Annotated in this window: 54 protein-coding genes (2 of these 54 running past the window's edge); 35 read left to right on the top strand and 19 right to left on the bottom strand. The window is 71.7% G+C overall.

The genetic code is table 11. The annotated features are described in order from the left end of the window. The 8 genes from ACZ37P_RS23875 to ACZ37P_RS23840 all read left to right on the top strand — a co-directional run. Positions 1-895, top strand: partial view of a putative bifunctional diguanylate cyclase/phosphodiesterase gene (locus ACZ37P_RS23875; protein WP_355348083.1) — the end only. It extends 1244 nt beyond the left edge of the window; only the last 895 of its 2139 coding nucleotides appear in the window; its start codon lies off the left edge, out of view; its stop codon occupies positions 893-895. Positions 896-1107: 212 nt separating this feature from the next. Continuing rightward, positions 1108-1404, top strand: coding sequence for an Asp-tRNA(Asn)/Glu-tRNA(Gln) amidotransferase subunit GatC (gene gatC, locus ACZ37P_RS23870; RefSeq protein WP_355348086.1), 297 nt, complete (start codon positions 1108-1110; stop codon positions 1402-1404). Positions 1405-1408: 4 nt separating this feature from the next. Then, complete coding sequence (gene gatA, locus ACZ37P_RS23865; RefSeq protein WP_355348089.1) at positions 1409-2902, top strand: Asp-tRNA(Asn)/Glu-tRNA(Gln) amidotransferase subunit GatA; 1494 nt, start codon at positions 1409-1411, stop codon at positions 2900-2902. Beyond that, complete coding sequence (locus tag ACZ37P_RS23860) at positions 2899-3123, top strand: hypothetical protein (RefSeq protein ID WP_355348092.1); 225 nt, start codon at positions 2899-2901, stop codon at positions 3121-3123. Before gatA ends, ACZ37P_RS23860 begins: the two co-directional genes overlap by 4 nt. 29 nt (positions 3124-3152) lie before the next feature. Next, on the top strand, positions 3153-4661 hold the full coding sequence (gene gatB / locus ACZ37P_RS23855) for an Asp-tRNA(Asn)/Glu-tRNA(Gln) amidotransferase subunit GatB (protein ID WP_355348095.1): 1509 nt from the start codon (positions 3153-3155) through the stop codon (positions 4659-4661). A gap of 224 nt (positions 4662-4885) precedes the next feature. Continuing rightward, positions 4886-5566 carry a hypothetical protein gene (locus ACZ37P_RS23850; protein WP_467348508.1) on the top strand — a complete coding sequence of 227 codons (681 nt, stop codon included), beginning with the start codon at positions 4886-4888 and terminating at the stop codon, positions 5564-5566. A 161-nt stretch (positions 5567-5727) separates the two neighbouring features. Further along, complete coding sequence (locus tag ACZ37P_RS23845; RefSeq protein WP_355348101.1) at positions 5728-5949, top strand: hypothetical protein; 222 nt, start codon at positions 5728-5730, stop codon at positions 5947-5949. Positions 5950-6110: 161 nt separating this feature from the next. Next, positions 6111-9122 carry a helix-turn-helix transcriptional regulator gene (locus tag ACZ37P_RS23840; RefSeq protein WP_467348507.1) on the top strand — a complete coding sequence of 1004 codons (3012 nt, stop codon included), beginning with the start codon at positions 6111-6113 and terminating at the stop codon, positions 9120-9122. Positions 9123-9137: 15 nt separating this feature from the next. Here the strand turns inward: ACZ37P_RS23840 and ACZ37P_RS23835 are convergent, their stop codons facing one another. Then, a complete protein-coding gene (locus tag ACZ37P_RS23835) occupies positions 9138-10301 on the bottom strand; it encodes a PQQ-dependent sugar dehydrogenase (protein WP_467348576.1) in 1164 nt (387 codons plus the stop codon). Positions 10302-10455: 154 nt separating this feature from the next. Continuing rightward, a complete protein-coding gene (locus ACZ37P_RS23830; RefSeq protein WP_355348110.1) occupies positions 10456-11448 on the bottom strand; it encodes an aldo/keto reductase in 993 nt (330 codons plus the stop codon). Positions 11449-11540: 92 nt separating this feature from the next. Between ACZ37P_RS23830 and ACZ37P_RS23825 the strand changes: the two genes are divergently transcribed. From ACZ37P_RS23825 to serA, 6 genes are all read left to right on the top strand, one after another. Beyond that, a complete protein-coding gene (locus tag ACZ37P_RS23825) occupies positions 11541-12485 on the top strand; it encodes a 2-hydroxyacid dehydrogenase (protein WP_467348574.1) in 945 nt (314 codons plus the stop codon). A 419-nt stretch (positions 12486-12904) separates the two neighbouring features. Then, the gene (locus ACZ37P_RS23820; RefSeq protein WP_355348113.1) at positions 12905-15733 is read left to right on the top strand and encodes a putative bifunctional diguanylate cyclase/phosphodiesterase; all 2829 of its coding nucleotides are present in this window, start codon (positions 12905-12907) and stop codon (positions 15731-15733) included. Between the two features lie 216 nt (positions 15734-15949). Beyond that, a complete protein-coding gene (locus tag ACZ37P_RS23815) occupies positions 15950-17827 on the top strand; it encodes an acetolactate synthase large subunit (RefSeq protein WP_355348116.1) in 1878 nt (625 codons plus the stop codon). Positions 17828-17863: 36 nt separating this feature from the next. Continuing rightward, on the top strand, positions 17864-18391 hold the full coding sequence (gene ilvN, locus ACZ37P_RS23810; protein ID WP_188284938.1) for an acetolactate synthase small subunit: 528 nt from the start codon (positions 17864-17866) through the stop codon (positions 18389-18391). A gap of 117 nt (positions 18392-18508) precedes the next feature. Beyond that, complete coding sequence (gene ilvC / locus ACZ37P_RS23805; protein WP_355348120.1) at positions 18509-19507, top strand: ketol-acid reductoisomerase; 999 nt, start codon at positions 18509-18511, stop codon at positions 19505-19507. Between the two features lie 266 nt (positions 19508-19773). Beyond that, positions 19774-21366: a phosphoglycerate dehydrogenase gene (gene serA, locus ACZ37P_RS23800; RefSeq protein ID WP_355348123.1), complete on the top strand. Its 1593-nt coding sequence runs from the start codon at positions 19774-19776 to the stop codon at positions 21364-21366. Between the two features lie 73 nt (positions 21367-21439). Here the strand turns inward: serA and ACZ37P_RS23795 are convergent, their stop codons facing one another. After that, positions 21440-22636, bottom strand: a complete 1197-nt coding sequence (locus ACZ37P_RS23795) for a PucR family transcriptional regulator (protein ID WP_355348126.1) — start codon at positions 22634-22636, stop codon at positions 21440-21442. Positions 22637-22768: 132 nt separating this feature from the next. On the opposite strand from ACZ37P_RS23795, the gene ACZ37P_RS23790 reads away from it, so the two are divergent. The 3 genes from ACZ37P_RS23790 to ACZ37P_RS23780 all read left to right on the top strand — a co-directional run bounded on the left by ACZ37P_RS23790 (position 22769) and on the right by ACZ37P_RS23780 (position 25793). Beyond that, entirely contained in the window at positions 22769-23698 is a 930-nt protein-coding gene (locus ACZ37P_RS23790; protein ID WP_355348129.1) for a proline dehydrogenase family protein, read from the top strand. Between the two features lie 85 nt (positions 23699-23783). Further along, entirely contained in the window at positions 23784-25415 is a 1632-nt protein-coding gene (pruA, locus tag ACZ37P_RS23785) for an L-glutamate gamma-semialdehyde dehydrogenase (RefSeq protein WP_391044767.1), read from the top strand. A 234-nt stretch (positions 25416-25649) separates the two neighbouring features. Then, positions 25650-25793, top strand: a complete 144-nt coding sequence (locus tag ACZ37P_RS23780; RefSeq protein ID WP_188284990.1) for a hypothetical protein — start codon at positions 25650-25652, stop codon at positions 25791-25793. A 94-nt stretch (positions 25794-25887) separates the two neighbouring features. Here the strand turns inward: ACZ37P_RS23780 and ACZ37P_RS23775 are convergent, their stop codons facing one another. Next, positions 25888-27501, bottom strand: coding sequence for a fibronectin type III domain-containing protein (locus tag ACZ37P_RS23775; RefSeq protein ID WP_391161488.1), 1614 nt, complete (start codon positions 27499-27501; stop codon positions 25888-25890). A gap of 165 nt (positions 27502-27666) precedes the next feature. Between ACZ37P_RS23775 and ACZ37P_RS23770 the strand changes: the two genes are divergently transcribed. The 5 genes from ACZ37P_RS23770 to ACZ37P_RS23750 all read left to right on the top strand — a co-directional run bounded on the left by ACZ37P_RS23770 (position 27667) and on the right by ACZ37P_RS23750 (position 34013). Further along, a complete protein-coding gene (locus ACZ37P_RS23770) occupies positions 27667-28710 on the top strand; it encodes a 3-isopropylmalate dehydrogenase (RefSeq protein WP_467348502.1) in 1044 nt (347 codons plus the stop codon). Between the two features lie 243 nt (positions 28711-28953). Then, the gene (locus tag ACZ37P_RS23765) at positions 28954-30042 is read left to right on the top strand and encodes a branched-chain amino acid aminotransferase (RefSeq protein ID WP_401852191.1); all 1089 of its coding nucleotides are present in this window, start codon (positions 28954-28956) and stop codon (positions 30040-30042) included. Between the two features lie 363 nt (positions 30043-30405). Next, complete coding sequence (gene cimA, locus ACZ37P_RS23760) at positions 30406-32019, top strand: citramalate synthase (protein WP_355348143.1); 1614 nt, start codon at positions 30406-30408, stop codon at positions 32017-32019. A 219-nt stretch (positions 32020-32238) separates the two neighbouring features. Further along, entirely contained in the window at positions 32239-32757 is a 519-nt protein-coding gene (locus tag ACZ37P_RS23755; RefSeq protein ID WP_355348146.1) for a hypothetical protein, read from the top strand. Positions 32758-33074: 317 nt separating this feature from the next. After that, positions 33075-34013: a lipase family protein gene (locus ACZ37P_RS23750; RefSeq protein WP_401306181.1), complete on the top strand. Its 939-nt coding sequence runs from the start codon at positions 33075-33077 to the stop codon at positions 34011-34013. 21 nt (positions 34014-34034) lie between these two features. On the opposite strand, the gene ACZ37P_RS23745 is transcribed toward ACZ37P_RS23750, so the two are convergent. Then, positions 34035-35537 (bottom strand): DUF1349 domain-containing protein, encoded by a 1503-nt coding sequence (locus tag ACZ37P_RS23745; RefSeq protein ID WP_467348499.1) that lies wholly within the window; start codon positions 35535-35537, stop codon positions 34035-34037. Then, positions 35534-36481, bottom strand: a complete 948-nt coding sequence (locus ACZ37P_RS23740) for an ATP-binding cassette domain-containing protein (protein WP_402710924.1) — start codon at positions 36479-36481, stop codon at positions 35534-35536. Before ACZ37P_RS23740 ends, ACZ37P_RS23745 begins: the two co-directional genes overlap by 4 nt. Before the next feature lie 161 nt (positions 36482-36642). Between ACZ37P_RS23740 and ACZ37P_RS23735 the strand changes: the two genes are divergently transcribed. The 6 genes from ACZ37P_RS23735 (at position 36643) to ACZ37P_RS23710 (ending at position 42970) form a co-directional block, all read left to right on the top strand. Further along, positions 36643-37134, top strand: coding sequence for a hypothetical protein (locus ACZ37P_RS23735; protein WP_391044784.1), 492 nt, complete (start codon positions 36643-36645; stop codon positions 37132-37134). A gap of 89 nt (positions 37135-37223) precedes the next feature. After that, positions 37224-38357, top strand: coding sequence for a sensor histidine kinase (locus tag ACZ37P_RS23730; RefSeq protein WP_467348498.1), 1134 nt, complete (start codon positions 37224-37226; stop codon positions 38355-38357). Then, complete coding sequence (locus tag ACZ37P_RS23725; RefSeq protein ID WP_467348497.1) at positions 38354-39145, top strand: response regulator; 792 nt, start codon at positions 38354-38356, stop codon at positions 39143-39145. Before ACZ37P_RS23730 ends, ACZ37P_RS23725 begins: the two co-directional genes overlap by 4 nt. A 231-nt stretch (positions 39146-39376) precedes the next feature. Next, a complete protein-coding gene (locus ACZ37P_RS23720; protein ID WP_467348495.1) occupies positions 39377-41800 on the top strand; it encodes a polysaccharide lyase 8 family protein in 2424 nt (807 codons plus the stop codon). Between the two features lie 156 nt (positions 41801-41956). Next, positions 41957-42415, top strand: a complete 459-nt coding sequence (locus ACZ37P_RS23715; RefSeq protein WP_355348151.1) for a GNAT family N-acetyltransferase — start codon at positions 41957-41959, stop codon at positions 42413-42415. A 51-nt stretch (positions 42416-42466) separates the two neighbouring features. Next, entirely contained in the window at positions 42467-42970 is a 504-nt protein-coding gene (locus tag ACZ37P_RS23710; protein ID WP_355348154.1) for a YfbM family protein, read from the top strand. Here ACZ37P_RS23710 and ACZ37P_RS23705 read toward each other — a convergent pair. The 7 genes from ACZ37P_RS23705 to ACZ37P_RS23675 form a co-directional block, all read right to left on the bottom strand. Next, positions 42963-43463, bottom strand: a complete 501-nt coding sequence (locus ACZ37P_RS23705) for a hypothetical protein (protein WP_402710918.1) — start codon at positions 43461-43463, stop codon at positions 42963-42965. The two genes, ACZ37P_RS23710 and ACZ37P_RS23705, sit on opposite strands and share 8 nt — an antisense overlap. A gap of 26 nt (positions 43464-43489) precedes the next feature. Then, positions 43490-44350, bottom strand: coding sequence for an RHS repeat domain-containing protein (locus tag ACZ37P_RS23700; protein ID WP_467348572.1), 861 nt, complete (start codon positions 44348-44350; stop codon positions 43490-43492). A gap of 152 nt (positions 44351-44502) precedes the next feature. After that, positions 44503-45033 (bottom strand): hypothetical protein, encoded by a 531-nt coding sequence (locus ACZ37P_RS23695; protein WP_467348492.1) that lies wholly within the window; start codon positions 45031-45033, stop codon positions 44503-44505. Between the two features lie 69 nt (positions 45034-45102). Further along, positions 45103-45681: an RDD family protein gene (locus ACZ37P_RS23690; protein WP_355349367.1), complete on the bottom strand. Its 579-nt coding sequence runs from the start codon at positions 45679-45681 to the stop codon at positions 45103-45105. 82 nt (positions 45682-45763) lie between these two features. Then, complete coding sequence (locus tag ACZ37P_RS23685; protein WP_391161476.1) at positions 45764-46240, bottom strand: SRPBCC family protein; 477 nt, start codon at positions 46238-46240, stop codon at positions 45764-45766. A gap of 78 nt (positions 46241-46318) precedes the next feature. Continuing rightward, on the bottom strand, positions 46319-46657 hold the full coding sequence (locus ACZ37P_RS23680) for a DUF397 domain-containing protein (RefSeq protein ID WP_467348489.1): 339 nt from the start codon (positions 46655-46657) through the stop codon (positions 46319-46321). Beyond that, positions 46654-47475, bottom strand: coding sequence for a helix-turn-helix domain-containing protein (locus ACZ37P_RS23675; protein WP_467348487.1), 822 nt, complete (start codon positions 47473-47475; stop codon positions 46654-46656). Before ACZ37P_RS23675 ends, ACZ37P_RS23680 begins: the two co-directional genes overlap by 4 nt. 140 nt (positions 47476-47615) lie before the next feature. On the opposite strand from ACZ37P_RS23675, the gene ACZ37P_RS23670 reads away from it, so the two are divergent. Genes ACZ37P_RS23670 through ACZ37P_RS23660 form a run of 3 tightly spaced genes read left to right on the top strand, consistent with a single transcriptional unit; the run spans position 47616 to position 49464 of the window. Continuing rightward, a complete protein-coding gene (locus ACZ37P_RS23670) occupies positions 47616-47867 on the top strand; it encodes a hypothetical protein (protein WP_355349376.1) in 252 nt (83 codons plus the stop codon). Next, entirely contained in the window at positions 47864-48427 is a 564-nt protein-coding gene (locus ACZ37P_RS23665; RefSeq protein WP_391161472.1) for an RNA polymerase sigma factor, read from the top strand. Before ACZ37P_RS23670 ends, ACZ37P_RS23665 begins: the two co-directional genes overlap by 4 nt. Further along, a complete protein-coding gene (locus ACZ37P_RS23660) occupies positions 48424-49464 on the top strand; it encodes a hypothetical protein (protein ID WP_467348485.1) in 1041 nt (346 codons plus the stop codon). Before ACZ37P_RS23665 ends, ACZ37P_RS23660 begins: the two co-directional genes overlap by 4 nt. Before the next feature lie 34 nt (positions 49465-49498). Here the strand turns inward: ACZ37P_RS23660 and ACZ37P_RS23655 are convergent, their stop codons facing one another. Both ACZ37P_RS23655 and ACZ37P_RS23650 read right to left on the bottom strand, forming a co-directional pair. Further along, positions 49499-49921 (bottom strand): PIN domain-containing protein, encoded by a 423-nt coding sequence (locus ACZ37P_RS23655; RefSeq protein WP_467348483.1) that lies wholly within the window; start codon positions 49919-49921, stop codon positions 49499-49501. Beyond that, on the bottom strand, positions 49918-50133 hold the full coding sequence (locus tag ACZ37P_RS23650; protein ID WP_355349388.1) for a type II toxin-antitoxin system VapB family antitoxin: 216 nt from the start codon (positions 50131-50133) through the stop codon (positions 49918-49920). Before ACZ37P_RS23650 ends, ACZ37P_RS23655 begins: the two co-directional genes overlap by 4 nt. A gap of 211 nt (positions 50134-50344) precedes the next feature. On the opposite strand from ACZ37P_RS23650, the gene ACZ37P_RS23645 reads away from it, so the two are divergent. The 4 genes from ACZ37P_RS23645 to ACZ37P_RS23630 all read left to right on the top strand — a co-directional run bounded on the left by ACZ37P_RS23645 (position 50345) and on the right by ACZ37P_RS23630 (position 54341). Next, entirely contained in the window at positions 50345-51499 is a 1155-nt protein-coding gene (locus ACZ37P_RS23645; RefSeq protein ID WP_467348481.1) for an HpcH/HpaI aldolase/citrate lyase family protein, read from the top strand. Further along, a complete protein-coding gene (locus tag ACZ37P_RS23640) occupies positions 51496-52365 on the top strand; it encodes an HpcH/HpaI aldolase/citrate lyase family protein (protein WP_355349394.1) in 870 nt (289 codons plus the stop codon). Before ACZ37P_RS23645 ends, ACZ37P_RS23640 begins: the two co-directional genes overlap by 4 nt. Before the next feature lie 168 nt (positions 52366-52533). After that, entirely contained in the window at positions 52534-54117 is a 1584-nt protein-coding gene (locus ACZ37P_RS23635; protein ID WP_355349397.1) for an acyl-CoA carboxylase subunit beta, read from the top strand. Positions 54118-54131: 14 nt separating this feature from the next. Beyond that, positions 54132-54341 (top strand): acyl-CoA carboxylase epsilon subunit, encoded by a 210-nt coding sequence (locus ACZ37P_RS23630; RefSeq protein WP_391050371.1) that lies wholly within the window; start codon positions 54132-54134, stop codon positions 54339-54341. A gap of 102 nt (positions 54342-54443) precedes the next feature. Here the strand turns inward: ACZ37P_RS23630 and ACZ37P_RS23625 are convergent, their stop codons facing one another. The 4 genes from ACZ37P_RS23625 to ACZ37P_RS23610 all read right to left on the bottom strand — a co-directional run. Continuing rightward, on the bottom strand, positions 54444-55043 hold the full coding sequence (locus ACZ37P_RS23625) for a GTP-binding protein (protein ID WP_355349403.1): 600 nt from the start codon (positions 55041-55043) through the stop codon (positions 54444-54446). Then, positions 55024-55602, bottom strand: coding sequence for a DUF742 domain-containing protein (locus ACZ37P_RS23620; RefSeq protein WP_391050370.1), 579 nt, complete (start codon positions 55600-55602; stop codon positions 55024-55026). The genes ACZ37P_RS23625 and ACZ37P_RS23620 overlap by 20 nt, the downstream gene beginning before the upstream one ends. Positions 55603-55696: 94 nt before the next feature. Continuing rightward, entirely contained in the window at positions 55697-56110 is a 414-nt protein-coding gene (locus ACZ37P_RS23615) for a roadblock/LC7 domain-containing protein (protein WP_033173109.1), read from the bottom strand. Between the two features lie 9 nt (positions 56111-56119). Next, positions 56120-57671, bottom strand: partial view of a nitrate- and nitrite sensing domain-containing protein gene (locus tag ACZ37P_RS23610; RefSeq protein WP_467348476.1) — the final stretch only. Its footprint extends 1562 nt past the window's final position; 1552 of the gene's 3114 nt are visible here — the last part of the coding sequence; the start codon falls outside the window, past its right edge; the stop codon is at positions 56120-56122.

Raw genomic sequence — 57671 nt, 5'->3', positions numbered from 1 at the left:
CGTCGAGGTCTACGAGGCCAAGCGCGACGGCAACACCCCCGACCGGCTCGGCCTGCTCGGCGACCTGCGCCGCGCCCTGGACGCCGGGGACGTCCAGCTCCACTACCAGCCCAAGGTCCGCTTCGACGGCCAGGTCGCCGGACTCGAAGCGCTGGTGCGGTGGGAGCACCCGGAGCGCGGCCGGGTGAACCCCGAAGAGTTCATCACGATGGCCGAGACGTCCGGGCTCATGCCGCAGCTCACCGAGTACGTCCTCGACACCGCCCTCGCGCAGGTCGCCCGCTGGCGCCGGATGGGCCTCGAAGTCCCCGTCGCCGTCAACGTCTCGCCCCGCGACGTCCACAGCCCCGGCTTCGCGGGCGCCGTCGCCGCCCGCCTCGCCCGGCACCAGGTCCCGCCGGGCTCGCTCCAGTTGGAGATCACCGAGCACGTCCTGCTCGAAGACCCGCAGCGCGCCGCCGACACCCTCAACGGGCTCACCGGACACGGCGTCAAGATGTCCCTCGACGACTTCGGCACCGGCTACTCCTCCCTGGTCCACCTGCGACGGCTCCCCGTCAGCGAACTCAAGATCGACCGCTCCTTCGTCGCCCGCCTCGTCATCGACAACGAGGACGCCGAGATCGTGCGCTGCACCATCGACCTCGCCCACTCCCTCGGCCTCCTCGTCGTCGCCGAGGGCGTCGAGGACGACGAGACCTGGGAACGCCTCCGTGACCTGCGGTGCGACGCCGTCCAGGGGTGGCTCGTCGCCGCCGCCATGCCTCCCGACGAAGCCACGGCGTGGCTGCGCGCCCGCGGTGAACGGGGGTGGCAGCGGCCTGTCGCCGCGCTGGCGGCGACGCCCGAGCCCGAGCCCGAGCATTCGGCTCTGCCGGAGATCCGCCGACCCTGACGCGCCCGTGGGCACGGCCCTTGTGCGTCCACTTGCGCAGGTGGGTACGCCCCTGAAAAGCAGGGCCCCGCGTCAGCGCACCGTACCGGGGCCGCGCCCCTGAAAAGATCGGGTTGCCGCGCGCGGGAGGGAAATGGGGTCTGGGGGCGTGCCCCCGGGCCCGTAGGATGAGGGGTCCACCGACATCTCACCCCGCAGAGGATCGCAATCGCATGCCTGGCATCACGCGCGAGGAGGTCGCCCACCTCGGCAAGCTGGCACGGCTGGAACTGTCCGCCGACGAGCTGGACCACTTCGCCGGACAGCTCGACGACATCATCGGCGCGGTAGCCCGCGTGTCCGAGGTGGCCGGCGAGGACGTACCGCCGACCTCGCACCCGCTGCCCCTGACCAACGTCATGCGCCCGGACGACGTCCGGCCGTCGCTGACCCCGGAGCAGGCCCTGTCGGGCGCCCCGGCGCAGGAGCAGCAGCGCTTCAAGGTGCCGCAGATCCTGGGGGAGGACTAAGACCATGACGGACATCATCAGGCTGACCGCCGCTCAGACGGCGGAGAAGATCGCGTCCGGCGAACTGACCGCGGTCGAGGTCACCGAGGCGCACCTGGCCAGGATCGAGGCCGTCGACGAGAAGGTGCACGCCTTCCTGCACGTCGACCGCGAGGGCGCGCTCAAGCAGGCCCGCGCCGTGGACGCCAAGCGCGCGGCGGGCGAGCCGCTCGGCCCGCTGGCGGGTGTGCCGCTGGCGATGAAGGACATCTTCACCACCGAGGGCGTGCCCACCACCGTGGGCTCGAAGATCCTCGAAGGGTGGATCCCGCCGTACGACGCGACCGTCACGAAGCGGCTGAAGGCCGCCGACGTGGTGATCCTCGGCAAGACCAACATGGACGAGTTCGCGATGGGCTCCTCGACGGAGAACAGCGCGTACGGCCCGACCGGCAACCCGTGGGACCTGACCCGTATCCCCGGCGGCTCCGGCGGCGGTTCGGCCGCGGCGCTCGCCTCGTACCAGGCCCCGCTGGCCATCGGCACCGACACCGGCGGCTCCATCAGGCAGCCCGCCGCGGTGACCGCGACGGTCGGCGTGAAGCCCACCTACGGCGGCGTCTCGCGGTACGGCATGGTCGCCTTCTCGTCCTCGCTCGACCAGGGCGGCCCCTGCGCCCGTACGGTGCTGGACGCCGCGCTGCTGCACGAGGTGATGGCCGGGCACGACCCGCTCGACTCCACCTCCGTCGACGCGCCGGTGCCGCCGGTCGTCGAGGCCGCGCGCAACGGCGGCGTGGCGGGCCTGCGGGTCGGCGTCGTCAAGGAGTTCGGCGGCGAGGGCTACCAGGCCGGTGTCGTCCAGCGGTTCAACGAGTCGGTGGAGCTGCTGCGCGACCTGGGCGCCGAGATCGTGGAGATCTCCTGCCCGTCGTTCACGTACGCGCTCGCCGCGTACTACCTGATCGCGCCGTCGGAGTGCTCCAGCAACCTGGCCCGCTTCGACGCCATGCGCTACGGCCTGCGGGTCGGCGACGACGGCACGAAGTCGGCCGAGGAGGTCACCGCGCTGACCCGTGACGCGGGCTTCGGCCCCGAGGTCAAGCGCCGCATCATGCTCGGCACGTACGCGCTCAGCTCCGGCTACTACGACGCGTACTACGGCTCGGCGCAGAAGGTCCGCACGCTGATCACGCGGGACTTCGAGAAGGCATTCGAGAGCGTCGACGTGATCGTCTCGCCGACGACGCCGACCACCGCCTTCCCGATCGGCGAGCGCGCCGACGACCCGATGGCGATGTACCTCGCGGACCTGTGCACCATCCCCGCGAACCTCGCGGGCAACGCGGCGATGTCGCTGCCCTGCGGACTGGCCCCCGAGGACGGGCTGCCGGTGGGACTCCAGATCATCGCACCCGCACTCAAGGACGACCGGCTCTACCGGGTCGGCGCCGCCGTCGAGGCCGCCTTCGTGAAGAAGTGGGGCCACCCCTTGCTAGAGGAGGCACCCCAGCTATGAGCACCGTGAAGAAGAAGGGCAAGCCGGGCACGTACCTGGCCATCGGCAGCACGCTCTTCGCGGCCTTCAGCAACATCAAGAAGGTCCGCACCGCCCGCGGCGAGCAGGACACCCTCCAGTTGGTCGACGGCCTGATCCGGGTGGCCGCGGTGGCCACCGGCGTCGCCCTGCTCATCCGCGAGCTGCGCCAGGCGAACGACGACGACATCCTGACCGGCTGACCGGACGGACTGAGAAGGTAGAGGGAACTGTGACCGTCACGGAGCTGCTGTCCTACGAGGACGCGCTGGCGTCGTACGACCCGGTGATGGGCCTCGAGGTCCATGTCGAGCTGGGCACCAGGACCAAGATGTTCTGCGGCTGCTCGACCGAACTGGGCGCCGACCCCAACTCGCAGACCTGCCCGACCTGTCTTGGCCTGCCCGGCGCGCTGCCGGTGGTCAACGCGGTCGGCGTGGAGTCCGCGATCAAGATCGGCCTCGCGCTCAACTGCGACATCGCGCAGTGGTGCCGCTTCGCCCGGAAGAACTACTTCTACCCGGACATGCCGAAGAACTTCCAGACCTCGCAGTACGACGAGCCGATCGCGTACAACGGGTATCTGGACGTCCAGTTGGAGGACGGCGAGGTCTTCCGGGTGCAGATCGAACGCGCCCACATGGAGGAGGACACCGGCAAGTCGCTGCACGTCGGCGGCGCCACCGGGCGGATCCACGGCGCCTCGCACTCGCTGCTGGACTACAACCGCGCGGGCATCCCGCTGATCGAGATCGTCACCAAGCCGATCGAGGGAGCGGGCGCGCGCGCCCCCGAGGTCGCCAAGGCGTACGTCGCCGAGCTGCGCGAGCTGATCAAGGCGCTGGGCGTGTCCGAGGCCCGGATGGAGCAGGGCCAGATGCGCTGCGACGTCAACTTGTCGCTGCGCCCGCACGGGCGGGAGAAGTTCGGCACCCGCAGCGAGACCAAGAACGTCAACTCGCTGCGCAGTGTGGAGCGGGCGGCCCGCTTCGAGATCCAGCGGCACGCGGCGGTGCTGTCCTCCGGCGGCACGATCCTCCAGGAGACCCGGCACTTCCACGAGGAGGACGGGTCGACGACCTCCGGCCGGATCAAGGAGGAGGCCGAGGACTACCGGTACTTCCCCGAGCCCGACCTGGTGCCGGTCGCCCCGGCCCGTGACTGGGTCGAGGAGCTGCGCGCCGGGCTGCCCGAGCTGCCGCGGCTGCGCCGCAAGCGGCTCCAGGAGAGCTGGGGCATCGCCGACCACGAGATGCAGTCGGTGCTCAACGCGGGCGCGCTCGACCTGATCCTCGCCACCATCGACGAGGGCGCGGACGCGGCGGCGGCCCGTAAGTGGTGGATGGGCGAGCTGGCCCGGCACGCCAACGAGTCCGGCACCGAGCTGGCCGATGTGCCGATCACCCCGGCGCAGGTGGCCAGGGTCGCGGCGCTGGTCTCGGCGGGCGACCTCAACGACAAGCTGGCCCGCCAGGTCATCGAGGGCGTTCTCGCGGGCGAGGGCGACCCCGACCAGGTGGTCGACAAGCGCGGCCTGAAGGTCGTGTCCGACGACGGCGCCCTGGGCGCGGCCGTGGACGAGGCCATCGCGGCCAACGCGGCGATCGCGGACAAGATCCGTGGCGGCAACCTGGCCGCGGCGGGCGCGCTGATCGGCGCCGTCATGAAGCTCACGCGCGGGCAGGCGGACGCGAAGCGGGTCCGTGAGCTGGTGCTGGAGAAGCTGGGCGTGCAGGGCTGAGGCCAGGCCGCCCGCGCGTGCCGGACGGTTATACGAGGGCGGTTCCCGGTGGCGGGGGCCGCCCTCGGCCGTGGCGGTCCCTTCGCGCCGTGGGCGGCTCACGTCGCCGGGGGCGGCCTCGGCCGTGTCCGGCCGGAATGTGGACAGTGGATCTCACAGGTTGAGGCGGGCACTCTCAGACGGCTCTCAGTCCGCTCTCAGAAAGCATCCCTACGGTGCGGACCATGGAGACCACCAAGCCCCCCACAGTGACCGACGCCGAGACCGAGAGCGGGATTGAGAGCGGGACCGAGACCGGGACCAAGAGCGGGACCGGGACCGGGACCGAGAGCGGGACCGAGACCGGGACCGGGACCGCGTCCGCGCAGGAGAAGCCCGGCACCCCCGCCGCGGAGACCGCGGCCGACCTCGAAGTCGTGGACGAGACCGACTACGAGGTGATCGGCGACGGAGCCGACGACGAGGAGGAGGACGACGCCCTCGCCGCGGAGCCCGCGGCGCCGTCCGCCGCCTCCGCCATCGTGACCGGCGCCGCCGCCGTCGCGGGCGCCGCGCTCGCGCTGTCCTCGCTCACCGGCACCTGGCTCAGCAACGTCGTCTCCCAGCGGCAGGGCCTGATCGGCCAGATCAAGACGTCCAGCGGCACCGCCAAGCAGCAGATCGCCGCCGGATACGGCACGCCCTGGCACGCGATCGCCCTGGTCAACGGCATCTTCGCGGTCGTCGCGCTGATCGTCTGCGGCGGAGTGCTGCTGCACCCGGCCTCCCGGGCCCGCGCCGCCCGCGGCCACTGGAGCCAGGCGCTCGCCTGGGGCGGTGTCGTCCTGGCCTTCATCGGCCTGCTCATCGCGGGCGCCATGTGGTTCGACGTGTTCGCCGACCTCCCTACGGTCCCCGCGTCCTGACCCCCGCGCGGTGAGCGTCTAAGGCACCCGCACCCCGTACGGGGCAGCCGTCTAAGGCCCCCTGGGGCCGAGAGTTGCGGCAACTGCCCGATGTGGCGGGACCCCCTTGGAGACGAAGCTTGTGGCAGCGGAACAAGCACATCATCCAAGGGGAGAGACCGATGTTCGCTTACGAACTCCAGCAGGCCCGCCGTGACGACCTCCAGCACCGCGCCGACGCCTGGCGGCTGGCCCGGGACGCCAAGGCCGCCCGCGACGCCGCCCGCAGGAACCGCAGGACCACCAGGACCGCCGCCCGCACCGGCACCGAGGCGGACTCGGCCGCGGAGGCCCCCGCCTCCCCGCGCCCGTCCCGCGGCCGAGCCCGCCACCAAGCCGCATGACTGCGCCGCACCCGGCGCCGGCCCGGACCACCGCGACCGCGCTGCCGGGTGCGCGGGCGCAGGGGCCGCCCCCGGCGGGCGGCCCCTCTCCCGCGCCCGGCGGGAGGGATGGGCAAGGCGCCGCCCGGGTAATCGGTGTCGGGAGAAGGCGTGGGCGTGCGATGCTCGGCAGCGTGCAGACGCAGTCGCTGAGTCCCGAGTTCATTGGCCGTGACGCCGAACTGGCGAAGCTCGGCGCCGCGCTGGCCGCCGCGGCGGCGGGGGAGCCGCAGGCGGTGCTGATCGGCGGGGAGGCGGGGGTCGGCAAGACCCGGCTGACCGAGGAATTCGTGGCCGCCGCGCGGGCGGCCGGCGCGGTCACCGCGGTCGGCGGCTGCGTGGAGATCGGCGCGGACGGACTGCCGTTCGCCCCGATCTCGACGGCGCTGCGCGCCCTGTACCGGGCGCTCGGCGCCGAGCTGACGGCCGCCGCGGCCGGGCAGGAGGCCGAGCTGGCCCGGCTGCTGCCCGAGCTGGCCGAATCCGGCGGCGGCCTGCCGCGCGACCCGCACGACGAGGACGGCCGGGTCCGCCTCTTCGAGCTCACCGCCCGCCTGCTGGAACGGCTCGGCGCCGACCGTACGCTCGTCGTCGTCCTGGAGGACCTGCACTGGGCCGACCGCTCCACCCGCGAGCTGCTGGCGTATCTCTTCCGCTCGCTCCAGCGCGCCCGCGTGCTGATCGCGGGCACCTACCGCGCCGACGACATCCACCGCAGGCACCCGCTGCGGCCCTTCCTCGCCGAGACCGACCGGCTGCGGACCGTCAAGCGCATCGAGCTGCCCCGCTTCAGCCGCGCCGAAGTGCGCCGTCAGCTCGCGTCGATCCTCGGCGCGGAGCCCGCGGACGCCGTCGTGGACGAGGTCTTCACCCGCTCGGACGGCAACCCCTTCTTCGTCGAGGAGCTGGCGTGCAGCATCACCCGCGGCTGCGCCACCGGCATCAGCGAATCCCTCCGCGACCTGCTGCTGGTCCGCGTCGAGGCGCTGTCCGACGACGCCCAGCGGGTGGCGAAATTCGTCGCGGAAGGCGGCAGCACGGTGGAGTACCGGCTGCTCGAAGCCATCACGGGACTGGACGAGGACGCCCTGCTGGACGCGCTGCGCACCGCCGTGGGCGCCAACATCCTGCTGCCCTCCGACAGCGGTGAGGGCTACCGCTTCCGGCACTCCCTGGTCCGCGAGGCCGTCGGCGACGACCTGCTGCCCGGCGAGCGCAGCCGGATCAACCGGCGGTACGCGCGGGCCGTCGAGGCCGACCCGACGCTCGTCCGCGCCGACGAGCGGGCCGCGCGGCTCGCCAGTTACTGGTACGCCGCCCACGACCCGGCCAAGGCGCTGCCCGCCGTCCTGCGCGCCTCCGTCGAGGCCAGGCGGCGGCACGCGTACGCCGAGCAGTACCGGCTGCTGGAACGCGCGCTCGAACTGTGGGACGACGCCCCCGAGGAGACCCGCGCCGAGCTGCGGCCCGCCGACTACGCGGAGGCGTACCCGGCGTGCGGCTGCCACCCCGACACCCCGCTGAGCCTGCTCGACCTGCTCGCCGAGGTCACCGTCGCCGCCCGGCTCGGCGGCGAGCGGGAACGCGCGCACGCGATGGCCAAGCGGGCACTGCGGCTGATGGACCGCGACGACAGCGGCGACGACCCGCTGCGCGCCGCCTGGTTCTGGGCGCAGCGCTCCCGTGTCACCGAGGCGCTGGGCCGCGGCGACGGCTGGGACGAGCTGTCGCGCGCCCGCGAACTGGTCCGCGGCCAGCCGCCGTCCGCCGCGCACGCCGAGGTCCTCACGATGATCGCGAGCTGGATCATGGTGCACAAATCCGGCGCCGAGGGCATCGACATCGGGCGCCGCGCCGTCGAGTACGCCCGGCAGGCCGGCGCCCGCGACACCGAACTGCACGCCCGCGTCACCCTCGGCCTGCTCCAGGCCGACGGCGGTGACATCGACGGCGGCATCGCGGAGGTCGAGGAGGTACGGCGGCTGCTCAGCGGCGACCACGCGGTGCCCGGCGCCATCGCCCGCACCTACGGCAATCTGTCCTCCGTCCTGGAGGGCGCGGGCCGCTCCCGCGAGGCCGTCGCCGTCGCCCGCGAGGGCCAGCGGCTGATCGGCGCGCGCGTCTCGCTCGGCATCCGCTCGTGGCTGCTCACCAACGAGGGGGAGTCGCTGATCTCGCTCGGCCGGTACGCGGAGGCCGCCGTCGCCCTCGCCGAGGCGCTGCGGTACGCCGACGGCTCGTATCCGCGCGCGGGCATCGAGATGCACCACGGATTCCTCGCCCTGCTGCTCGGCGACACCGAGGCCGCCGTCCGCTACCAGGCCGCCGCCCGGTCCGGTCTCCTCCACGACACGCAGCCGCAGCACCTCATCCCGAGCCGCACCCTGGCGCTCCAACTGGCCTTGGCCCAGGGCCGGTTCGACGACGCGCGCCGCGAACTCCTCGGCGCGATCGACGCGGGCTTCGCCACCGGGACCACCCGCTTCGCCTGGCCCCTGCTCGCCGCGGGAGCCGCCGCCGAGGCCGACGGCGCCGCCGAACCGCGCGTCCTGGAACGTATCCGCGCCGCCGCCCGCGAGCTGTCCCGGCCGACGCCGCTCGCCGAGGCGTACGCCCTGGTGGTCGACGCCGAACTGGCCCGCGCGGAAGGCCGTACGGAGCCCGACCTGTGGGCCGCCGCCGCGCTCGCCTTCGCCCGCCAGGAACGGCCGTACGAACTGGCCGCCGTACGCCACCGGCACGCCGAGGCGCTGCTTGCCGCGGGGCCCGAGGGCCGTGAGGAGGCCGGGTGCCTGCTCGCGCAGGCGTACGCGACGGCGGACGCCTTCGCCGCGCGCCCCCTGCGCGACCGGATCACCCGACTGGCCCAGCGCGGTCGCCTGCCCCTGGACAGCCCCGCGCCCCCCGCCGCGGACCCCGTCGAATCCCTCGGGCTCACCGCCCGTGAACGCGACGTGCTCCGCCTGGTCGCCGACGGCCTCACCAACCGTCAGGTCGCCGAAGTCCTGTTCATCTCACCCAAGACGGCGAGCGTCCACGTCTCCAACATCCTCGCCAAGCTCTCGCTGTCCACCCGCGGTGAGGCCGCCGCGCTGGCCCACCGGCTGAACCTCTTCGCCCCGGCGGCGTCCTGACGCCGCCCGCGCGGGTCAGCTCACCGTGAGGTGCAGAATGCGGTCGTCGCCCTTGGCGGGGGTGCCGCGACCGTCGGTGTTGCTGGTCGTCAGGTACAAGGTGCCGTCGTCGGCGGCGACGACGGTGCGCAGGCGGCCGTAGGCGCCGGTGAAGAAGGACTGCGGCGCGGCGGCGGCGTGGACGCCGTCGAGGGGGATGCGCCACAGGCGGGCGCCGTGGAGGGCGGCCATCCAGATGGACCCGGCGGCGTAGGCGATCCCGCTGGGCGACGCCTGGTCGGTGTGCCACTGGACGACGGGGTCGACGTACCCCGCGCGGTGCGCGATGCCCTCGACGACCGGCCAGCCGTAGTTCTTGCCGGGCTCGATGAGATTCAGCTCGTCCCAGGTGTCCTGGCCGAACTCCGAGGCCCACAGGCGGCCCTTGTCGTCCCAGGCCAGGCCCTGCACATTGCGGTGGCCGTCGGAGTAGTCGAGGGAGCCGGGCGTGGGGTTGTCCTTGGGCGGCTGCCCGTCGGGCGTCATCCGCAGGATCTTCCCGGCGAGCGAGGACTTGTCCTGCGCGAGCCCGCGCTGGTTGGTCTCGCCGGTCCCGGCGTACAGCATCTTGTCGGGGCCGAAGGCGATCCGCCCGCCGTTGTGGATGGTGCCGCTGGGGATGCCCCGCAGGATCGTGTCGGGGGCGCCGAGCTGCTGGCCCTCGGCGTGCGAGGTGTCGTACAGCATGCGGACGATGCGGTTGTCCGACGCGGTCGTGAAGTACGCGTAGACCAGCCGGTCGGAGCCGAAGTCGGGGGAGACCGCGAGGCCGAGCAGCCCGCCCTCGCCGCCCGCCTGGACGCCGGGCACGGTGCCGACCGCGCTGGTGGTCTTCTTGACCGGGTCCACGCGGACGATCCGGCCGGTGTCGCGGGAGCCGACCAGCATGGTGCCGTCCGGCAGCGTCGCGACGCCCCACGGGGTGTCGAGCCCGGAGGCGACGGTGCCGGTCACCTTCGCGGTGCCCTTGGCGGGCGCGGCGGACTCCGACGGGCTGGCGGGCGGCGCGGTGGTCCCGGCCGTGCCGCCGCTCGGGGAGGGCGCGGACGGCGAGGCGCCACTGCCCGACGGCCGGGGAGTGACGAGATTCGGGCCGTCCGACGAGCAGCCGCCGAGGACGAGTACGGCCACGGCGGCCATGGTCCCGGCCGCCGTCCGGCGGACCGGCCCGCGGCGCACTGCGCTCCAAGACCTCACGGCGCTCACTCCCTCGTTTCGCCCCAGCACATCACACGCGAGCGGCGTCCCGCCCGCCGATCACCCGTACCCGCCGGGGCCGCACGGCAGACCCGCGTCAGTCCCACGAGCCGCGCGCGGCGGGCAGCTCCGCGATCTCCGACAGGTCCTCCGAGGTCAGCCGCAGCCGCGCGGCCCCGGCGTTCTCGGCCGTCCAGCGGGCCGACTTGGCGCCGGGGACCGGCACGACGTGCGGCCCCTGGGCGAGGACCCAGGCCAGGGCGACCTGGGCGGCGGTCGCGTCGTGCCGCTGGGCCACCCGGCGCAGTCCCGCCACCACGGGCTGGTTGGCGGCCATCATCTCGGCGGTGAAGCGCGGATGCCGGGCGCGCAGGTCGTCCGGCTCGAAACCGCCGCCGGGCGTCAGCGTGCCGGTGAGGAAGCCGTTGCCCAGCGGCATCGCGGCCATGAAGCCGATCCCGCGCGCCGCGCACCACGGCAGCAGCGACTCCAGGGCCTCGGCCGCCCACACCGACAGCTCGGCCTGCACACAGCTGACCGGGAAGACCTGCTGGGCGCGTACGAGGTGCCGGATCGTCTCGTCGTGCAGGTGCGCGCCGGTGCGGCGGTTGCCGCGCGCGCCGACCGCGCACAGGCCGAGCGCCCGCACCTTGCCCGCCGCGACCAGTTCCGCCATCGCGCCCCAGGTCTCCTCGATGGGCACCTCGGCGTCCACGCGGTGGAGCTGGTAGAGGTCGATGACGTCGGTCTGGAGGCGGCGCAGCGACGCGTCGCAGGCGCGTTTGACGTACCCGGGGCGGCCGTTGGCGACGATGTGCTGCTCGCCGACGAGCAGCCCGCACTTGGTGGAGACGAAGGCGTCGCGCCGCCGCTCCCTCAACACCCGCCCCAGCAGCAGCTCGTTGGTGAACGGGCCGTACATGTCGGCGGTGTCCAGCAGCGTCGAACCCGTGTCGAGCGCGGTGTGCACGGCCCGCAGCGACGTCTCGCCGTCCTGGCGCGAGGTGCTGTACGCCCAGCTCATCGGCATGCATCCCAGGCCCACGGCGCCCACTTCGAGAGCTGCTGCACCGATTGTCCTGCGCTCCACCCGACCGTCCTCCCTCAAAGGGCCGTTCGTGATCCGCCGGACCGATCCCAGCCGCCGCCCCACTGTGTCATAGCCTCCTGACCATGAACGACATGACCCGAGACCGCCGTCCCCAGGTGTGGCTCTCCGTGCCGCCCGAGGGCGTGGACGGACTGCCCGACGCCTTCGAGTACGTCTTCTGGGACGGTGACGGCGACTTCCCCGCCGACCCGGCGGACGCCGCCTTCTACGTCGTCCCCTACATGAAGGGCGCGACCGCGGGAGCGCTGCCGCTGGCGCGGATGACCGGGGTGCGCGCCGTGCAGACGCTCAGCGCCGGAGTGGACCACATCCTGCCGCACCTGGAGCGACTGCCGCCCGGCGTGAGCCTGTGCAACGCGCGCGGGGTGCACGAGGCGAGCACCGCGGAACTCGCCCTCGCGCTCGTCCTCGCCTCGCTGCGCGGCATCCCGCGCTTCGTGCGCGGCCAGGACGCCGAGGAGTGGCACGGCGGTTTCTACCCGGCGCTCGCCGACCGCGAGGTGCTGATCGTCGGGTACGGCTCGATCGGCGCGGCCGTCGAGGAGCGGCTGATCCCGTTCGAGTGCGAGGTGGTGCGGGTGGCGCGCGGCGCCAGGAACGCGCCGCGCGGACCGGTGCACGCCCTCTCCGAGCTGCCGCGCCTCCTTCCGTCCGCCGACGTGGTGGTGCTCACCACTCCGCTGACCGAGCAGACCCGCGGTCTGGCCGGCGCGGAGTTCCTGGCCCGGATGAAGGACGGCGCGCTGCTGGTGAACATGGCGCGCGGCCCGGTCGTCGACACCGAGGCGCTGCTCGCCGAGACCGGGGCGGGGCGGCTGACCGCGGCGCTCGACGTCACCGACCCCGAACCGCTGCCCGCGGGGCACCCGTTGTGGCACGCGCCGGGCGTGCTGATCAGCCCGCACGTGGGCGGCAGCACCTCGGCCTTCCTGCCGCGCGCCCAGCGGCTGATCCGCGAGCAGCTCGTACGCTTCGCGGCCGGTGAACCGCTGGAGAACGTCGTCGCGACGAGCTGACCCGGCTGGCCGAGCGACCGGCCGACCGGCCGATGGGCGGACCGAGACGTCCCGCGCACGGCCGTCGGGGCGCGGCCGACGCGTATGCGTGAGGCGGGACGGGCACGCCTACAGCACGGGGGAGGACGGCCCTTCGGCACGCGGCGACCGCACGCGCGTCCGCCATCTTCCCTGTGGTTACGCTGAGTAGAGGAACTATGTCCCTGAGTGACGGATCTGGTGTATCGTCCCGATCGGGGGACTCACCGGGGCCGGGAGGGACGGCCACGGTGATGTGAACGACGAGCAAGTGAAGGGGGGCGACGGGCGATGCACGGCCGATGGATTCACTCCGGTCACTCCAGCGCGCGGGCCCAGAGCGCCGTACTGAGCAGCACACCGCGGCCGTTCGGCCCGCGCCGACGACACCGGACCGCACGGTGAGCTCCACCGGGGCGGTGCTCGCCCGCCCTTCGGCGCGCGGCGGCCGGGCGGGCCTGCTGCCCCAACTCCTGGTCGCGGTCCTGTGCGGCGGCTACACCACCGGCGCCGTGCTCGGCTGGGGCTCCAGCGAAGTCGCCCTGGTCATGGGCGACTTCGGACTCTCCGCCGCCGCGGCCACCGCCACCGTCTCCTCGCTGGTCTACGCGCGCAAGGTCTGCGGCCAACACCGCCCCGCCTGGCTGCTGTTCGCGGTCTCCTCCGCGATGGTCGCGCTCGGCAACGGCATCTGGGGCTGGTACGAGGTGGTGCTGCGCCGCCCGGTGCCGCAGACCTCCGCCGCCGACTTCTGCTTCCTGATGTTCGCGCCGCCCGCCATCATCGGCCTGCTCGTCCTGGCCAAACGCCCGGTCACCAGAGCCGGTTGGGTCTGCCTGGCGCTGGACGCGTCGCTGATCGGCGGCTCGCTGCTCACCTTGTCGTGGAGCCTGGCGCTCGCCCACACCGCGGCCTGGGACGGCCCGAGCACCGCCCGCATGGCGCTCTCGCTGGCCTACCCGCTGCTGGACATCGTCCTGGTCAGCATGGTGCTCGCCCTGCACTTCCGGCGCTCGGCCGCCAACCGCGCCGCGGTCAACACCGCCATCGCCGCGCTCGCCATGACCGTGCTGTGCGACGCCCTGTTCACCTCGCCGATCCTGCGCGAGCACTACCGCTCGGGCCAGATCCTCGACGCGGGCTGGTTCGCGGGCAGCATGCTGCTGGCGTACGCGCCGTGGACCGGCACCCGCACCGACCCGGTGCGGCGCACCGCCACCGCGACCCGCAAGGTCACCGGCTCGCTCGCCGCCCTCACGCCGTATCTGGCCGCCGCCGTCTGCACCCTCGGCATCCTCTACAACGTGATCACCGGCCAGAAGTGCGACCGCGTCGTCCTCTTCACCGGCTGCACCGTCGTCCTCGCCCTCGTCGTACGCCAGGGCATCATGCTGCTCGACAACATCTCGCTCACCCAGGAACTGGCCCAGAAGGAGAACCACTTCCGCTCCCTGGTCCAGGGGTCGAGCGACGTCATCATGATCGCCGCGCCCACCGGAGTGCTGCGCTACGTCAGCCCCGCCGCGCAGGGCGTCTACGGCCGCGACCCGGAGGAACTGGTCGGCACCGAACTGGCCGCGCACATCCACCCCGACGACCTGGGACGCGTCGTCCACGAGGTCCGCAGATTCCTCGCCGCGCCGCCCGGCGACGAACCCGCCACCAGGATCGAGTGCCGCATCCGCTCCGGCCACACCCGCAACCAGGACGGCTCGATGGCCGACGACTGCTGGCTCAGCGTCGAGTCCAGCGTCAACCGCTACCAGGGCGGCCTGATCTTCAACAGCCGGGACGTCACCGAACGCGTCAGGCTCCAGGCCCAGTTGCAGCACAACGCCTCGCACGACCCGCTCACCGACCTGCCCAACCGCGCGCTGTTCACCGAGCGCGTCACCCGCGCCCTGAGCGGCCGGAGGGCCGGTGACGCCCACGCCGCCCTGCTCTACGTCGACCTCGACGGCTTCAAGGCCGTCAACGACACGGTCGGCCACCAGGCGGGCGACGAACTGCTGGTCCAGGCCGCCCGGCGGATACGGGACGCGCTGCGCTCCGGCGACACCGCGGCCCGGCTCGGCGGCGACGAGTTCGCCGCCCTGGTCTGCGGCGCCAGCGCCGACCCGCGTGAGCGCGAGTTCCAGATCCTCGACATCGCGGAACGCCTGCGGTCGGTGCTCTGCGAGCCGTACCGCGTGGAGGGCGGCGAGGTACGGGTCGCCGCCAGCATCGGCATCGCCTTCGCCGAACCCGGCGCCACCCCCGGCGAGCTGATGCGCAACGCGGACCTGGCGATGTACCGCGCCAAGCAGGCGGGCAAGGGCCGCGTCGAGGTCTACGCACCGCAGATGCAGGCCGACGTCGTCCGCCGCACCGAACTGGCCGGTCGGCTCCGCAAGGCGCTGCACGACGGCGAGTTCACCCTGCTCCACCAGCCCGTGGTGGAACTGGACAGCGGCCGGGTCACCTCCGTCGAGGCGCAGGCCCGCTGGCGGTCCGCGCAGGGCATCCTCTTCACTCCCGCCGAATTCCTGCGCGCCACCGAGGACACCGACCGTTCCTTAGAGCTGGGGCGGTGGCTGCTGGAACAGGCGGTGGAGCAGGCGGCGCTGCGGTACGGGGCCGGTCACACCGTCCCCGTCGCCGTCCGGCTCCCCGCCCACCGCCTGCTCCACCGCGACCTCCCCGTGTCCGGCATCGAGACCATGCTCACCCGGCACGGACTGCCCCCCGGCGGCCTCGTCCTGGAGCTGGCGGGCGGCGACCCCCGGATCGCCCTGGACGACCTGGAACGGCGGCTGTCGGCGCTGCGCAGGATGGGCGTACGGATCGCGCTCGGCGGCTTCGGCGGCGGCTACGCCTCGCTCATCGCGCTGCGCAGACTCCCCGTCGACCTCGTCAAGCTCGACCGCTGCTTCGTGGAGGGCGTCGTGGAGTCGGCCCGGCTGCACAAGATCACCCGCGGTCTGCTGCGGATCGCCCACGACCTGGGCGTGGGCAGCGTCGCCGACGGTGTGGACCGCCCCGAGCAGCTGCACGTCCTGCGCGACATGGGCTGTACGCACGGCCAGGGCATGGCCTTCTCGGGGCCGCTGGACGAGCACCGGCTGCGCGGCTCGCTGACCCGCGGCGGCTATCCCGTACCGCGGGAAACACCCCGTGAACAGGTCACATCGAACGGACTTCCGCTGCCCTCGCGTCGCTCAAATACTGAGACGCGTGTCCCACCGGCTTGACACCCGCCGGGGTCCGGGAGGAAGGTCAAGGCCATGCGCACCCGAATTCTCGTACTTGGAAAGCGCGTCGGCTGACCGAGGCCGTACAGCCTCGCACACGCACCGACGCGCTCCCCTCGCTTGCCTCACGGCACGAGGGGTTTTTTGTTGTCCGGCCCCCGTCGGACACCCCCACAAAACCCTCATCACCCCCATCTTCGAGAGAAGAGAACGCAGATGACCGAGCAGGCCAACGGGTCCCACCATCCGCAGCCGCGGACCCGCAGCGCGGCTCCCGCCGCAGCAGCCACCCCCGAGCGCATGACGGGCGCGCAGTCGCTCATCCGCTCCCTCGAGGCCGTTGGCGCCGACACGGTATTCGGCATTCCCGGGGGCGCGATCCTGCCCGCGTACGACCCGCTCATGGACTCCGCGAAGGTCCGGCACATCCTGGTCAGGCACGAGCAGGGCGCCGGTCACGCCGCCACCGGCTACGCGCAGGCCACCGGCAAGGTCGGCGTGTGCATGGCCACCTCGGGCCCCGGCGCGACCAACCTCGTGACGCCGATCGCCGACGCCCACATGGACTCGGTGCCGATCGTCGCCATCACCGGGCAGGTCGCCGCCAAGGCCATCGGGACCGACGCCTTCCAGGAGGCGGACATCTGCGGCATCACCATGCCGATCACCAAGCACAACTTCCTGGTCACCGACGCGGCCGACATCCCGCGCACCATCGCCGAGGCGTTCCACATCGCCTCCACCGGCCGCCCCGGCCCGGTCCTGGTCGACATCGCCAAGGACGCGATGCAGAACGAGACGACGTTCTCCTGGCCGCCGCAGCAGGACCTGCCCGGCTACCGCCCGGTGACCAAGCCGCACGCCAAGCAGATCCGCGAGGCCGCCCGGCTGATCAACGAGGCCAAGCGCCCCGTGCTCTACGTCGGCGGCGGCGTCATGAAGGCCCGCGCCACCGGCGAGCTGCGCATCCTCGCGGAACTGACCGGCGCGCCCGTCACCACCACCTTGATGGCGCTCGGCTCCTTCCCCGACAGCCACCCGCAGCACGTCGGCATGCCCGGCATGCACGGCGACGTCGCCGCGGTCACCGCGCTCCAGAAGGCCGACCTGATCGTCGCCCTCGGCGCCCGCTTCGACGACCGCGTCACCGGCCGCCTCGACACCTTCGCGCCGTACGCCAAGGTCGTGCACGCCGACATCGACCCGGCCGAGATCTCCAAGAACCGCGTCGCGGACGTCCCGATCGTCGGTGACGCCCGCGAGGTGCTCGCCGATCTGATCGTCGCCGTCCAGGCCGACCACGAGGCCGGTCACAAGGGCGACTACACCGGCTGGTGGGAGCACCTGAACTTCTGGCGCAACACCTACCCGCTCGGCTACGACCTGCCCTCCGACGGCAGCCTGTCCCCGCAGCAGGTCATCGAGCGGATCGGCCAACTCGCCCCGGAGGGCACGCTGTTCGCCGCGGGCGTCGGCCAGCACCAGATGTGGGCCGCCCAGTTCATCAAGTACGAGAAGCCCTCCACCTGGTTCAACTCCGGCGGCGCGGGCACCATGGGCTACGCGGTCCCGGCCGCCATGGGCGCCAAGGCCGGCCGCCCCGACGCCACGGTCTGGGCGATCGACGGCGACGGCTGCTTCCAGATGACCAACCAGGAACTGGTCACCTGCGCGCTCAACAACATCCCGATCAAGATCGCGATCATCAACAACGGCGCGCTGGGCATGGTCCGCCAGTGGCAGAACCTCTTCTACGGCGAGCGGTTCTCCAACACCGTGCTGCACTCAGGCGCCGAGAACGTCCCCGGCTCCACGCAGGGCGTCGGCTCCATCCAGAACCGCGGCACCCGCGTCCCGGACTTCGTGAAGCTGTCCGAGGCGATGGGCTGCGTGGGCTTGCGCTGCGAGACCCCCGAGGAGCTGGACGCGGTCATCGCCAAGGCCAACTCCATCAACGACCGCCCCGTCGTCGTGGACTTCATCGTCCACGAGGACGCGATGGTGTGGCCGATGGTCGCCGCAGGCACCTCCAACGACGAGATCATGGCCGCCCGCGACGTCCGCCCGGACTTCAGCGACGAGCTGGACGACTGAAGCGACCGCGGACACGTGAGAGAAGGAATCCCGACCATGTCCAAGCACACCCTCTCCGTCCTGGTGGAGAACAAGCCCGGTGTCCTCGCCCGGATCACGGCGCTGTTCTCCCGGCGCGGCTTCAACATCGACTCCCTCGCGGTCGGCACCACCGAGCACCCCGAGATCTCCCGCATCACCATCGTGGTCAACGTGCTGGACGAACTGCCGTTGGAGCAGGTCACCAAGCAGCTCAACAAGCTCGTCAACGTGCTGAAGATCGTCGAACTCGACCCCGCGTCGGCGGTTCAGCGCGAACTCGTTCTGGTGAAGGTGCGGGCCGACAACGACTCGCGCTCCCAGATCGTGGAGATCGTCCAGCTCTTCCGCGCCAAGACCGTGGACGTCTCCCCGGAGGCCGTCACCATCGAGGCCACCGGCGGCGCCGACAAGCTGGAGGCCATGCTCAAGATGCTGGAGCCCTTCGGCATCAAGGAACTCGTCCAGTCCGGCACCATCGCCGTCGGCCGGGGCGCCCGTTCCATCACCGACCGCAGCCTGCGCGCGCTGGACCGCTCCGCGTAGCACCGCGGCGTCACGCAACGCCTCCTCGCCCGAATCCGTATGGCGAGACCCCGCAACCCCCGTGTCCCCACCCGTCGTACGGTGGGCCGTACAACCCGATCCAAGGAGAGACCCGAAGTGGCCGAGCTGTTCTACGACGACGACGCCGACCTGTCCATCATCCAGGGCCGCAAGGTCGCGGTCATCGGATACGGCAGCCAGGGCCACGCCCACGCGCTGTCGCTGCGTGACTCGGGCGTCGACGTGCGCGTCGGTCTGCACGAGGGCTCCAAGTCCAAGACCGTGGCCGAGGAGCAGGGCCTGCGCGTGGTGTCGGTGGCCGAGGCCGCCGCCGAGGCCGACGTGATCATGATCCTGGTCCCGGACCCGATCCAGGCCAAGGTCTACGAGGAGTCCATCAAGGACAACCTGAAGGACGGCGACGCCCTCTTCTTCGGCCACGGCCTCAACATCCGGTTCGGCTTCATCAAGCCGCCGGCCGGTGTCGACGTGTGCATGGTCGCCCCCAAGGGCCCCGGCCACCTGGTCCGCCGTCAGTACGAGGAAGGCCGCGGCGTGCCCTGCATCGCCGCCGTCGAGCAGGACGCCACCGGCAAGGGCTTCCCGCTGGCCCTGTCGTACGCCAAGGGCATCGGCGGCACCCGCGCCGGCGTCATCAAGACCACCTTCACCGAGGAGACCGAGACCGACCTCTTCGGTGAGCAGGCGGTCCTGTGCGGCGGCACCTCCGCACTGGTCAAGGCCGGCTTCGAGACCCTGGTCGAGGCGGGCTACCAGCCGGAGATCGCGTACTTCGAGTGCCTCCACGAGCTGAAGCTGATCGTGGACCTCATGTACGAGGGCGGCCTGGAGAAGATGCGCTGGTCGGTCTCCGAGACCGCCGAGTGGGGCGACTACGTCTCCGGCCCGCGGATCATCAACGAGAACACCAAGGCCGAGATGAAGAAGATCCTCGGCGAGATCCAGGACGGCACCTTCGCCAACAACTGGATCGCCGAGTACAACGCCGGTCTGCCGAAGTACAACGAGTACAAGAAGGCCGACGAGGACCACCTGCTGGAGACGACCGGCCGCAAGCTGCGCAAGCTGATGAGCTGGGTCGACGAAGAGGCGTAACACCCCTCACGCGGTCTCGGGGGCTCTCGGCCGCCGGGCGGGCCAAGGGGTCTGTCCGGCGGGTGAGAAGCCCCTTGGCCGTGGCGTACAACCACCTTCGGGTGATCCTTACACCAAGGCGTAGGGTGCCCGTCAACGCGCCGATACACTGCCTTAACAAGCGCGTCAGGCTCACAGCGTCGTGCGTCTTCCACGCGGCATGCCATCCCCTCCCTCCCTGGAGCGACCGCGGGACCGGCCGCCCACGAAGGACAAGTGAGGACCACGTGAGCCAGAAGCCTGTCGTACTCATCGCAGAAGAGCTGTCGCCCGCCACGGTGGACGCGCTCGGCCCGGACTTCGAGATCCGGCACTGCAACGGGGCGGACCGAGCCGACCTGCTGTCCGCGATCACCGATGTCGACGCCATCTTGATCCGCAGCGCCACCAAGGTCGACGCGGAAGCCGTAGCCGCCGCGAGCAAACTCCGGGTCGTCGCCCGCGCGGGCGTCGGCCTCGACAACGTCGACGTCTCCGCCGCCACCAAGGCCGGCGTCATGGTCGTCAACGCGCCGACCTCCAACATCGTGACCGCCGCCGAGCTGGCCTGCGGTCTGATCATCGCCACCGCGCGCAACATCGCCCCGGCCAACGCCGCGCTCAAGAACGGCGAGTGGAAGCGGAACAAGTACACCGGCGTCGAGCTGAGCGAGAAGACCCTCGGCGTCGTCGGCCTCGGCCGGATCGGCGTGCTGGTCGCCCAGCGGATGTCCGCCTTCGGGATGAACATCGTCGCGTACGACCCCTATGTGCAGCCCGCGCGCGCCGCGCAGATGGGCGTCAAGCTGCTCACGCTGGACGAGCTGCTCGAAGCCGCGGACTTCATCACCGTGCACCTGCCCAAGACGCCCGAGACGCTCGGCCTGATCGGTGACGAGGCGCTGCACAAGGTCAAGCCGTCGGTCCGGATCGTGAACGCCGCGCGCGGCGGGATCGTGGACGAGGAGGCGCTGGCCTCGGCGCTCAAGGAGGGCCGGGTCGCGGGCGCGGGTCTGGACGTATACAGCAAGGAGCCGTGCACCGACTCCCCGCTGTTCCAGTTCGACAACGTGGTGGCCACCCCGCACCTGGGCGCCTCCACCGACGAGGCGCAGGAGAAGGCGGGCATCGCCGTCGCCCGCTCGGTGCGCCTCGCGCTCGCCGGTGAGCTGGTCCCGGACGCGGTCAACGTCCAGGGCGGCGTCATCGCCGAGGACGTCAAGCCCGCTCTGCCGCTCGCCGAGAAGCTCGGCCGGATCTTCACCGCGCTGGCCGGGGAGGTCGCGGCCCGCCTCGACGTCGAGGTCTCCGGCGAGATCACCCAGCACGACGTGAAGGTGCTGGAACTCAGCGCGCTCAAGGGCGTGTTCGAGGACGTCGTCGCCGAGACGGTCTCCTACGTCAACGCGCCGCTGTTCGCGCAGGAGCGCGGGGTCGAGGTCCGCCTCACCACCAGCTCCGAGTCGCCCAACCACCGCAATCTGGTGACGGTGCGCGGCACGCTCGCCGACGGCACCGAGGTCTCGGTCTCCGGCACGCTGGCCGGGCCGAAGAACATCCAGAAGATCGTCGCGGTCGGCGACGTCGACACCGACCTGGTGCTCGCCGACCACATGGCCTTCCTGCGCTACACCGACCGCCCCGGCGTGGTCGGCACCCTCGGCCGCATCCTCGGCGAGGTCGGCGTCAACATCGCCGGTATGCAGGTCGCCCGCGCCGCCGCCGGCGGCGACGCGCTGGTCGCCCTCACCGTCGACTCCACGATCCCGGCCGGTGTCCTCAGCGACATCGCGGCGGAGATCGGCGCGACGTCCGCCCGCGCGGTGAACCTGACGGACTGACGGTCCGCACGCGTACGACGGCGCCGCCTCCCACCCGGTGTGGGGGGCGGCGCCGTCGTATGTCCCGGCCGCCCTACAGCCGCGCCGCCTTCAGGGCCATATGGAGTAGCAGCCGCGACTCGCCGTCGGCCAGGTCGAGGCCGGTCAACTGCTCGATGCGCGAGAGCCGGTAGTAGAGGGTCTGGCGGTGGATGGCCAGCGCGGTGGCGGTGCGGCCGGCCTGCCCGGCGTTGTCGAGGAACGCCTCGGCGGTGTGGGCCAGTTCGCGGTGCGCGGGGGAGAGCAAGGGGGCGATCACCGGGTCCGGCGGGACGTCCGCCGGGAGCGCGGTCAGTAAACGGTAGGGGCCGATGCCCGACCACTTCGCGATCGGCCCGTGCAGCGGCTGCGCGAGCGCGGCGCGCGCCGCGTCCCCCGCCTCCCGCCACGCCTCCGGCAGCTCCGCGAGCGACTTGCGCCCGTCGCTGACCCCGGCCACCGCGCCCTCCGAGGCCACCTCCCCGAGCACCCGCGCCGCCGCCGACCTGGCCGTGGCCAGCAGTTGTACGGTGCGCAGCCGCACCAGCAGCGCGACGCAGTCGCCGCGCGGGCCCGGCACGAAACAGAGCGCGGCGGCCGACGGGATCGTCCGCGGCCCCGGCAGGTCGTCCTCGCCGCCGGACGGCGGCCGGATGCAGACCAGCGCGTGCGGCTCGTCGGCGTCCGGGCCGAGCGCCGTCCGCAGCGCGTCCTCCGCGTTGTCGCGGGCGGCGCGGGTGCGGGCGGTCAGCAGGTCGCGCAGCGCCCGGCCGGTGCCCGCGCCCTCGCGGGCCGTCACCGCGAGCCGGTCGCCGATCCTGGCGGCCACCGCCATCGCCGCGTCGAGCTGGGTGGCGGTGTGCTCGGCCTCGTCCAGCAGCCAGACGTAGCCGTGCACCACGCCGCCGTGCCGCACGGGCAGGCAGAGTCTGCCGCGGAAGACGCCCGCCGAGGGCGCGGCCGGAATCCGTACCGGCCCGGTGGCGCGGGTGATGCCGAACTGCTCGAACCAGGCGCGGACCTCGGTGGTGGAGCCGCGCGTGAGGATCGACCGGGTACGCACCGGGTCCGTCGCGCCGTCGTCACCGTCGTGCACGCCGAAGGCGATCAGCCGGAAGTCCCGGTCCTCCAAGGTCGCGGGCGCCCCCAGCAGCGCCGACACCTCGTCGACCAGCTCCTGGAGATCGCCGCCGAAGCCACTGAAACCGCCGCTGCCGCCGTAGTCACTACGCACTCGTCCATTCTCCCTCATACATCTGTATGAGGGACCACACCCTGATGCGTGACAGGTGTCGCTGGTCCAACGGGTAGGCGAATCCTAGATTCGGGGCGACGGCCGGGGACGGCCGTTCCCCCGTACCGCCCTCGTCCCGGAGGAGCCACCGTGCTCGGTCCCGTGTTGCTCGCCGCCTCGCGCAGCGACCGTATGCGCCGCGTCGTCGCCGCCGCACCCGTCACCCGTCCCGTGGTGAACCGCTTCATCGCGGGCGACGAACTGCGCCCCGCGATGGACACCGTGCGGTCGCTGACCGCCTCCGGCCTCGACGTCACCCTCGACCACCTCGGTGAGGACGTCACCGACCGGGCCACCGCGCAGGCCACCAGGGACGCGTATCTGCGGCTGCTGGAAGCGCTGCGGAACGACGGCCTCGGCAGCCGCGCCGAGGTGTCGGTGAAGCTGTCCGCCTTCGGCCAGACGCTGCCCGACGGCGGCCACGACATCGCGCTGGCCAACGTACGGCGGGTCGCCGAACTGGCCGCCGAGGTCGGCACCACCGTCACCCTCGACATGGAGGACCACACCACCGTCGACTCGACGCTGGCGATACTCCACGAGCTGCGCCGTGAGCACCCCGGCACCGGCGCCGTCCTCCAGTCGTATCTCTTCCGCACCGAGGACGACGCCCGCGCGCTGGCGGTCGCGGGCTCGCGCGTACGGCTGGTCAAGGGCGCGTACAAGGAGCCCGCCGAGGTCGCCTTCCAGGCCAAGGCCGACGTGGACAAGGCGTACGTCAGGGCGCTGCGCATCCTCTTCGCGGGCGACGGCTACCCGATGGTCGGCTCGCACGACCCGCGCATGATCGCCATCGCTCAGGACCTGGCGGCGCGCAACCACCGGCCGGCCGGGTCGTACGAGTTCCAGATGCTGTACGGCATCCGGGCCGCGGAGCAGCGGCGGCTCGCGGACGAAGGCGAACGTATGCGCATCTATGTGCCGTACGGCGCAGACTGGTACGGATACTTCATGCGCCGCCTCGCGGAGCGCCCGGCGAACCTCGCCTTCTTCCTCCGCTCCTTCCTCCCCGCCCGCTGATCCGGCCCGCCGGTCCCGGGCCCCTGATCCGCCCGTCGACTCCCGCCCGCTGATCCCCCTTTCTTCACCGAAGGAGAAACGCTTCATGGACGCCGTGACCCAGGTTCCCGCGCCGGTCAACGAGCCGGTGCACTCGTACGCGCCGGGCAGCCCGGAGCGCGCCCGTCTGGAGGCGAAGCTCAAGGAACTGGCGGGCAACCCCGTCGACCTGCCGATGTTCATCGGCGGCGAGCAGCGCATGGGCGGCGGCGAGCGCTCCGACGTCGTGCAGCCGCACAACCACGGCGCCGTGCTCGGCAGCTACGCCGAGGCCACCGCGCAGGACGCGCAGGACGCGGTCGACGCCGCGCTGGCCGCCGCCCCCGCCTGGCGCGCGATGGCCTTCGACGACCGCGCCGCGATCATCCTGCGCGCCGCGGAACTGCTCGCCGGACCCTGGCGCGAGACGATCGTGGCCTCCACGATGCTCGGCCAGGGCAAGACCGCCCAGCAGGCCGAGATCGACAGCCCCTGCGAACTGGTCGACTTCTGGCGGTTCAACGTCCACTTCGCGCGGCAGATCCTCGCCGAGCAGCCGGTCGCCAACGCCCCCGGCGTCTGGAACCGCCTCGACCACCGCCCGCTCGAAGGCTTCGTCTACGCGATCACGCCGTTCAACTTCACGGCCATCGCGGGCAATCTGCCCACCGCGCCCGCCCTGATGGGCAACGTCGTGGTGTGGAAGCCGTCGCCGACGCAGACCCACTCGGCCGTCCTGCTGATGAAGGTGCTGCGCGAGGCCGGGCTGCCCGACGGCGTCATCAACCTGGTGACCGGCAACGGCATCGCCGTCTCCGAGGTCGCGCTGACCCACCCGGACCTCGCCGGTATCCACTTCACCGGCTCCACCAAGACCTTCCAGCACCTGTGGCGCACGGTCGGCGAGCACATCGAGGGCTACAAGTCCTACCCCCGGATCGTCGGCGAGACCGGCGGCAAGGACTTCGTAGTCGCGCACCCGTCCGCCGACCCCGCGATCCTGAAGACCGCCCTGACCCGCGGCTCCTTCGAGTACCAGGGCCAGAAGTGCTCGGCCTCCTCCCGCGCCTACATCCCGCGCTCGATCTGGGACGGCGGCTTCAAGGAGGAGTTCGCGGCCGAGGTCGACGGCATCACCATGGGCGACGTCACCGACCTGTCCAACTTCCTCGGCGCCGTCATCGACGAGCGGTCCTTCGCCAAGAACAAGGCCGCCATCGACCGCGCCAAGGCCGACCCGACGATCGAGGTCGTCGCGGGCGGCACGTACGACGACTCGGTCGGGTACTTCATCCGCCCGACCGTCCTGGTCTCCACCGACCCGGCCAACGAGATCTTCCGCGAGGAGTACTTCGGCCCGGTGCTCGGCGTGTACGTCTACGAGGACGCCGACTTCGAGACGATGCTCGCGCAGATGGAGTCGGTCTCGGCGTACGGCCTGACCGGTTCGGTCATCGCGCAGGACCGGGCCGCGGTGGCCGACGTGATGGAGAAGCTGCGGTTCGCCGCGGGCAACTTCTACATCAACGACAAGTCGACCGGCGCCGTCGTCGGCCAGCAGCCGTTCGGCGGCGGCCGGGCGTCGGGCACCAACGACAAGGCGGGCGCCGCGCAGAATCTGCTGCGCTGGACGTCCACGCGCTCCATCAAGGAGACGCTGGTCCCGCCGACGGACTACCGCTACCCGCACCAGGGCTGACCACGCCCTGCCCTCAGCGGCCCCCGTCACCGGTCCCCATCCGGTGGCGGGGGCCTCCTCATGGGTGACGGTCGTCTCAGATAGTAGGAAGTCCGAGTAATTGTGGCGACAGGACGGCCACGCTGACCTAACTTTGTAAGAAGCCGAACGTCTCGCTCCATCGAGCGAGCGGCGGATGCGAGCAGCGCCCTTCGCGCGGGTCACCCCCGCGGCGCCCGCTCCCCGCCCCGTTCCGTGGCGACCGCCATCCATCTCCTCAAGTTTTCCCTGGAGTTGATCACCATGGACGAGACCGCCCGCCAGAACGCCCTCCGCGCCCTCCAGCGCAGCATGGACCGCCGCGACAACGGCGGCAGCACGGGCCACGAGGCCCGCTGACCGCACCCCGCACGAGCGGCGCGCGGCCCGCGGCCGGCCCCGTGGCCCGGCCTCATGAGACCGGCTCCCCACCACCGGTCTCACGGTTCCGGCCCTACCGCGCGCGCCGCGCCACCGTGAAGTGGTCGATCCGCGCACCCGTCTCCGCCAGCGCGGACACGGTCAGGGTCGACTCCCGCCCCGGCCGCGCGGGCTCGACGTCCACGGAGATGAACGAGTAGCCGGTGTAGCGGACCCGCGACCACTCGACGGTGTCGGCGACCTTGCCGCCGCCCTTCGCGGAGTGCCACGTCGTGACCGAGTCCACGTGGTGCTCCGCGCCCTCCACCGAGTCCGGCGCCGGGAAGTCGTACAGGCTGCGGCCCGCGCCGCCCGCGGTCACATAGACGACGCCGTCCGTCTCCGGCCGGGTCGTCGCACCGATCGCCACCTGCCGGGACACCTGCCCGCCGCGGATCGCGTCGGTCCGCTCGTACACGTGGTTGTGGCCGTTGATCACCAGGTCCACCCGGTGCTTCTCGAACAGCGGCACCCACTGCGCCTGCACACCGCCGTCCGAGGCGTGCGCGTTGGTGGTCGAGTACGCGCAGTGGTGGAAGAAGACCACCAGGAAGTCGATGCCGTGCTGCTTGCGGTACTGGCCGAGCGTCCGGTCCAGCCACGCGGTCTGCTTGCCGCCGGTGATCCCGTAGTTGGCCGGGATCTCGTACGAGACGTCGTTGGCGTCCAGCGCGATCACCGCGGTGTTGCCGTAGACGAAGGAGTACGAGCCCGGCTGGTTCTTCGGGTCGTGGCCGTTGCCGGGCAGCGCCCAGCGGGCCTCCTGGCCGCCGTAGCCGTTGGGCGAGTACCAGGCCTCCATGTCGTGGTTGCCGGTGGTCACCATCCACGGCACCCGCGCGGCCACCGACTCGGTCTGCGCGAGGAAGGAGTCCCAGGTGCGCGCATCGTAGTCCGCGCCGTCCGCGGGCAGGCCCGCGCCGTCCGGGTCGGCGTAGCAGATGTCACCCGCGTGCAGGTGGAAGGCCGGGTTGCGGGCCAGGATCAGCGAGTCGTTGGCCAGCGCGTGGTAGCTGACGCCCTGGTCGCCGAAGGCGGTGAAGGTGAAGCGTTCCCGCTTGCTCTGCGAGGGAGCGGTGGTGAAGGAACCCACGGTCGCGAAGGCGGCGGCGTCCGCCGGGTCGAAGCCCTCGTGGCCGACGCCGTAGTAGTAGGTGGTGTCGGGACGCAGCTTGTCCAGCGCCACGTGCAGGTAGAACTGGTCGACCGGCGGCAGCTTGCTGTTGAGGAGCTGCGGGGTGTGCAGCGCCCGCACCTCCGCCTCGATCTTGTGGCTGAGCGACCAGGGCTGGAGACCGACCCGCAGGAACGGCCTGCGGACCGCGAGCGGCACCTGCCAGGAGACCCGGAACTGGGTCTTCGGGTCGGGGCCGAAGGCGAGGTGGCGGCCGAACGGGGCGACCAGCGCGCCGTCGACGTGGTGCCCGGTGGCGGGCCGGCCGAGCAGCGTCGGGCCCGCGCCGGGGCTCGGGGTGCTCGCGGCGGCGACGCCGCTGAGGAGGCCGGAGGCGGCGATCGTGCCCGCGGCCGCGACACTGCCGCCGATGACCCGGCGGCGGGTCAGCTTGGCGCGCAGGTATTCGTGCTGCTCCGCCATGCTCATCCGACCGGCGAGCCTGGCGTCGATACCCATCTGTGGTGTGTCCATGACGCGCAATCTCCCAGCGCCGTCCTACCGTGGCCCGACTGGCGTCCGTCCGCGCGGTGAACGCGGCGTGGCGACCGGTTGACGCCCAGGATGCCGGATACCTCCGGTCGTCCGGCATGCGGACACGCCGTGTCAGGGGCTGGGACGCGGAGTAGGGTGCACGGCATGTCTCGCAGCATCAGCCTCGCAGTGATCCCCGGTGACGGAATCGGCCAGGAAGTCGTGACGGAGGGCCTCAAGGTCCTTGCCGCCGTGCTTCCGCAGGACGTCAAGCTGGAGACGGAGGAGTTCGACTTCGGCGCGAAGCGCTACCACGCCACCGGTCAGACGCTGACCGACGACGACCTCGGCCGGCTCAAGGCGCACGACGCGATCCTGCTGGGCGCGATCGGCGACCCGTCGGTGCCGTCGGGCGTGCTGGAGCGCGGCTTCCTGCTCAAGCTCCGCTTCGCCTTCGACCACCATGTGAACCTGCGGCCGAGCAAGCTGTTCCCCGGTGTCGCCTCGCCGCTCGTGGGCACCCCGGAGATCGACTTCGTCGTGGTCCGCGAGGGCACCGAGGGCCCGTACACCGGCAACGGCGGCTCGATCAGGACCGGCACCGAGCACGAGGTGGCCACCGAGGTCAGCCTGAACACCGCCTTCGGCATCGAGCGCGTGGTGCGCGACGCGTACGCCCGCGCCCAGGCCCGCCCCCGCAAGAAGCTCACGCTCGTGCACAAGAACAATGTGCTCGTGCACGCGGGCCACCTGTGGACCCGGATCTTCGAGCAGGTCGGCGCCGAGTTCCCCGAGGTCAGCACCGACTACCTGCACGTGGACGCGGCGACGATCTTCCTCGTCACGCAGCCCGAGCGGTTCGACGTGATCGTCACCGACAACCTCTTCGGCGACATCATCACCGACCTGGCCGCGGCCGTCTCCGGCGGCATCGGCGTGGCCGCCAGCGGCAACATCAACCCCAGCCGCGACTTCCCCTCGATGTTCGAGCCGGTGCACGGCTCCGCGCCCGACATCGCGGGCCAGTCCAAGGCCGACCCGACCGCCACCGTGCTCTCGGTCGCCCTGCTCCTGCGGCACCTCGGTTACGAGGACGAGGCCGAGCGGATCGACGCCGCCGTCCAGGCCGACCTGTCCGAGCGCACCGGACAGCCCGCCCGCAGCACGGTCGCGATCGGCGACGCGCTGGCCGCCCGGGTATCCGCCTGACGCGGCGGTCCGACCTCGAGGCCAGGGGCTGCCCCGGCCCCACCTGTAGGTACCCGGCCCCACCGCTGCGATAATCGGCGGTGGGGCCGCGGTGCGACCGGATGCTCGGACGTCCTAGGACCTGTCCCGGTGTCCCCGCCGCCACGACGGCGAACGACAACGGCTGACCTGCGCTGACAGCACCTGCCAGCGCACGACGGCGAACGACGGCGAACGACAGCGAACACGGCGAAGGACACGGACATGACGACACCCACGATCGAGCTGAAGCCCTCCGCCCACCCGCTGGCCGCCGCCGAGCGCGAGGCGATCCTGGCCGACCCCGGCTTCGGGCGGTACTTCACCGACCACATGGTCACCATCAAGTGGACCGAGGGCCGCGGCTGGCACGACGCCCAGCTCGTGCCGTACGCCCCGCTCTCGATCGACCCGGCGAACATGACGCTGCACTACGCGCAGACGATCTTCGAGGGCCTGAAAGCGTACCGCCAGCCCGACGGCACCGTGGCCACCTTCAGGCCCGAGGCCAACGCGCGGCGCTTCCAGTCCTCCGCGCGCCGCCTGTCGATGCCCGAGCTGCCGGTCGAGACCTTCATCGAGGCGTGCGACGTGCTGGTCAGGCAGGAGAAGGCGTGGGTGCCGGACGCGGGCGAGGCGTCCCTGTACCTGCGGCCCTTCATGATCGCCACCGAGGTCGGCCTCGGGGTGCGCCCGGCCAACGAGTACCTCTTCCTGGTGATCGCCTCCCCGGCCGGTTCCTACTTCTCCGGCGGCGTCAAGCCGGTCTCGGTGTGGCTGTCCGAGGAGTACGTGCGCGCCGCGCCCGGCGGCACCGGCGCCGCGAAGGCGGGCGGCAACTACGCCGCCTCCCTCGTCGCCCAGGCCCAGGCCATCGAGCACGGCTGCGACCAGGTGGTCTGGCTCGACGCGATCGAGCGCCGCTGGATCGAGGAGATGGGCGGCATGAACCTGTACTTCGTGTACGGCGACCGCATCGTCACCCCCGAGCTGTCCGGCTCCCTCCTGCCGGGCATCACGCGCGACTCCCTCCTCACCATCGCCGCGGACCTCGGCTACGAGGTCGGCGAGGGCCGGATCTCCGTGGACGACTGGAAGCGGGACGCCGCGGACGGCACCCTCACCGAGGTCTTCGCGTGCGGCACCGCCGCCGTGATCACTCCGGTCGGGTCCGTCAAGTCCACCCGCGCGAGCTGGCCGGTGGCCGACGGCGCGCCCGGCGCGGTCACCATGCGCCTACGGGAGGCGCTTCTCGACATCCAGGGCGGCCGGGCCGCCGACCCGTACGGCTGGATGCACCCGCTGGGCGGCTGAGCGCGGGCGGGGGCGGCGCGTCGGACCGCGAGGCGCCGCCCACCAGGGAAGCGACCGAATGGTGAGACCGGCGTCCCGAGCGGGCCGGTTTGTGGCACACTGCCAACGTGCACCCGTACGCCAACGTGATTATTGGCCGCAGGCACGCCGGTCCGCAGTGACTGATCCCCTGACCACAGGGGAGCGTCACCCGCCCAGACCCGCGTGCAGACCTCTCGCATCCGCGAGAGGTTTTTTCGTTTTCCGGCCCACCACCGCCGGGAGGCGGGGCGCGAGGGACGATGGGGGCAAGTGGAGCTGGATCCTCCCGATATCCGCATGTCCGGACGGGAACCCACTCACCCGACAGGAGTTACGACAGCCATGACCGCCGAACTGGACGACAGCTTCCACGTCTTCGACACCACGCTGCGCGACGGCGCCCAGCGCGAGGGAATCAACCTCACCGTCGCCGACAAGCTGACGATCGCCCGGCACCTGGACGACTTCGGAGTGGGGTTCATCGAGGGCGGCTGGCCCGGCGCCAATCCCCGCGACACCGAGTTCTTCGCCCGCGCCGCCACCGAACTGGACCTGAAACACGCGACGCTGGTGGCCTTCGGCGCCACCCGCCGCCCCAACGCGGTCGCCGCGCAGGACCCGCAGGTCAAGGCCCTGCTGGACTCCGGCGCCCCGGTCATCACCCTGGTCGCCAAGTCCCACGACCGGCATGTGGAACTGGCCCTGCGCACCACTCTCGAAGAGAACCTGGCGATGGTGACGGACACCGTCTCCCACCTCGTCGCCCAAGGGCGCCGCGTCTTCGTCGACTGCGAGCACTTCTTCGACGGCTACAAGGCGAACGCCGCCTACGCCACCGCCGTCGTACGGGCCGCGCACGAGGCGGGCGCGTCCGTCGTCGTCCTGTGCGACACCAACGGCGGGATGCTGCCCGCCCAGGTCCAGGCCGTCACCGGGCTGGTCCTGGCCGACACCGGCGCGCGCCTGGGCATCCACGCGCAGGACGACACCGGCTGCGCGGTCGCCAACACCCTGGCCGCCGTGGACGCGGGCGCCACCCACGTCCAGTGCACCGCCAACGGCTACGGCGAGCGCGTCGGCAACTCCAACCTCTTCCCGGTGGTCGCCGCACTGGAGCTCAAGCACGGCCGCCGCGTCCTGCCGCCCGGCACGCTCGGCGAGATGACCCGCATCTCGCACGCCATCGCCGAGGTCGTCAACCTGCCGCCCTCCACCCACCAGCCCTACGTCGGCGTCTCCGCCTTCGCGCACAAGGCCGGTCTGCACGCCTCCGCGATCAAGGTCGACCCCGACCTCTACCAGCACATCGACCCCGAGCAGGTCGGCAACACCATGCGGATGCTGGTCTCCGACATGGCGGGCCGCGCCTCCATCGAGCTCAAGGGCAAGGAACTCGGCATCGACCTCGGCGGCGACCGCGAGCTGGTCGGCCGGGTCGTCGCGCGCGTCAAGGAACGCGAGCTGAAGGGCTACACCTACGAGGCCGCCGACGCGTCGTTCGCGCTGCTGCTGCGCGAGGAGCTGGAACGCGCTGAGAACGGCGGCCCGCGCCGCTTCTTCCGCACCGAGTCCTGGCGCGTCATCACCGAGGACCGCCCCGACGGCACCCACGCCAACGAGGCGACGGTGAAGATGTGGGCCAAGGGCGAGCGCATCGTCGCCACCGCCGAGGGCAACGGCCCGGTCAACGCCCTGGACCGCGCCCTGCTCGCGGCCCTCGGCCGGATCTACCCGCAGCTCGCCGCCTTCGCGCTGGTCGACTACAAGGTCCGTATCCTCGAAGGCCGTTCGGGCACCGACTCCACCACCCGCGTCCTGATCACCACCACGGACGGCGCCGCCGAGTGGTCCACGGTCGGCGTCGCGGACAACGTGATCGCCGCGTCCTGGGCGGCACTTGACGACGCGTACACGTACGGGCTGCTGCGCGCGGGCCTCGAACCCCAGGAGCAGTAGCGGGATTTCGCCCCCTGGGCGTCACCCCTCGTGGGCCGTTTACCGGCCTTTACCGGTCTTTGCCGTGCTCCGGGTCCCGGTCGTGTTCCTCGCGACCGGGACCGTTCATGTGCGGACACTGGCGGACGCGCGTAGAGCTCGGGCACACTCCTCCTGCGCCACCTGCACACCGGTCACCCGCACACCACCCACCCCAGCGGAAACAGCAGGAGGAATCGCATGACGCTACGTCTGCGCGCCCGATCCGTGCTCAGTGTCCTGACTCTCGTCCTCACCGCGGTGTTCGCCCCCGGCATCGGACTGGCCAGCTCCACCGACGCGTTCGCCGTCACCAAGCTCACCCACGCCCAGGCGACGAGCATGTTCAGCGGCGCGGGCATCACCTGGTCGTCCTCCGGCGGCTGCTCCAACCGCAACGTCTCGACGTGTACGTCCTTCGACCAGCTCAACCTCACCACCGCCCAGGGCGCCGTCACCCTCAAGCACGCCAGCGGCTGCGCCCTCAACATCACCGGCGGCACCGAGACCGGCCACGCCAGCGGCACGTACTCCCACTGGAACGGCTACAAGCTCGACTTCGGCAAGAACACCTGCATCACCAACTACATCCACAGCGCCTTCACCTACATCGGTCTCCGCGGTGACGGCTACCCCCAGTACCAGGCTGCCTCCGGCAACATCTACGCCGACGAGGGCAGCCACTGGGACGCCCTCTTCTACACCTGCGGCGGCTGCTGACCCCCTCCGGGGCGCGGGGAACGTGCGCTGCCGCAGCGCAGGGCCTTGTTCTCGGGGGCGCGGGGAACCGCGCGACCAGCCCCCACCGGGCTGTCAGCCCGAAGACAACGGCATCTGCCCCGCTGGCGCCGGTCTTCAAAAGGCCGCGCCACCGTCGGCGGCTGAGCGCGCGGTTCCCCGCGCCCCTCAAAAGATCGGCGAACCGCCCCACAGCAGAGGAACCGCACGGGGCCGCGCCCCGGGAAGGATGAGTACGGATGCTCAGGCCCGCGCCGGAGGCGGACGGCTAGCGTCGGGGCAGGCGAAAGGAGCCCCCCGTGCTGTGGTTGGTGATGCTGCTCGGAGCGGCGACAGGTCTGCTCGGCACGCGGCGGCAGCGCCGCACGGCGGCCCGCATGGGCGACCGCCTCTTCCCCGGCCGACTGGCCGTCTACGGCGCGCGTTCCCGCTTCCCCGCGGCCGGCGGCGCCGAGGTGATGTTCCGGGTGACGGACGACCCGGACGCCGTCGTGCGGCTGAGGGTGGACCGGGCGGAGCCGGAAGAGGACGAGCTGCGCAAGGCGGTGGCGGACGCCCTGGACCGGGCGCGGACCTGGCGCGGCCTCGACGCGGCGTTCCGCGCAGGCGGTTACGAGGTGTACGCCCTCGGCAACGTCGTCGCCGAGCCGTGGATCGCGGCCGACCCCCGTAACGGAACGGTCGACGACCTCCTCACCCGTATCGCCGCGTGCCTGACCCGCTGGTCCGGCGCCACTCCCACGACCGTACTGATCGCCCACCCCGACCTGGTGGCGGGCCTGAAGGACCGCGACCCGAGCGCCCCGACGCTGCTGCGGGTGACCGCGAGACGGCGGCTCGCCGCTCTGTCCGGCCAACGCCCGTACTACCGCGCCTGGTTCGAATGGCGCGACGGCGTCCCCGTCCCCGGCTCGGGGCGCCTCGACCTCGTCCGCCCCTTCGACGACAGCCAGCGCTTCGCCGCCGCCGTGGAGGCGAGCGCCGCCGCGTGGCTGGCCGAGGCGGTCCCGGAAGCGACGGTGTGCTCCGCGACCGGCGTGTGGCGGCTGCTCCCGAACCGCGTCGACCGCGTCACCGGCTTCGTCCTCTACCGCGACGAGCCCGAGCCGGGCCCCGTCTACCTCGGCAAACACGCCCTGCGCGTGACGACGGACCTGGACGGCGCGCTGGTCGGCGACCCGACCGTCCTGCCCCACGTGCGGGAGGGCCGGGGCCGCCTGCACCTGCCCGCCCTGTGAGGAGCGCGCCCCCCTGCTCCGTCACGCGTCCCGTCCCCGCAGCAGCAGCCCGCCCCCGAGCAGAGCCGCCGCCGCCCACGCGGCCAGGACGGCGAGTCCGCCCCACGGCGGGAGCGGGAAGTAGCCGAACGCGGGGGTGTACGTGCTGTCCACCCAGCCGTAGCGCGGCATGTTCTGCTGGATCGCGAAGCCCGCGGCCGGGGTGGTCCTGAGCAGCCAGCGGGCCGGTCCTTCGGGGAGGACGGAGCCGGTGGCGAGCAGGTAGGGGACGACGGTGGCGGCGAAGACCGCCGTCACGGCGGCCACGCTGCGGCGCAGGGCCGCGCCCACGGCAAGGGCGAGCACGGCGCAGAGCGCGAGGAGCGCGGCGGTGCCCGCGATGACCCGCACCTGCGTGAGCGCGGTCACCGGGAAGGTGAAACCGTTCGGCCGGACCAGCCACTTGCCCAGGAGCACGGCCGCGGCGGCGGCGGGCAGCGCGGCGGCGAAGGTGACGGCGCCGATGACGACGGCCTTCGCGGCCAGCGCACGGCCGCGCCTGGGGCTCGCGGTGAGAGTGGTACGGATCAGCCCGCGCCGGTACTCGGCGGTGATGAACGTCGTACCGATCACGATCACCACGATCAGCCCGGTGAAGGTGCCGAGGAGGCTGCGCTCGATGGTCTCGCCGCCGCCGGCGGACGGTCCGCCGACGTTCGGCGCGATGTCGCCGGTACCGGAGACGGTGAAGCTGCCGTCGGACTGTTCGCGGTAGCCGGAGGGCCCTGCCGTCTCGCCCGCGATGTCGCCGCCGATCTGCTCGCCGCGCCAAGCGCCCTCGGTGGCACCGCCGTTGAGGGTGACGTGGTCGAAGGTGCCGGTGGCGCGGGTGACCTGGTCGGTGCTGTTCACGCCGCCGTAGCGCTGGCGGGACGCCTCGGTCAGCGGGGGAGAGGTGGTGAACAGGCCCGCCTGGACCGGGGCCGAGGCGGACGGCAGCCCGGTCAGCCGCGCCGTTCCGACCGCCGTCCAGTGCGTGCCGTCCGTCGACTCCTCACCGGTCAGCGTGGCGCCCGACCTGGTCAGCCGCAGCCAGCGCGGGGACGCGGCCGATACGGCGCCGGGCGCGCCGGCCGTGTCGTGCGTGAAGTCGTGCTGGAGGCGGACGCCGTGGGCGGCCGTCACCATCAACGCGGCGTAGGAAGAGCCCTGTTGGGTGCCCGCCTTCACGAGAATCCCGGTTTTGGCCCAGGGGGCGGGAGAGCCGGTCAGTGAGGTGACGCGGACGGTGAGGCCGCCGTGGTCCGCGAGCGGCCGGTGCACGAAGTAGAAGGAGTCCGTCACGGCCTGGCCGCCGGGCGCCCTCGGGCCCGTGCAGGGCTGGTCGGGGCGCTGGCCCGGGCAGGTGGCGTGCGAGGTCTGCGCGCTGAGCACGCCGACGACGACGGTCACGAGCGCGGCGGCGGCGAGGCCGATCACCCAGCCCCGTACCGTGCGGAATTTGGTCCATTCGGCGCGGAGTTGACGCAGAACGGGGGCGCTCACCGGGCCGTCTCCCCACCGGGGAGGTCGTGGCGTACGGGCTCGGCGGCCCGGAACTCCACGGCGTCACGGGTGAGTTCCATATACGCCTCCTCCAACGTCGCCCGGTGCGACGACACTTCGGAGAACGGCACGCCGCTCCCGCCGAGCAGCCGTACGACGTCCTCGGGCGCGAGCCCCTCGACGGTCAGCGTCTCGCGGTCGATGGCCGCCACGGTCGCCCCGGCCCGTGCCAGGACCGTCATCGCGTCGGAGCGCGCCGTCGTCCGCAGCGTCACCCGGTCGCCGGACGCGGCCCCGATCAGTTCGCTCACGCTCGTGTCCGCGATGACCTTGCCCCGGCCCACCACCACGAGGTGGTCCGCCGTGTCCTGCAACTCGCTCATGAGATGACTCGACAGCAGGACGGAACGGCCCTGTGCGGCGAGCGACTTGAGGAAGCCGCGCATCCAGGCGATGCCTTCGGGGTCGAGCCCGTTGAACGGCTCGTCCAGCATCAGCACCTGCGGGTCGCCGAGCAGCGCCGCCGCGATCCCCAGGCGCTGCCGCATCCCCAGCGAGAACCCCGACGCCTTCCGCCGCCCCGCCGGTCCCAGCCCCGCCTGCTCGATCACCTCGTCCACCCGGCGCGCCCCCAGGCCCTGCGCGTGCGCCAGCCACAGCAGATGGTTCCGCGCGCTCCTGCTCGGCTGGAGGGCCGCCGCGTCCAGCAGCGCCCCCACCTTCCGCAGCGGATCCCGCAGCTTCCCGTACGGCGTCCCCCCGATCAACGCCGTCCCCTCGTCCGCCTCGTCAAGGCCCAGCACCACCCGCATCGTCGTCGACTTCCCCGCCCCGTTCGGCCCGACGAACCCCGTCACTTCCCCCTCCCTCACCCCGAACGTCATCCCGTCCAACGCCGCCGTCCCCCCGTACCGCTTCCGCAGCCCCCGCACCTCAATCTCCATGCCGCCCAAGCTATGCACCCCCCACCCCCCCGGTCGTCCCCCACCGGAGCGACCCCCTGCGGGCGACCTCGCTCCCGCGGCGAGCCGCTCTCTCCAGGGCCGCGGCGAACCGCGCGGAAACCCAGGTGCGTACGCCTCGGTGACGGGGTCAGCATGGGCAGGTGTCCGAGCTGCGGTGGGATGACGTGAAGCCCTTCTTCGACCTCGAGTGGGAGGGACGCCTTCCCGACGTGTGGATCGAACAGACCACGGTCGAGGACTGGCAGAAGGTCTTTGACCTGGTCGGGGAGACCGGCTGGCGGAGCGAGTACGCCGAGGGCGGCGCGGTCATGCCGCTGCCGCGCGCCGAAGCGGTCCTGTCGCGGCCTGACGACGCCGACTGCGCGGACCTGCGCGTCCGGCCGACGCGGGACGTGCTGGCGATCTTCCGGATGGAGTCGGCCGACGAGATCGGCTTCGACGTGGACCTGCGAGAACTCCAGGGCCAGGAGCGGCTGGACGTGCTCTGCGGATTCCTTCGTGCCCTCGGACGTCGGCTGGGCAAGCCGGTGGTGATGACACCCGAGGGCGACGTGGACCGACGCCACCCGGTCCTCGGGTTCGACGTCGAAGCCGACCGAGTCGTGCTGCTGGCGGCCCCGTCGGCCGGCTGACGGCCGCCGTCCGTGCCCTGCCCGCCCCCACCGGACGGGTCCCTCGCGTGGGGGATGGCGGGGGAGGGAGGGGTGGGGAGAATGAGGGGGTGAGGGAAGCGGACCGCTGGGTGGGGGTGGGGGCAGCGGTGGCCGCGGCGGGCGCGGTGGGGGAGTGCGTCGCGCGGACGAGTGCCAGCGGGGTGAGCGGGAGGTTCGCCGCCGCGATGGTGCTGCTCGCGCTGGCGACGACGGTGCCGCTCGCGTTCGTACGGCAGAATCCCGCCGTGGCGGCGGCGACCGTGACGGCGGCGACGACGGTGGCCGTGACACCGTTCCACGCCCTGACGGTGGGCGGCGCCTGCGCCCAGGCGGCGGTGCTCCACGAGCTGGGCCGCAGAGGCCCACCGGTGGCGGCGGCGCTGCTGGCCCTGCCGTACGTGGCGCTGGCCCTGGCCCACGAGACGGCGGTCCTGACGCTGCTGCTCGCGGCGGCGGCCCCGGCGGCGGCCTGGTCGGGGATCGCGCGCCGGGCGCGCGACGAGGCGAAGGCGCACAGCGCGGTGCGGGAGCGGCTGACCGGATCGCTGGTCGAGCACACCGCGCGGGGCGAACGGGCTCGGATCGCACGGGAGTTGCACGACGTCGTGGCGCACCACATCTCGATGGTCGCGGTCCAGGCGGAGACGGCGCGGCTCACGACGCCGGGAATGCCGGAGGCGGGAGCCGCGAAGCTGTCGGCGATCGGCGACACGGCACGGTCGGCCCTGACCGAGATGCGGCGGCTGCTCGGCGTCCTGCGCGAGGACGCCGAAGCCGAGCCGCCGCGCGAGCCGCAACCCGGCCTGCTCCAGCTCAACGAGCTGCTGGACGAGGCGCGCGACACCTCGGGCACGGGCGCCCGCCTCATCGTTCGTGGCGCGGCCCTGGAACTGGACCCGGGCGTCGAACTGGCCGCGTACCGCATCGTCCAGGAAGCCCTGACCAACGCCAGACGGCACGCCCCCGGCGCCGCCGTGGACGTCGAACTGCACTACGACGAAGGGACGTTGGCGCTGCGCATCCGGGACAACGGGCCGGGTCCGCCCCCCGCGTCACCGCCCGGCGGCGGCCTCGGCCTGCTCGGCATGCGTGAACGCGCGGCGGCCGTCGGCGGCGAGCTGCGCACCGGCCCCGCGTACGGCGGCGGCTTCCTCGTCGAGACGGTCCTGCCCGCCAACTCCGCCCCGGAGCAGCCCCGATGACCCCGGACCGGGCCACACCCACACCCGCACCCGATGCCGCGCCCGCACCCGATGCCGCGCCCGCGCCGGACGCTATCCGTCTCGTCGTGGCCGACGACCACCACGTCGTCCGCACCGGCTTCGCCGCCCTGCTCGACACGCAACCCGACTTCGCCGTCGTCGGCACGGCGCGCGACGGCGCCGAGGCCGTACGCGTCTGCGCCGAACTGCGCCCGGACGTCGTCCTGATGGACGTACGGATGCCGACCATGGACGGCATCGAGGCGACGCGGCGGCTGGCCGCCCAGCCCGGCTCCGCGCAGGGCCCGCGCGTCCTCATCCTGACCACGTTCGACCTGGACGAGTACGTGTACGACGCCCTGCGCGCGGGCGCGAGCGGCTTTCTGCTCAAGGACGTCACCGCGGAGCGCCTCTTCGACGCGGTGCGGGTCGTCGCGGAGGGCCAGGCACTGCTCGCCCCCACGGTGACCCGTCGGCTGATCAGCGAATTCGCCAACCGCCGCCCGGAGCACGGCGATTCAGGGCAGGGCGACCCGGAGCCACCGAAGGCCCCGAGCGTGCATACGGCCCTCGCCGCCCTCACCCCCCGCGAGACGCAGGTGCTGCGCCTGGTCGCGGAGGGCCTGTCCAACTCGGAGGTCGGCAAGCGGCTGCTGATCACGGAGGAGACGGTGAAGACCCATGTCAGCCGGGTGCTGATGAAGTTGGGGCTGCGCGACCGCACGCAGGCGGTCGTGGCCGCGTACGAGTCCGGGCTCGTGGTGCCCGGCGCGCGCGACCGAGCCTGACGCCCAGGGCCGAGCCCAGGCCCAGGCCCAGCCTCAGTGCCAGCCCCAGCCCAAGGGCCGGGCCCACGCCCACGCCACGCCCTCGCGCCCGAAGGCCGCCCGCCCGCACCTCCCCGCACCACCTCCCCGCACCCACGTTGTCCAGACCATTGCTGTCCTGTGCGCCGCCGTGTTAGAAACCGTTTGCACTTGAGCGGAAACACTCCCGATGCGCCCGGAGGTTCCCCCGACATGCCCCCGACCTGGTCTCGCCGCACCCTCATCCAGTCGCTGAGCGCCGCGGCCCTCGCCGTACCCCTCACGAATCTGCCGTCCACGGTAACCGCTTACGCGGCAACGACGGCCGACGCGACGACAGTGGCCCCCGACGCCTACGACACCCTACGCGCCCGCTGGCGCACCCTCCTTCTCGGCACCGGCTTCGACCCGGCCGCCGCCCCCTACGCCGCCAAGCTCACCGCCCTCGGCGCCAACGCCCGTACGTACGCGGCGAGCATGGCCCCGGCCAGCGGCTCGCTATGGCCCGACTACCCCTTCCTGACCGCCTCGGCCGGCGTCACCAACAGCTACGCCCGGCTCAGCACGATGGCCCAGGCGTGGGCCCAGCCCGGCACCGGCTCCACCGCCGACCCCGCCCTGCTCGCCAAGGTCGTGACCGGCCTCGACCACCTCCACACCCAGGCGTACAACGCGACCCGGACCACGTACGACAACTGGTGGGACTGGCAGATCGGCAGCCCGCGCCTGCTCCTGGACATCTGCGCCCTCGCCTACGACAGCGGCAGCCTCTCGGCGGACCGGATATCCGCCTGGACAGCGGCGGTTGACCACTTCGTGCCGGACTCGGCGGTCGCGTCGTACGCGGGTACGAGCACGGGCGCCAACCGCGTCGACCTGTGCCGGGTGCTGGCGCTGCGCGGGGTGATCGGCAAGAGCGACGCGAAGCTCGCGCTGGCCAGGGACGCGCTGTCGCCGGTGTTCCCGTACGTGACGACGGGCGACGGCTTCTACGCGGACGGGTCGTTCATCCAGCACGCATGGGTGCCGTACACGGGGTCGTACGGGCAGGTGCTCATCGACGGGCTCGGACGGCTCTTCGCCCTGCTGGGCGGCTCCGGTTGGGCGGTGACCGACCCGAACCGGCAGCTCTTCCTGGACATGGTCGAGAAGGCGTACGCGCCGTGGATCTACAACGGTCTGCTGATGGACCCGGTGGTCGGCCGCGCCCAGAGCCGGGGCGTCTCGGCGGCCGACGCGCAGCACGTCAAGCAGGACGACCACCTGCGCGGCCACACCCTGCTGGCCAACATCGCCGTCCTCGCGCAGGGCGCGTCCACCGCGGAACAAGCCCGCTGGAAGGGCCTGTTGAAGGGCTGGATCGGCCGCGACACCTTCAGCCCGGTGCTGTCCGATCCCCAACTCGGCGTCGCCGACCTGTCCCGGCTGAAGGCCGTCGCCGACGCCACGGGCACGGCGGCCGTCGCCGAACCCGTCGCGCACCGGCTGTTCGGCTCCATGGACCGTGCCGTGCACCGCCGTTCGGGCTGGGCGGCATCGATCAGCATGTGCTCGGCGCGCACGACGTTCTACGAGACCGGCAACGGCGAGAATCTGCGGGGCTGGCACACCAACAACGGCATGCTGAGCTGGTGGGGCGCCGACTTCGGCAACGGCCAGTACAGCGACGACTTCTGGCCCACCGTCAACCCGTACCGGCTGCCCGGCACCACCGTCTCGACGAAGCCGCTCGCCGACGCGTACGGCGGCGCGTGGGGTGCGGCGCGGCCGGACACGGTGTGGGCGGGCGGCGCCACGGACGGCGAATTCGCGGCGGTCGGGCAGTACGTGAAGGGCCTCGGCTCCACGATGCTCGGCAAGAAGTCGTGGTTCTGCCTGGACGACGCGATCGTCTGCCTCGGCGCCGGGATCAAGGCCACCGACGGCGTACGGATCGAGACCGTCATCGACAACCGCAACCTCGGCGCGAGCGGCACCCACGCCTTCACCGTCGACGGCACCGCCCAACCCGCCACCCTCGGCTGGACGAAGACCTTCACCGGCGCCAAGTGGGCCCAGCTCGCGGGCTTCGGCGGCTACGTCTTCCCCGGCGGTGCCACCTTCAGCGCCCTGCGCGAGGCCCGCACCGGCTCCTGGCACGACATCAACACCGGCGGCACGACGGACGCCGTCACCCGCCGCTACCTCACCACGTGGTACGACCACGGTGTCGATCCGACCGCCGGTACGTACGCCTATCTGCTCATGCCCGGCGCCACGACCGCCGCGACCGCGGCCCGCGCCGCCGCCTCCTCCTGGCTCACCGTCCTCGCCAACAACGCGGCCCAGCAGGCCATTTCGGTCCCCTCGCTCGGCGTGACCGCCGCCAACTTCTGGAACGCGGGGACCGTCGGCGCCCTCACCGTCACGGCACCGGCCGCCGTTCTCATCCGGGTGACCGGCTCCACCGCCACCGTGTCCGTCAGCGACCCCACGCACACCGGCACCGCCTTCGACCTGACCTGGTCCCGGGCGGTCACCGCCGTCACCGCCCACGACCCGACGGTGACGGTCGCCGCGACCGGCGCCGCTCTCCGGCTCACCGTCGCGCCGGGGAAGGCGGGGGCGTCCCATCACGCGACGGTCACGCTGGCGTAGCCGATCGCGTGAGGACAGATCGCGCGAGGGCCCATCGCGTGCGGGCAGATCGTGCGAGGGCCGATCCTGCGAAGGGCCGTCCCGGGCGGGGCCGTCCTGGCAGGGGTGACGGAAAATGGGTCGAGCCCACGGCCCCCGATACGTAAGGTCACGCGGGTGACAGACACCCCCGAGACCATCGTCAGGGACGCGGTGGCGGCCGACGCCGCCGCCATCGCGCACGTCCACGTCACCTCGCGCGAGGTGACCATGCCGTACCTGCCGCCGCGCAAGCGGACGGACGCCCAAGTGGAGGCGTGGGTGCGGGACATCGTGCTGCCCGGCTCGGCGGTGTGGGTGGCCGAGCAGGGCGGCGCCGTCGTCGGCTACGCGTCCGTCGAGGACGGGGTCCTCGACGCCCTCTACCTCCTGGCGGAGGTGCGCCGCCAGGGCATCGGCAGCCGCCTCCTCGCCCGCGCCAAGGCGCACAGCCCCGCCGGCCTCACCCTCTTCGCCTTCCAGCGCAACACCGACGCCCGCGCCTTCTACGAGCACCACGGTTTCACGCTGGTCGACACCAACGACGGTTCCCGCAACATGGAGAAGGAGCCCGACCTCTCCATGCGCTGGCCGTAACCCCCTTTCCAGGGGCGGCGGGTGTCAGACCCCGGCGCTAGCATGCGACGCATGGGCATGATCGAGAACTACGCACGTCTGACACCCGCCGAACTCGACCGCGCCGTCCGGGAACCGGACTGGACGCAGGAGTTCGTCTTCGACCTGATGTACGCCGAGTCGGAGGAGACCACGGGCGCGGGTCAGCCGCGCTGTCTCGACATCGACAAGGCGTGGGACGCCCTGGACTTCCTGTTCCGGCGGATCGAGTTCCCGCTCGACATCGTCCACGGCGGCCAGCCGATACCCGGCGCCGGCGACTGGGGCTACGGCCCGCCCCGTTACCTCACCCCCGACCAGGTCCGCACGGCCGCCGCCGCCCTGACCGCACTCCCCGCCGCCGCCCTCACCAAGGACCTCACCGAAGCCGAGGTCGAAGAGGGCGTCCTCTACCCGAGCGTCGAGGGCGAGGCCCTCGAAACGCTCGAATACGCGACCCAGCACTACGAGGCCCTCGTCCCCTTCTTCCAAGCGGCAGCGGCAGAAGGCGACGCGATAGCCCTCTGGCTCAGCTAGCCCCTCCCAGCGCCTCCCACCCCTCACGCACCGCCCTCCCCACGGCCTCCGGCGTAGCCGTGTCCTCGACGGACTCCATTCCCAACAGCCCGAGCGGAAACAGCAGTACGTCCACTCGCGGCACCTCCCCGCCCGCGTTCCACTCCCGCACTGCCTCGAGCGCCCGCGACACCCCGAAATACGCGGGGCTGACGTCGGCGTACTCCGGCCGCACCACCGGTCGCCCCTCGCCGTCCAGCATCGCCGGGCGCGTGGCGGGCACCACGACAAGACCCGGATAACCGTCCCCCCGCACGTTCCGCAAAATCTGCGCCCGCCCCGGCGTCGGCCTCCCCCCGTACCGCCCGTGCGCGAACACCCCGGCCACCATCACGGCATCAGCGCCCACATCCCGGGCCTCGGCCTCCCACAACTCCACCGGCAGACCATCCCCCAAATGCCGCCGCCACACCTCAAGAAGCCGTGCGTTGTCCGAAACGATGATGATGTCCACGTCGCGTTCCACTCAGAAGGGGTGCATCAGGGCAGGGGCATGAAGGGAAGGATGCGAACTCGTCCCGCGTGGGCCATCTCTTCCACGGACAGGGCCAGAGCGTCGATTCCGCCGCCCGCGTCCGCCAGGTGGTCGATCAGGCTCTCGGGGTTGATCGCGTCCTTGTGGATCACCGATCTGACCAGGGTATAAGGACCTTCTTCCTTGTACGCCTTGAACGCGGCCCGGGCATAAGCCGCCGCGCCCTCCATCGTCGTCGAGAAGTACTTGGTCTCGATGCCGAGGACGTTCTCGAACCGCCGTGTCTTGAGCAGCTGTGCCAGCTCCTTGGCCTGGACGGCACGGTAGATGAAGATCTCGCCCGGCTTGAGGGCGCGACCCAGTTCCGTACAGGGACTCAGGCCGAACGGGTCGATCTCGTCGTATGGATTCTCCACATACGTGTGGTGGTTGGGAGCCGGGACCAGGCCGAGGGGATCGGGGCTCTGGTAGCGGGCGGTGACCGGGTCGTAATACCGCAGATGGTTGTAGTGGAGTCCGGTCTCGGCGTCGGCGTACTGGCCGGGGAAGCGCAGAGGGCAGTCGGTCTGCCCGCCGACGGCTGGTTGCCGGTCCCATACCGTGCGCGTGCTCCGCCACGCCACATCGCCGTCGGAGCCGATGAGTTCGCTGGGGGCACCGATGAGATCGGTGACGATGGCGTAGAAGCGTTCGTCGATCTGGGCCAGCGGACGGTGTGTGCCAGGCGCGTACTCCCAGGTCGTGGCGGCCTGCCCCGTCACCTCTTCCGTCATGCGCGCGCCGTCCCAGACGAACACGGTCTCCGCGATGAGGCCGCTGTCGCCCCACTGCTGCTTGGCGATCCGGCGGCCCAGCGCGTCGTACAGATAGCGCCAGACGCTGCCGTCCGGCGTGGTGACGCCCGTCCCCCCCGTGGTCCCCGTCAGCTCCGGGGCATTGTTTCACCTCGGTCATGAGTGACGTGTGGGAACTGCGGCGGGGTTCCCGATGACCGGAACAGGTGGTCGCGGCCTGCGGATCACTGCTCCAGCAGGGGAGGGGGCGGGGTGAGGTGGGCTTCGGTGCGGGCCAGGCGGTGGGTGGTGCGGCGGGTGGAGGGGAGGGCGGTGAGGAGAAGGAGGGCGGCGAGGGCCAGGTAGATGGCGGCGAGGTCCTTGGCGGTGGGGCCCCACAGGAGCACGGCGGCGCCCAGGGCGGCGAAGAGGGTGGCGAGGGCGAGCGCCAGGCGGCGGGTGGTGCGGGCTGCCCGGCGTTGGCGGTGCAGGAGGAGGGTCATGGCGTGGCGGGCCGCGGGGTCGGAGGGGATGACCTCCTTGCGCATGAGGCGGGCGGCCACGGCGACCTGCCGGGGGGTGAGCCCGGTCTCTGAGGCGATGTGCCGCCGGCTTCTCAGGTCTCGCCACGCAAACACCAAGCCGCCGGCCATGCCGCCGACGAGCGGGACGGTGGGGGCGGGCAGCCAGAACAGGCACACGGCGACGTAGAGCACGGCGGGCGCGAGGCGGACCCATATGTTGTCGCGCCAGGGACGTTCGCGGTCCCAGTCCATGGAGGCGGGCCTATCCGTGTCCGGGCGCCCCGGCGGCAGGGCCGGGGCACACGGACAACAGGGTGCGGGTCAGGGCTTGATGACGACGGAGTGGACGATCTTGTCCGCGAAGGTCTGCTTCTTGGCGTCCCAGGCGGGCCACAGGAAGCCGAGGTAGCAGGGCAGAGCGTCCAGGATGTGCAGCAGGCGCCGGCCGAAGGCCAGACCGAAGCCGAGGACCTGGCCGTCCGCCTCGCGCAGCGTGCGGGTGCCCACGACCTTCTTGCCCGGCGTCTGCCCGGTCGTACCCTCCATGTAGGAGAAGTAGATCGAACCGGCCAGGGCGACGACCGCGCCCAGCAGGGCCCCGGCCGTGCCGCCGATGCCGAAGCGCAGGATCGCGTACGGGACACCGAGGATGAGCGCGTCGATGAGATACGAACCCGCCCGCGCCCCCCAGTTGGCCAACGGGGGCATTCCGGTCGGCTGTTGACCGTAGTTCGCGACGTCAGGCTGGCCGCCGCCGGGGTAGGACGGTATGGGTCCCTGCCCGTAAGGGCCGGGCTGGCCATAGGGGTTGGGCTGTTGCTGCCCCTGCGGGTTGTGCTCCCAGGGGCCGGACTGTCCGCCGTTGTCGCCGTCGTATGGAGGTGGCTGTCTGTCACTCATGCCGCCGAGTACACAGGGCCTACCGGCAGGAGACAACCCTCTACCTGCAACGATTGCGTACCACTCGCCCAGCCGGGGCCGGTCAGCCGATCGGTTCGACGTACGTGGCGAGGTTGGCGAGCGAGGAGGCGATGCCGGTTTCGTGGTCGGCCTGGTCGATACCGGGCGGTACGTCGGTGGCGGTGACGGCGACCTCGGTGGCGTCGGCGGCGTCGTCGGTGGGCGTGAGAGACCAGGTCATCGTCATGGTGCCCGCATACAAAGGGTCGTCCGCCTCGAAGACGGCCTGCTGGACGACGCGGCGGTGCGGGACCAATTGCGTGAAGGCGACCGTGACGACGTCCGTCGCGTCCGAGGACTTGCCCGGGCTGTCGGCCGCGTCGAGATACGTGAGCACCATACGGAAGCCGCCGCCGGGGCGGGGGTCCCAGTGCTCGATCCGGCCGCGCATACCGTCCGGCGGCAGCCAGGCTTCGAGGGAGTCGCGGTCGATGAGGGCGCCGTAGATGGTCGCCGGTGGTGCCGCGATCACCCGGCTGGCGCGGTCGGTCCTACCCATGAGCCGAGTCTAGGACCGCAACGGCGGCGCCCGCACTCACGCCGTGCGGGCGATCCGTCGGACGTGTCGCCCGATACGTCAGAGCGCGGGCTGCTGCGCGGCGGCGAACGTCACGAACGCCGACCACGCGGCGGGCGTGACGGTGAGCGCCGGGCCCTCGGGGTCCTTCGAGTCGCGGATGTGAATCGCCTGCGGATGCGCGGCGACCTCGACGCAGTTGCCGCCGTCGCCGGTGCTGTGTGAGGACTTGTGCCAGTCGCACGCGACCTCGACGCAGTTCCCGCCCGCATCACTGCTGTACGAGGACTTGCGCCAGTCGTAGGCGAATTCGATGCAGTTCCCGCCCTCGCTGCCGCTGTAGCTGGACTTGACCCAGACCAAGTCGGAGGAGGGCTGCGGCCGTGCTGCGCGGTTCATCGGTCTCCTAGCAGATCGTCCAGCAGGCGCTTGCTCTCCTCGGGAGTGAGGGCCTGCGCACGCAGCATCCCATATTTCTGCTGGAGCACGCTGACTTCATCTGGATCATCGACGAGGACGCTGACACGCTGCCCCTCGATGTACGCCAAGTGCTCGTGAGCGGGCGTTTCCAGCAGCACCATGGAGCCGTCGAGCCCGGCGTGATGCTCGCAATCCGTCGGCATGATCTGGATGGTGACGAAGGGCAAATCGGCCAGCGCCCGCAGGTGCTGGATCTGGCGACGCAACGCGTTACGGCCACCGATCGGACGGTGAAGGATCGACTCCTCGATGACGTGCGTCATGTTCGGCGGGGGCTTGCGGTCGAAGACCTTCAGCCGCGCCAAGCGGTCCGCGATCCGTTCCTCGATCTCGTCCGGGCTCAGGGGCGGGTAAACCTGGTTGATCACCGCTCGGACGTACTCCTCGGTCTGGAGCAGGCCGGGGACGACGACCGTCTCGTACGACATCAGGCTCAGCGCCAGCGGCTCCTCCTCCATGTAGTCCTGCGCGAACAGCGGATACCGCTCCGCCTGCGGGACTTCGGCGACGGCCACCTCCAGCGTCTGGCTCGTGCGGAGCAACTGGTCGAGCTGGCGGGCCAGCCGCAGGCCGAGCGGTCTGCGGCCCTGCTCGATCGATGCGATCTGGTCCAGGCTGAGATTCACCTCGTCGGCGAGCCGCTGCTGCGACATACCGCTCGCACGCCTGAACTGGCCGACCGTGGCGCCGATGACGCGCCACGCTGAGTTTTTTCGTGGTCGCTTTCCGTAGGGCATGCGATCTCTATTTCCGTCCCAAACCCGCGCCACCCTCGTCCGGCTCGTACAGTCCGGTTGTACGGGTTCACGCGGGGTACGGTCCCGCGCCTCTTCTTCTGTAGCGGGCCGAAATCCACGGCCCCTCGGGGAGGGACACCATGGACCGGGCCACGCTTGCCGTCACCGTTCTCTCGGTTCTCACGGCCAAGGGGTGCGCGCTGCTGGGGTATTGGCTGCGGCTGCGCTGGCGGGCGCGTTACGAGCACGCGCGCGCCGCGTATCTCGCCGAGGCCGTCAACGGCCTCGGGGCGGGGGACCGGCTGGAACTGGACGACGCACGCGGTGGCGGCCACCGGCTCCACCTGACGATCAGCCGCGCGGCGGGCCGAAGGGACGATGAGAGCACGTGACCGACCATGAACCGCCGACCACCGCGTCGGCACAGCGCTTACCGGGGGAGACCGGCGCCCCCGAGCGCGTACGCGGCACCGTGGACGAGGAGTTCTCGGACTTCTACCGCGCCGAGATACGCGGCCTCGTCGTCTTTCTGCTGCACCACGGGGCCGCGCTGGCCGTCGCGGCCGACATGGCGCAGGAGGCGATGATCCAGGTCCACCGCTACTGGACCACGGTCCGCACTCCGCGCGCGTACGTCCGCACCGTCGCCGCCCGCGCGCTCGCCCGCAAGACGGCGGCGGTCCGGGAGGACCCGGTGGACGAGGTGCCGGAACCCACCTCGCTGCTGCCGCGTCCGGACGCGTACGCCGACTGGGAGGAGCGGCATGTGACGCTCGCCCTGCTCCGGAGTCTTCCGCCGCGCCAACGGCAGATCCTGGCCTGGACGTTGGACGGGTACGCGCCCGCCGAGATCGCCGAGCAACTGACGATGACTCCCGAGGCCGTACGCGCCAGTCTGAAGAAGGCGCGGCGCGCCGCCGTGCGTCTCCTCGCCGAGGAGGACGACCGGTGACCGCGGAACACCACCGCGACGAGCGGCTGCTCGCCGAGCGCGCCCGCTCCCTCGCCGGGGACCTCGACGCCGTCCTCGACATCGAGGCGGGTCTGTCCGAGGTGCTGCTCCAGTCCCGCCACGCGGCTCTCACACAGGACGTGCCCCTCGACGTCGACGCGGGCCTCGCGTCCGTACTCCCCGCGCCGGACCCGGACCGGATTCCCGGCGCGCCGCCGCCACCCGCCCCGACCACGAAGTACGCCCCGCCCAGGAGTCCGAACCTCGTGGAGGCGATGCTGCACGTCAACTTCCCTGCTGGCATGGCCAAGTTTGAATCCACGCTGACCCCGGCCGTCGGACGCATGGAAGTGCGGAGCCAGCCGCAGATCGCCGCCGGTACGCGGGCCGTCTTCCTGGCACAGCGCCTCGCGGACGACGACGGCGGAGACCGGGGGCGCGCCCTCGACCGCGTCGATCTGCTCGCGGCGGTCCTCGACTTCGCCCGGCATATGGTCAGGGAACCCGAGTTCGTCAGCGCTTTCCGCCGTGCGGCGACCTTCCTCGGGCGCGCTGAACCGGCGCCCGGCCGGCCCCTGACCGCGGACGGCTATCTCAGGGAGGCTCTGCGACTCGCCCGCGAGGCGATGCACGGGATGGCCGCCGGAGGAGACTCCTACCTGTCGCGGACGGCTGATCTGGCCTACGAAATCGCCGCCGCCCCCGGCCTCGACCGGGCCCTGGCCGAACGCGCCGCCCGCATCCTCGGCGCGGTCCGGATCGCCCTGGTGCGGCGCCAGTTCGCCACTCACCTGGTCACCCACGACGACCAGCGGATGGCCCTGCTCCTGGACGACTTCACCGTCACCGACCTCACCTCGGTCGACCTGCGCGGCGCCGACCTCACCGCCGTCCGCTGGACCGAGACCGGCACCCGCTGGCCCCCCGGCTTCGACCTCGCCGACCTCCGCTCCCGCTCGGACGAGTCCCCGCCGGGCAGCGCCATCTACGTCGTCCGAGGCGACTCGGCCACCGTCTCCGACTCCGTGGACCCGTAGGAGGCCCCCCGAGCCCGGCTTGCCCTGGGGGCGACTACTTCCCGGCCGGAGGCCCGTACCACTGGAGTGCCTGGCCGGTAACGGCCGCGACGCGCTCGAAGTCGCGGTCGCGGTGCAGGAGGGTGAGGCCCTGCAGTTCCGCTGTGGCGGCGACCACCAAGTCCACGGCGCCGGCGCCGCGGTGCTCTCCGCGTTCCGTGAGGAGGCCCTGCACTTGCCAGGCGCGGTCGTACGCGCGGTCGTCCACGGGCACCCGGCCGAACAGCATGTGCATGTCCGCGGTGGCTTGCGCACGGTCAGCGGCCGACCGTGCGCTGTAGAAGAACTCCAACTCGGTGATCGGGCAGGTGGCGATCAGACCGGCCGCTGCCGCTTGGTCCCAGCCGAACTGCTCCGCGTCGCCGCGCATGATCCGTGCGAGGGCGCTGGTGTCGATCAGAAACTGCGCCGCGCTCACCGGCGGTAGTTCGTCTTGTCCTCGAAGATCTCCAAGTCGAAGGCCCCGTTGGCGGCTTGGGCACGCAAACGCGTGAGGGCGAGCGCTCGTCTCCGGTTCTCCAAAACCTCACGCAGGGCTGTGTTGACGGTCTCTCTCTTCGTGCCCGTGCCAAGGGCCTGGGCCACATCGGCGAGCAGTTCGTCGTCCAGGTCGATCACGGTCCGGCTCATAGGATGCACCTCCGGTGATATCAACTCAGGTGTCGAGTATATCTCGCCCGATATCGAAAACGGGCCGGTGACGAACGGCACACGTACTGTCGGGTAACCCGGAGAGGGGCGCGGTCATAAGGTGAGCGGCGTACGGATGGGCGCGGGCGGGCTCATACGTGCGGGCACAGACGTAGGCTCCCCACCCTCGATCGATGAAACGGGAGATGGAATGCGCTCGGCGAAGGACTTCTTTCGGCCGTTGGCCGTGGGGGCACCGGCCCCCGTGCGGGAGGTGCCGTTCCGGCCCTCGCGGATGATCCACTTCTTTGATCCCGGCAACGAGAAGATGGCGGCGAAGGTGCCGACGCTGGCGCCGCAGGTCGACGTGCTGCTGGGCAATCTGGAGGACGCCGTACAGGCGGACCGCAAGGTGGCGGCGCGCGAGGGCCTGGTGGCGGTCGCGAAGGCGAACGACTTCGGCGACACGCAGTTGTGGACGCGGATCAACAGCCTGGACTCGCCGTGGGCGCTGGACGACCTGCTGACGCTGGTGACGGAGATCGGCGACCGCCTCGACGTCATCATGGTGCCGAAGGTGGAGGGCGCGGCGGACATCCACTACGTGGACCGGCTGCTGGCGCAGCTCGAGGCCAAGGCACACGTCGAACGGCCGATCCTGGTGCACGCGATCCTGGAGACGGCGACCGGCGTGGCCAATGTGGAGGAGATCGCGGGCGCGAGCCCCCGGATGCAGGGGCTGTCGCTCGGCCCGGCCGACCTCGCCGCGAGCCGCCGGATGAAGACCACCAGGGTCGGCGGGGGACACCCCGGCTACCTGGTGCGGGAGGACCCGAAGGGCGACGGCGCGCCCCGGGCGACGTACCAGCAGGACCTGTGGCACTACACGATCGCCCGAATGGTCGATGCCTGCGCCGCGCACGGGATTCTGCCGTACTACGGGCCCTTCGGGGACATCCAGGACGTGACGGCCTGCGAGGACCAGTTCCGCAACGCCTTCCTGCTCGGGTGCGTCGGCGCGTGGTCGCTGCACCCGGTGCAGATCGCCGTCGCCAAGCGGGTCTTCTCGCCCGCCCCCGAGGACGTGGCCTGGGCGCGCCGGGTGATCGACGCCATGGGCGACGGTACGGGCGCGGTGATGATCGACGGCAAGATGCAGGACGACGCCACGTACAAGCAGTGCCTGGTGGTGTCGGAACTGGCGGACGCCCTCGCCGCCCGCGACCCGGAGCTGGCCGACGCCTACGCGGCGGCGGAGAAGGCCGAGCAAGTGGAGAAGGCCGAGCAAGTGGAGAAGGCCGAGCAATCGGAGAAGGCCGAGCAAGTGGAGAAGGCCGAGCAGGCCGAGAAGGAGGACACCCGATGAACGACCGGATCACCCCCCGCCGCTCCGTCCTCTACATGCCCGGCGCCAACGACCGCGCCCTGGAGAAGGCCAAGACCCTCCCCACCGACGCCCTCATCCTCGACCTGGAGGACTCCGTCGCCCCCGACGCCAAGGCCGACGCCCGCAAGCGCGTCGCCGAGGCCGCGGCGAGCGGCGAGTACGGCTACCGCGAGGTGACCGTCCGGGTCAACGCGCCCGGCACCCCCTGGCACGCCGACGACGTGAAGGCCGCGGCGGAAGCGGCCCCGGACGCCGTCGTCGTACCGAAGGTCGACTCCCCGGAGACCGTACGGGAGGTCGAGGAGGCCCTGGTGAGGGCCGGGGCCCCGGACCGCACCGCGATCTGGGCGATGATCGAGACCCCGCGGGCCGTCTTCGCCGCCGCGGCCATCGCGGCGGCCTCCCCGCGGCTCACCGTCCTCGTCATGGGCACCAACGACCTCGCCAAGGAACTACGCGCCGAGCACGTACCGGGCAGGGCCCCGCTGCTCACCGGTCTGTCGCTCGCCCTGCTCGCGGCCCGCGCCAGCGGCAAGGCCGTCTTGGACGGTGTCTACAACGACGTACGTGATCTGCCCGGCTTCGAAGCCGAGACCCGACAAGCCAGGCAGCTCGGCTTCGACGGCAAAACGCTGATCCACCCCACGCAGCTCGAACCGTGCAACCGGATCTTCGCCCCCGCGCAGGAGGAGATCGACAGGTCCCGCCGGATCGTCGAAGCCTTCGAAGAGGCCACGTCACAGGGGCGAGGCGTGGTCACCGTGGACGGCAGGATGATCGAGAATCTGCACGTGGAAGAGGCCCGCAGGGTCCTCGCCCTGGCCGAGGCCGTCGCCGGACGCTGACCCGAATGCCCGTCAAGGACGGGCAAAAAGCGACAAGAAGCGGGGCCCGGCCGACCGGCGGCGGGGCCCCGCCCGCATGCGCTTCTGTTGGGATCCACCATGAAGTGCGGACGGACACTGTACGAAGTAGATGGCCCGTTATTCGGTTCCCGCTCGTACTGTCGAGGCATGACCACATCGCAAGAGGTGCCTGCGGACGTGAACGACGCCCGCGGTCGCGTAGCCGATCTGCTCGCCATCCGCGAGCAGGTCCGTCGCGGGCCGAGCGAGCGGGCGACCGAGGCCCAGAAGGCCAAGGGCAAGCTCACCGCCCGCGAGCGGATCGATCTGCTGCTCGACGAGGACAGCTTCCGCGAGGTGGAACCGCTGCGGCGGCACCGTGCGGTCGGCTTCGGTCTCGAAGCCAAGCGGCCCTACACCGACGGCGTCATCACCGGCTGGGGCACCGTCCACGGCCGTACGGTCTTCGTCTACGCCCACGACTTCCGGATCTTCGGCGGCGCGCTCGGCGAAGCGCACGCCACCAAGATCCACAAGATCATGGACATGGCCATCTCGGCCGGCGCGCCCCTGATCTCCCTCAACGACGGTGCCGGAGCCCGCATCCAGGAGGGCGTCTCGGCGCTCGCCGGATACGGCGGCATCTTCCAGCGCAACACCAAGGCGTCGGGCGTGATCCCGCAGATCTCGGTGATGCTCGGCCCGTGCGCGGGCGGCGCGGCGTACAGCCCGGCGCTCACGGACTTCGTGTTCATGGTCCGCGAGACCTCGCAGATGTTCATCACCGGTCCCGACGTCGTCCAGGCCGTGACCGGCGAGAAGATCACGCAGAACGGACTCGGCGGCGCCGACGTCCACTCCGAGGTCTCCGGCGTCTCGCACTTCGCGTACGACGACGAGCAGACCTGCCTCGAAGAGGTGCGCTACCTGCTCTCGCTGCTCCCGCAGAACAACCGCGAGAACCCGCCCGCCGTCGAGAGCCACGACCCGGCCGACCGGCGCGGCGACGTCCTGCTCGACCTGGTGCCGGCCGACGGCAGCCGCGGTTACGACATGCGCAAGGTCATCGAGGAGATCGTCGACGAGGGCGAGTTCCTGGAGATCCACGAGCGCTGGGCGACCAACATCATCTGCGCGCTGTCCCGGCTCGACGGACAGGTGGTCGGCATCATCGCCAACCAGCCGATGTCGCTGGCCGGTGTGCTGGACATCGAGGCGTCCGAGAAGGCCGCCCGCTTCGTCCAGATGTGCGACGCCTTCAACATCCCGCTGGTCACGCTGCTGGACGTGCCGGGCTTCCTGCCCGGCGTCTCCCAGGAGCACGGCGGCATCATCCGGCACGGCGCGAAGCTGCTGTACGCGTACTGCAACGCCACCGTGCCGCGCATCTCGATCATCCTGCGCAAGGCGTACGGCGGCGCGTACATCGTCATGGACTCGCAGTCCATCGGCGCCGACCTGACCTACGCCTGGCCCACCAACGAGATCGCGGTGATGGGAGCGGAAGGCGCCGCCAACGTCATCTTCCGCCGCCAGATCGCGGAGGCCGACGACCCCGAGGCGATGCGGACGCGCATGGTCAAGGAGTACAAGTCCGAGCTGATGCACCCGTACTACGCGGCCGAGCGCGGCCTCGTCGACGACGTGATCGACCCCGCGGACACCCGCGCGGTGCTGATCAGCTCGCTGGCGATGCTCCGCACCAAGCACGCGGACCTGCCGTCGCGCAAGCACGGCAACCCGCCCCAGTAGTCATGGAGACCACCTTGAGCACTCCCGCCGATTCCCTCGTGCGCGTCGAGAAGGGGCACGCCGCTCCTGAGGAGCTGGCCGCGCTCACCGCCATCCTGCTGGCGCGTGCCGCCGCCGGTGACGCCCCCGAGGCCGCCGACACCCCCAAGCGCCGCTCCACGGCTGGCTGGCGCCGCCTGGAGCGCACCCCCGGCTTCCGCGCCCCGCACTCCTGGCAGGGCTGAGCCGCACCTTCCACGGGCCGCCCGGCGCGACCCACGACGGCTTCGGGCCCCACCGCGCAAGCGGTGGGGCCCGAAGCCGTTACGGGAGAGCGGACCCGGCGCCTACCGCAGCCGCGCCATCAGGGCGTGCTCGACCAGCGTGATGAGCGCGCTCTTGGCATCGCCGCGATTGCGCGCGTCCGTCGTGATGATGGGGGCCTCGGGCCCGATCTGGAGGGCCTCACGGACCTCCTCGGGACCGTACGGCTGGTGTCCGTCGAAGCCGTTGAGGGCGATGACGAACGGCAGGCCGCTGTTCTCGAAGTAGTCGACGGCCGGGAAGCAGTCCGCCAGGCGCCGCGTGTCGACCAGCACGATCGCGCCGATCGCGCCGCGCACCAGGTCGTCCCACATGAACCAGAAACGGTCCTGCCCCGGCGTCCCGAACAGATAGAGGATCAGATCCTCGTCGAGCGTGATGCGGCCGAAGTCCATCGCCACGGTCGTCGTGGTCTTGTCCGGCGCGTGCGTCAGATCGTCGATCCCGGCCGACGCGGACGTCATCACTGCTTCGGTGCGCAACGGATTGATCTCCGACACGGCCCCGACGAACGTGGTCTTGCCCACGCCGAACCCGCCGGCCACCACGATCTTCGCAGACGTGGTCGACCGGCGGACCGTATCGCCCCCGCTGGAGCCCCCGCTAGAGCTTCCGAAGTCCACTGAGCACCCTTTCAAGCAATGTCACGGCTGGCTGTCCGCCCGAGGACTCGTCGCCGCCGGGCTGGTGGATCTGGACCAGTCCGGCCTCAGCCAGGTCGGCCACGAGAATCCGGACCACACCGAGCGGAATCGTCAGCAGAGCGGAGATCTCCGCGATCGACTTGATCTCCCGGCAGAGCAGGCAGATCCGCTGGTGTTCCGGCAACTGCCCACGCAGTCGCTCGGGGTCGGCGGTGGTACTGACCAGCGCCTCTATGGCGAGCTGGTAACGCGGCCTGGTACGGCCGCCGGTCATCGCGTAAGGGCGGACGAGCCCGGAAGGGGCGGGGGGCCGCTTGCTCGCGCCGCCGCTCCCACCGCCGTTCCCGTAACTGCCGCCGCCCCCGTGACCGCCGCTGCCGCCGCCGTGGCGGGGGCCCTGCGGCGGCGCGTAGGGCTGGATACGCGGTTGCCGGTACTGCGGCTCGGGCTCCGGAGAGGGCGCCGAGGGGAAGTTGTAGGGGTTGAGGGGCGGCTGATGCTGGCTGCCGTACGGGTCTCCACCGGGGGACGTGCTCACGAGTCCTCCTCCTGATACGGCTGCGATCCCCCGTCCGAGTACCCGGCTGGTACTCGGACGACCGCTGCCCTTCGCTTTGTTGACGCTGTTCGAGCTAGTTGAGCAGGCTGCCCTGAAGCTCGGCCCGCAGGTCCGGGGTGAGGACGGTGCCCGCTCGGTCGACGAGCAGGGCCATTTCGTAGCCGACCAGGCCGATGTCGCACTCGGGGTGCGCCAGTACGGCCAGCGAGGATCCGTCGGAGACGGACATGATGAAGAGGAAGCCGCGCTCCATCTCCACCACGGTCTGGTTGACGGAGCCGCCCTCGAAGATGCGGGAGGCCCCGGCGGTGAGCGACGTCAGCCCGGAGGCGACGGCGGCGAGCTGGTCGGCGCGGTCGCGGGGGAATCCGTCGGACATCGCGAGCAGCAGGCCGTCGGCGGAGACCACCACCGTGTGGGACACCCCGGGGGTGTTGTCCACGAAGTTGGTGATCAACCAGTTCAGGTTCTGTGCCGCCTGGCTCATCGGACTCAACTAGCGCTCCTGGTTCTGGGGGCCGCCGAATGGGTGCTCGGTGGCCTGTCCGTTCGTATCAGTTCCAGCAGTGCGTCCCTTCTGGACGCCACGCCGCAGGTTACTCAACCTGCCGCGTACGTCCTCGGGGGCGCGGGAGACCTGTGGGCCGCCCTGCGGGGTCTGCGCCGCGGTGCCCGGGACCAGATTGGCCTTGGGCACCCGTCGGGGCAGGCCCGAGGGGGTGACCCCGCCCGCCTTGGGCTCGCGGACCTGCTCGGCCCGGTGCCAGTTCTCGTCATTCGTCGACCGCCATTCGGTCGTCGGCTCCGGTTCCCGGTGCTGCCGGGGCTCTGGAGCCTCCTGGGCAGGCTGTTCCTGAGGTGGTTCCGGCCGCTGGCGGTCACGGCGCGGCAAACCCGCGTCCGTCAGCGAAGGGGAGCCTACGCTCTCGGACGGCCGCTGGGGGAGCGGCGGAGCGGATTCCGTTACGTCCGCCCGCGGCTCGGGCTCCTGCGGGGGCTCCGGAACCGGCCACTCCTGCGACGGGGCCTGGTAACCGGTGAACTCCGGCTGGAAGCTCTGGCCGTACGCGGGGTCGTAGGGCTGAACGAAGCCCTGGTCGAATCCCTGGTCGAAGCCCTGCGGGGCGCCCTGGTCATAGCCCTGCTGGGCGCCCTGCCCGTACCCCGGCACCGCGCCGTCGTCGAAGGCCCGCGCGCTCTCGGGGAAACCGTTCCGCTGGTAGCCCTGCTGCTCGTAACCGGACTGGAAGCCCTGCTCGTAGGTCTGCTGCTGATAGCCGGGGTCGAAGCTCGGGTCGTACGGGGGCTGCGCCTGCCGGCCCTGCTCCGGGTAGCCGTTCTGCTCCGCCTGCTCCGGGTAGCCGCCCTGTCCGGGGAAACCGTTCTGCTCCGGGAAGCCGGGCTCGTCGCCCTGGCGGTCCGACGTGGCCGCTTCGAGCTGGGCGCGGCGCTCCTCGCGGACCAGCGACCGGCCCACCGGGTCGAGCGTCGGCGCCGCCGTACCGTCGGCGGTCTCGTAACGCGAGTCGTCGAAGCCCAGCTCGGCCGCGGTCGGCATGTGGCCGACGTCCTGCACCGACTGCTCGGGCACGATCCGCGAGACGGTGAAGTCGCGCTCGTCGTCCTCCGGCAGCAGGGCCTCGCCGCCACCGCCGTGGGTGATCGGCTCGGGCAGCATCACCAGCGAGGTCGTACCCGCCTGCTCGCCCGACGGCCTGAGCTGCACCCGGATGCCGTGCCGGTCGGACAGCCGCCCGACCACGAACAGGCCCATCCGCTTGGCGATCTCCACATCGACTGTCGGCGGGTCGGCCAGCTTGTGGTTGATGTCGGCGAAGTCCTCGGCGGTCAGGCCGATGCCCTTGTCGTGGATCTCCACCATCACCCGGCCGTCCGGCAGCCGGGTCGCGGTCACCCGCACCTTGGTCTGCGGCGAGGAGAACGTCGTCGCGTTCTCCAGCAGCTCGGCCAGCAGGTGCACCAGGTCGGTCACGGCGCTGCCGTGGATGTCCGTCTCCGGGATGCCGACCAGCTCTATACGGTCGTAC

The sequence above is a fragment of the Streptomyces sp. NPDC024632 genome (genome assembly GCF_055559175.1).
This window is presented reverse-complemented; position numbering and strand designations above follow the sequence as displayed.

Excerpts from the sequence above, each read along its gene's own strand:
- gatC (WP_355348086.1), top strand. The coding sequence starts at position 1,108 with ATGCCTGGCATCACGCGCGAGGAGGTCGCCCACCTCGGCAAGCTGGCA.
- gatA (WP_355348089.1), top strand. The coding sequence starts at position 1,409 with ATGACGGACATCATCAGGCTGACCGCCGCTCAGACGGCGGAGAAGATC.
- ACZ37P_RS23860 (WP_355348092.1), top strand. The coding sequence starts at position 2,899 with ATGAGCACCGTGAAGAAGAAGGGCAAGCCGGGCACGTACCTGGCCATC.
- ACZ37P_RS23850 (WP_467348508.1), top strand. The coding sequence starts at position 4,886 with ATGGAGACCACCAAGCCCCCCACAGTGACCGACGCCGAGACCGAGAGC.
- ACZ37P_RS23845 (WP_355348101.1), top strand. The coding sequence starts at position 5,728 with ATGTTCGCTTACGAACTCCAGCAGGCCCGCCGTGACGACCTCCAGCAC.
- ACZ37P_RS23840 (WP_467348507.1), top strand. The coding sequence starts at position 6,111 with ATGCTCGGCAGCGTGCAGACGCAGTCGCTGAGTCCCGAGTTCATTGGC.
- ACZ37P_RS23835 (WP_467348576.1), bottom strand. The coding sequence starts at position 10,301 with ATGGCCGCCGTGGCCGTACTCGTCCTCGGCGGCTGCTCGTCGGACGGC.
- ACZ37P_RS23825 (WP_467348574.1), top strand. The coding sequence starts at position 11,541 with ATGACCCGAGACCGCCGTCCCCAGGTGTGGCTCTCCGTGCCGCCCGAG.
- ACZ37P_RS23815 (WP_355348116.1), top strand. The coding sequence starts at position 15,950 with ATGACCGAGCAGGCCAACGGGTCCCACCATCCGCAGCCGCGGACCCGC.
- ilvN (WP_188284938.1), top strand. The coding sequence starts at position 17,864 with ATGTCCAAGCACACCCTCTCCGTCCTGGTGGAGAACAAGCCCGGTGTC.
- ACZ37P_RS23795 (WP_355348126.1), bottom strand. The coding sequence starts at position 22,636 with ATGAGGGAGAATGGACGAGTGCGTAGTGACTACGGCGGCAGCGGCGGT.
- pruA (WP_391044767.1), top strand. The coding sequence starts at position 23,784 with ATGGACGCCGTGACCCAGGTTCCCGCGCCGGTCAACGAGCCGGTGCAC.
- ACZ37P_RS23775 (WP_391161488.1), bottom strand. The coding sequence starts at position 27,501 with ATGGACACACCACAGATGGGTATCGACGCCAGGCTCGCCGGTCGGATG.
- ACZ37P_RS23770 (WP_467348502.1), top strand. The coding sequence starts at position 27,667 with ATGTCTCGCAGCATCAGCCTCGCAGTGATCCCCGGTGACGGAATCGGC.
- ACZ37P_RS23765 (WP_401852191.1), top strand. The coding sequence starts at position 28,954 with ATGACGACACCCACGATCGAGCTGAAGCCCTCCGCCCACCCGCTGGCC.
- cimA (WP_355348143.1), top strand. The coding sequence starts at position 30,406 with ATGACCGCCGAACTGGACGACAGCTTCCACGTCTTCGACACCACGCTG.
- ACZ37P_RS23755 (WP_355348146.1), top strand. The coding sequence starts at position 32,239 with ATGACGCTACGTCTGCGCGCCCGATCCGTGCTCAGTGTCCTGACTCTC.
- ACZ37P_RS23740 (WP_402710924.1), bottom strand. The coding sequence starts at position 36,481 with ATGGAGATTGAGGTGCGGGGGCTGCGGAAGCGGTACGGGGGGACGGCG.
- ACZ37P_RS23725 (WP_467348497.1), top strand. The coding sequence starts at position 38,354 with ATGACCCCGGACCGGGCCACACCCACACCCGCACCCGATGCCGCGCCC.
- ACZ37P_RS23720 (WP_467348495.1), top strand. The coding sequence starts at position 39,377 with ATGCCCCCGACCTGGTCTCGCCGCACCCTCATCCAGTCGCTGAGCGCC.
- ACZ37P_RS23710 (WP_355348154.1), top strand. The coding sequence starts at position 42,467 with ATGGGCATGATCGAGAACTACGCACGTCTGACACCCGCCGAACTCGAC.
- ACZ37P_RS23695 (WP_467348492.1), bottom strand. The coding sequence starts at position 45,033 with ATGGACTGGGACCGCGAACGTCCCTGGCGCGACAACATATGGGTCCGC.
- ACZ37P_RS23690 (WP_355349367.1), bottom strand. The coding sequence starts at position 45,681 with ATGAGTGACAGACAGCCACCTCCATACGACGGCGACAACGGCGGACAG.
- ACZ37P_RS23685 (WP_391161476.1), bottom strand. The coding sequence starts at position 46,240 with ATGGGTAGGACCGACCGCGCCAGCCGGGTGATCGCGGCACCACCGGCG.
- ACZ37P_RS23680 (WP_467348489.1), bottom strand. The coding sequence starts at position 46,657 with ATGAACCGCGCAGCACGGCCGCAGCCCTCCTCCGACTTGGTCTGGGTC.
- ACZ37P_RS23675 (WP_467348487.1), bottom strand. The coding sequence starts at position 47,475 with ATGCCCTACGGAAAGCGACCACGAAAAAACTCAGCGTGGCGCGTCATC.
- ACZ37P_RS23670 (WP_355349376.1), top strand. The coding sequence starts at position 47,616 with ATGGACCGGGCCACGCTTGCCGTCACCGTTCTCTCGGTTCTCACGGCC.
- ACZ37P_RS23650 (WP_355349388.1), bottom strand. The coding sequence starts at position 50,133 with ATGAGCCGGACCGTGATCGACCTGGACGACGAACTGCTCGCCGATGTG.
- ACZ37P_RS23645 (WP_467348481.1), top strand. The coding sequence starts at position 50,345 with ATGCGCTCGGCGAAGGACTTCTTTCGGCCGTTGGCCGTGGGGGCACCG.
- ACZ37P_RS23640 (WP_355349394.1), top strand. The coding sequence starts at position 51,496 with ATGAACGACCGGATCACCCCCCGCCGCTCCGTCCTCTACATGCCCGGC.
- ACZ37P_RS23635 (WP_355349397.1), top strand. The coding sequence starts at position 52,534 with ATGACCACATCGCAAGAGGTGCCTGCGGACGTGAACGACGCCCGCGGT.
- ACZ37P_RS23615 (WP_033173109.1), bottom strand. The coding sequence starts at position 56,110 with ATGAGCCAGGCGGCACAGAACCTGAACTGGTTGATCACCAACTTCGTG.